The sequence below is a fragment of the Falsirhodobacter sp. 20TX0035 genome (assembly GCF_028307215.1).
In the GTDB taxonomy this organism is placed as follows: Bacteria; Pseudomonadota; Alphaproteobacteria; order Rhodobacterales; family Rhodobacteraceae; genus Falsirhodobacter.
The window spans coordinates 165,010-219,216 of sequence record NZ_JAQMHV010000001.1 but is presented as its reverse complement, the minus strand read 5'-3'; the positions used below and the strand labels follow the sequence as shown (position 1 = coordinate 219,216).

Here is a 54,207-nt window from a genome sequence, read left to right as displayed (position 1 = left end):
CAGATCCGCACGCGCACGCTGACGTTCCTGATGTTCTCGGACTACGGGATGCCTCTCAGCTTCTACAACGACCATTACGACCTGCTGTTGTCGCAGGATTACCTGTTCGCGCGCAAGATCAGCCCGCAGGCCTTGCAGCTGAAGGAACGGCTGGGCCAGCTTTGGGCGAAGGAAGGCACGGATTTTTCCATCTCGAACGAAGGGCGGACGCTTCTGACCTTCCTGCGCCAGCGCGGCCGGATCGGCCGGCGGTTCGCCCCCCGCTTTTGGGAAACCGAGGCGAGCATCGGGCGCGACCGGCAGCTGACCATCGTGATCTGCAAGAAGTGGCACGTGGCCAAGCGCTTCGTCGACAAGGCCGAGGAGGTGCTGGGCGTCAAGGCGATGCACTACCTTTTCAACGAGGCCGACACCCCGCTGCCCGCCTTGGGCGGGATCGAGACGACGCTGGCCAAGCGCACCCGCCACCGCCGGGCGCTGCTGCGCATGCTTTACGATTACTGGAAGACGGACCGGATGATGATCTGCCTCGATCCATCCTCCATCGACCTGATCCACGATTTCGTCAGCGACAAGGCCGTGGTGCGGATCATCGAGCTGGAATGCGAATTCGACAACGACTACCTGACGGGCCACGCCCGTCGGGTGGGCCTTGCCGGCGACCAGACCCCGGTGGAAACGCTGGAACGGATCATCCCCACGATCCGCTACGACTTCCGCTTCGAAAGCGACCGCATCCGCGACGCGGGCTTCGGCCGCCACCGCCGGCTGCGCCAGAAGCTGTCGCCCGAACAGAACGCGGTGGCGCTGGCCGACCTGATGGGCGTGTCCGAGGATCAGGCGCTCCAGATCACCTCCACCCATTACCTCTTCATGGATTGATCATGGCCTATGACGACCAGAACATCTTCGCCCGCATCCTGCGCGGCGAGATCCCCAACAAGACCGTGGCAGACAGCGACCACACGCTGGCCTTCCACGACATCGCGCCGCACGCGCCGCACCACGTCCTGGTGATCCCGAAGGGCGCCTACGTCGATTTCGCCGACTTCGCCGCCCGCGCCACGGCCGAGGAGATGGTGGATTTCCACCGCACCGCCGCCCGCATCTGCGAGGACTTCGGCGAAGGCTACCGCGTCATCTCGAACTCCGGCGCGCACGGGGGGCAGGAGGTGCCGCATTACCACCTGCACATCCTCGCTGGGCGCCCGCTGGGGCCGATGCTGACGCGTGCCTGACGCCCCGGGGCCGCGGCCTCAGTGGGCCGCGGCCCAGTTCGGGCCACGCCCCGCATCCACGGTCAGCGGCACGGACAGCTTCACCGCCGGATCGGCCGCACCCTCCATCACCTCGCGCGCGCGGGCGATGAGGGTGTCGGCCGCGCCTTCCTCCACCTCGAACAGCAGTTCGTCATGGACCTGCAGCAGCATGGTCGCGGGCAGCCCCGCGATGGCCTTGGGCATCCGGATCATCGCGCGGCGGATGATGTCGGCGGCCGTCCCCTGGATCGGCGCGTTGATCGCGGCGCGGCGGGCGAAGCCCGCGCCGGGGCCGCGGGCGTTGATCTCGGGCGTGTTGATGCGGCGGCCGAACAGGGTCTGGACGTGGTTGTTGGCCTTCGCGAAGGAGATCGTTTCGTCCATGTAGGTGCGGATGCCGGGGAAACGTTCGAAATACCGGTCGATGAATCCCTGTGCGTCGGCGCGCGGAATGCGCAGGTTCCGGGCAAGGCCGAAGCCCGAGATGCCGTAGATCACCCCGAAGTTGATCGCCTTCGCCTGACGGCGGATCATCGGGTCCATGCCTTCCAGCGGCACGTTGAACATCTCGGACGCGGTCATGGCGTGGATGTCGTGCCCTTCGCGGAACGCATCCTTCAGGGCGGGGATGTCGGCGATGTGCGCCAGGATCCGCAGCTCGATCTGGCTGTAGTCGAGGCTGACCAGAACCTTGCCCGGCCCCGCCACGAAGGCCTCGCGGATGCGGCGGCCTTCCTCGGACCGGACGGGGATGTTCTGCAGGTTCGGATCGGTCGACGCCAGCCGCCCCGTGTTCGCCCCGGCGATGGAATAGGACGTGTGCACCCGTCCCGTGTCCGGGTGGATGTGGTCCTGCAAGGCGTCGGTATAGGTCGATTTCAGCTTGGAGATCTGGCGCCAGTCCAGCACCCGTGCGGGCAGGTCGTGCCCTTCGGCGGCCAGATCCTCAAGGATATCCGCGCCCGTGCCATAAGCGCCGTTCTTGCCCTTCACGCCGCCTTGCAGCGACATCTCGTCGAACAGGATCTCGCCCAGCTGCTTCGGGGATCCGATGTTGAAGGGGCGACCCGCGAGCGCGTGGATCTCCTCCTCCAGCATGGCCATCTTCTGGGCGAAGGCGTTCGACATGCGGGACAGGGTGTCGCGGTCCACGCGCACGCCCGCCATCTCCATGTCGGCCAGAACGGTGACCAGAGGGCGCTCCAGCGTCTCGTAGACCGTGGTCACGCGGTTGCGGTGCAGCTGCGGCTTGAACATCTCCCACAGGCGCAGGGTGACGTCGGCATCCTCGGCCGCGTAGGGTGTGGCCTTGTCCAGCGGCACGTGGTCGAAGGTGATCTGGCTTTTTCCGGTCCCGATCAGTCCCTTGATCGGGATGGGGGTGTGGCGCAGGTACTGCTCGCTCAGCGCGTCCATGCCGTGGTTGTGCAGGCCCGCATGCAGGACGTAGGACATCAGCATCGTGTCGTCGACCGGTGCCACGTTGATGCCGATCAGCGCCAGCATCTTGCAGTCGTACTTGGCGTTGTGCGCGATCTTCAGGATCGACGGATCCTCCATCACCGGCTTCAGCTGCGCCAGCACCTCGGCAATCAGCATCTGGCCTGGCACCAGCTCCGCCCCGCCGAACAGATCGTCCGTGCCGCTGCGATGGGCCAGCGGGATGTAGCAGGCCCGCCCCGCCGTGACGCAAAGCGAGATGCCGACCAGATCGGCCCGCATCTCATCGAGGCCCGTCGTCTCGGTGTCGAAGGCCACGTGGCCCGCGTCGCGGATCAGGGCGATCCATTCGGCCAGCTGTGCAGGCTCCGTCACGGTTTCATAGGCGGCGTGGTCGAAGGGCAGGGCCTCGCGCTCCTCCGTCTCCACCACGGGGGTGGGGGCGAGGGGCAGGGGGGCGTCCACGCCGCGCTTTTCGGCCACGCGCCTGGTCAGCGTGCGGAACTCCATCGCGTTCAGGAAGTCGATCAGCCCTTCGTCGGGCTCGCGGATCTCCAGGCTTTCCAGCGTGAAATCCAGCGGCGTGTTGCAGTCCAGTTCCACCAAGCGTTTCGACACGCGGATCTGGTCGGCGAAATCGGTCAGGACCTGACGACGCTTGGGCTGCTTGATCTCGCCCGCCCGCTCCAGCAGCGTTTCCAGATCGCCATATTCCTGGATCAGCAGGGCGGCGGTCTTGATGCCGATGCCGGGCGCGCCGGGGACGTTGTCCACCGAATCGCCGGCCAGCGCCTGCACGTCCACCACGCGGTCGGGCCCCACGCCGAACTTCTCGAACACCTCGTCCCGGCCGATGCGCTTGTTCTTCATCGGGTCCAGCATTTCCACGCCGTCGCCGACCAGCTGCATCAGGTCCTTGTCCGAGGAGATGATCGTCACCCGCCCGCCCGCGTCCCGCGCCTTGCAGGACAGGGCCGCGATGATGTCGTCGGCCTCGTAGCCTTCCGTCTCGATGCAGGCGATGTTGAAGGCGCGGGTCGCCTCGCGCGTCAGGGGGAACTGGGGCTTCAGGTCTTCCGGCAGGTCGGGGCGCTGGGCCTTGTAGGCGGGATAGATCTCGTTTCGGAAGGTTTTCGACGAATGGTCGAAGATCACGGCCACATGGGTCGGCGCGTCCCCGGACTTCGCATCCTCCACATAGCGGAAGAGCATGTTGCAAAAGCCCGCGACCGCCCCGATGGGCAGCCCGTCGGACTTGCGCGTCAAGGGCGGCAGCGCGTGATAGGCGCGGAAGATGAAGGCCGATCCGTCGATCAGGTGCAGGTGGTGGCCGCTGCCGAAAGTCATGGGTCCGCTCCTTCATATCCGTGTGGGGGATATGGCACGAAGCGGGTCCGCCTTCCACCCGTCAGTGATCGCCCGTCGCGTGGTCGCGGTCGATCACGAACCGCTTGTCGCAATAGCCGCATTCGACGAAGCCCTTGTCTTCCGGGATCGTCAGCCAGACGCGGGGATGGCCCAGCCCTCCTTCGCCGCCGTCGCAGACGACCTTCCAGCGGGTGACGGTCTGGGTTTCCGGCGGGGGAATGGGCATGTGGCGGTGTCTCCTTGCTGGCCGTATTCTATCGTGGACCGCGCCAGCTTCAAGCGGTCAGAGGTCGAGATCCCCCGCCGGGCACAGCCCCACAAAGGCGCCGCCGCTGCGAAGGCCGAACGCGTCGCCCTCCACCTCGCCCCGCTCGGCCAGCCGGTAGAAGGTCTTGCGGTCGATCCGCCCCTCCATCCCGCCGCGCACGGGGGCATAGGGCACGCCTCCGGCCATCCGCAGCGCGGACAGCGGCGCCTCGTCCCCCAGGGATGTGGTCAGCACGATCCGGTCCCCGTCCTCATGCATTTTGGTGATGACGAAGGGCACGTCGTCGACCGTGATGCCCACCTTCTCCACGGGGGTGACAAGGAAATAGGCGTCCCCCTCGCGCTTCAGGACGTTGGCGAACAGGCGCACCATGGCCGGGCGGGTGATCGGGCGGCCTTCGTGGTGCCAGTCGCCGTTCCGGTCGATCCGCAGGTCGATGTTCCCGCAAAAGGGCGGATCCCACAGATGCACGGGGGCAGGGCCCCGGCTCCGGATCAGGCCTCTCACGGCTTTTTGTGCGGCGTCGGTGTTTGGCATTTGAGCCTGCGGGCTAAAGTCGATTGAATGGGCGCGACTGTAAACGCCCGACGGAGGATTGTCATGGCCGACCCCGAGACCCTGATCGCGGACATCGAAACCCTCGGGGAAAAGCTGGCCGCGGCGAAGGCCAGCATCAACCGCCGCTTCCTCGGGCAGGACGACGTGGTGGATCTGGTGCTGGGGTCGATGCTGTGCGGCGGGCACGCGCTGCTGGTGGGCCTGCCGGGTCTGGGCAAGACGCGGCTGGTGGACACGCTCGCCACCGTCATGGGCCTTCAGGGCAGCCGCATCCAGTTCACGCCCGACCTGATGCCCGCCGACATCCTGGGGTCCGAGGTGCTGGACGCCATGCCCGACGGCCGCCGCGCCTTCCGTTTCGTCGAAGGCCCGATCTTCTGCCAGTTGCTTCTGGCGGACGAGATCAACCGCGCCTCCCCCCGCACGCAATCGGCCCTTCTTCAGGCCATGCAGGAGCAGGAGGTGACCATCGCCGGCCAACACCGCCCGCTGGGCCGCCCGTTCCACGTCCTTGCGACCCAGAACCCGATCGAGCAGGAGGGCACCTATCCCCTGCCCGAAGCGCAGCTGGACCGGTTCCTTGTGCAGGTCGACGTGGCCTATCCCGACCGGGCGACGGAACGCGACATCCTTCTGGCCACCACCGGGGCCGTGGACGATCAGGTGCACGCCGTTTTCACGGCGGACGAGCTGATCGCCGCGCAGGCCGTCCTGCGGCGTATGCCCGTGGGCGACACGGTGGTGGAGGCGATCCTGGATCTGGTGCGCGCCTGCCGCCCCCAGGAACCCGAAGGCAAGGCCTTGTCCGACACTCTGGCTTGGGGTCCGGGGCCGCGGGCGGCGCAGGCCCTGATGCTGATGGTGCGGGCGCGGGCGCTGCTGGACGCGCGGCTGGCGCCGTCGGTCGCCGACGTAGCGGCCATGGCGCAGCCCGTCCTGATCCACCGCATGGCGCTGTCCTTCGCCGCCCGCGCCCGGGGCGAGACGCTGTCCGGCGTCATCGCCCGCACCGTCGGGGGCCTGACCACGCTGGGCCGCGCCGCGTGAACGTCCTTCGCCCCCGGGCCGAGGCGCTTGGCCAGTCGCTGCCGCCCCTTCTGGCGGCGGCGGAACAGTTGGCCCACACCGTCATGCTGGGCGAACACGGCCGCCGCCGCGCGGGCACCGGGGACGAGTTCTGGCAGTATCGCGCCGCCGGTCCGGGCGACGGCAGCCGCATGATCGACTGGCGCCGTTCGGCCCGCATGGACGCGCATTTCGTGCGCGAACGCGAATGGCAGGCGGCGCAAAGCGTCACCCTCTGGGTGGACCGGGGGCAGTCGATGGCCTTTTCCGGCGCGCCGGACCGCGCGCCGAAGGGCGACGTGGCGCAGCTTCTGGCGCTGGCGCTGGCGGTTCTGCTGCTGCGCGGGGGCGAACGGGTCGGCCTGTCCGGCACCCCGCCGCGCCCTGGCCGCGCCCAGATCCTGCGCCTGGCCGAGGCCATGGCGGCCGAGGCGGCGGGGGAACATGCCTCCCCCGACCTTGCGCTGACGCCGATGCACGGGCGGGTCGTCCTGATCTCGGACTTCCTCGGCCCGATGGAGGGGGTGGAGGAGGCGATGGCCCGCGCCAGCGCCCGCAATGCGCGCGGCGTCCTTCTGCAGATCCTGGATCCGGTGGAGGAGGCGTTTCCCTTCGACGGGCGCACCGTGTTCGAATCCATGACCGGCGCCACCCGGTTCGAGACACTGGAGGCCGGGGCCCTGCGTGAGGCGTATCTGGCCCGGCTGGCCGAACGCAAGGCGCGGCTGGCCGGTCTGGCCCGCGCCAGCGGCTGGCACCACCACACCCACCACACGGGGCAACCCCCGCAGGCCGCGCTGTTGTGGCTGTACCAAGCGATGGAGCGTGCCGCCTGATGTGGATCCTTGGCCCGATCGGCTTCACCGCGCCGCTGGTCCTTCTGGGGCTGATCCTGCTGCCGGTGCTGTATGTCCTGTTGCGCGCCGTCCCGCCCGCGCCGATCCGCCGCCGCTTTCCCGGCGTGGCGCTTCTACTGGGGCTGGCGGACAAGGACGCGCAGTCCGACCGCACGCCGTGGTGGCTGATGGCCCTGCGGATGCTGGCGGTGGGCGCAGCGATCCTCGCCTTTGCCGGCCCCATCCTGAACCCGCGCCCGCAGGCCGGGGGCAGCGGCCCCTTGCTGATCGTGATGGACGCCTCGTGGGGCGACGCGCGCGACTGGCCGCGCCGCCTAGCCCGCGTCGAACAGGCGGTGGAGGAGGCGGCCCGCGACAACCGCCCCGTGGCCCTTCTGCGCGCCACCGACGCCCCGCAGGCGCCCGCCTTTACCCCCGCCGAACGCGTGGCCCCCCTTGTGCGGGGGCAGCAGCCGAACCCATGGGCCCCCAACTATGCGGGCTGGGCCGGGGCCTTGCCGGAAGGGGCGTTCGACACGCTCTGGCTGTCGGACGGGATCGACCATCCGGCCCGCGCCGACCTTCTGGAGGCGCTGGAGGCCCATGGCCCCGTCACGGCGGTGGACGTGCCCAACGCCACCATCGCCCTGCGCCCGCCCGTCTTCGACGGCGCGGCCATCACCCTGAAAGCCGCCCGCCTTCCCGTTCTGGAACCGACGGAGGCCGTGGTTCAGGCCATCGGTGCCGACCCTTCGGGGGCGGAGGCCGAACTCGCCCGCGCCACGCTGGCCTTCCCCGCCGGCGCCACGGAGGCGGAGGCCGGACTGGCCCTGCCGGCCGAACTGCGCAACCGCGTCACCGGCTTTCAGGTGGAAGGCGTCCGCTCCGCCGCCTCGGTCCAGCTGGCGGATGACAGCCTGCGCCGGCGCGAGGTGGCGCTGATCGGCGCCGACGCGCAGGCCGAGGGGGCGCAGCTTCTGTCGCCCCTGTTCTATCTGCAGCAGGCGCTGGCGCCTTCGGCCGACCTGATCGACGGCCCGCTGTCCGACATCCTGCCCGCCAATCCCGATGTGATCGTTCTGGCCGACGTGGCCCGGCTCGGCCCCGCCGAAACGGCAGCCTTGACCGACTGGGTGGATCAGGGCGGCCTTCTGCTGCGCTTTGCCGGCCCGCGCCTTGCCGCCAGCCAAGTCGCCCGGACCGAGGATGACCCCCTGCTGCCCACCCGTCTGCGCGAAGGCGGCCGCGCCCTTGGCGGCGCGATGAGCTGGGGGGAACCGCGCAAGCTGGCACCGTTCCCCGAAGGCTCCCCCTTCCACGGGCTGCCGGTGCCGGAGGAGGTCGCGGTCACCGAACAGGTGCTGGCCCAGCCGGGGCCGGATCTGGCCGCCCGCACCGTCGCCTCGCTGGAGGATGGCACCCCGCTGGTGACGCGCAAGCCAATGGGGCAGGGGCAGGTGGTGCTGTTCCACGTCACCGCCAACACCGACTGGTCGAACCTGCCCTTGTCCGGCCTGTTCGTGCAGATGCTGGACCGGTTGGCCATCACCGGCGGCGATCCGGCCGAGGCGGCCGACCTGACCGGGCAGATCTGGACGCCCGAGCGTTTGATGGACGCCTTCGGCGGGCTGGCCGACGCGGGCCAGATGTCCGGCCTCCGGGGCGAGGACATGGCCGCCCCGCTGTCGGCCGCCCTGCGCCCGGGCCTCTATCGCGGGCAGGACCGTCTGGTCGCCCTGAACGTGATCCGCGCGGACACCGCGTTCGAGGCGGCGGTCTGGCCCGACGGCATGGTCGTCGAAGGGCTGGACGCGGCGCCCGAACGCTCGCTTCAGGGGCCGCTTCTGCTGCTTGCACTGGCGGCGCTGATGGTGGACGTGCTGGCGGCGCTGGCCGTGTCGGGGCGCCTGCGCCGGGTGGCGGCGGCGCTGGTCGTGCTGGCCCTTCTGCCGCTGGCCGAGGCGCGCGCGCAGGACCAGGCGGCGGTCGAGGCGACGGAGACGCTGCGCCTCGCCTTCGTGCGAACGGGCGACCCGCGGGTGGACCGCATCTCCGAACAGGGGCTGCGGGGTTTGTCCATGCAGCTGGCCGCGCGCACCTCGGTGGAGCCGGGGGATCCGGCGGGCGTCGATCCCGCCGCGGACGAGCTGGCGTTCTTCCCGTTCCTGTACTGGCCTGTGGTGGCGGATGCGCCGCTGCCCTCGGTCGACACCTTCGCCAAGATCAACGCCTTCCTGCGCACGGGCGGGCTGATCCTGTTCGACACGCGCGACGCGGACGTGTCAGGCACCACGCCCGAAGGGCAGGCGCTGCAGCGCATCGCCTCCGGCCTCGACATCCCGCCGCTGGAGGAGGTGCCGCAGGACCATGTCGTGACCCGCACCTTCTTTCTGATCCAAGACTTCCCCGGCCGCTTCAACGGTCCCGTCTGGGTGGAGGCCGCCCCGCCGGACGCGTCCGCCGAGGAAGGCCAACCCTTCCGCCACCTGAACGACGGCGTGACGCCTGTGATGATCGGCGGGAACGACTGGGCCTCGGCCTGGGCGGTGGATGAGCTGGGCACGCCGACCCTGCCCGTGGGCCGCGGCTTCGGAGGGGAACGTCAGCGCGAGATCGCGATGCGCTTCGGCATCAACCTCGTGATGTATGTGCTGACCGGGAACTACAAGAACGATCAGGTGCACGTGCCGGCGCTGCTGGAAAGGCTGGGGAATTGAACGGTTCCATCCTCTTTGACCCAATGCTGCCGTGGTGGGCGCTTTGGACGGCCTGCGGGCTGGCGGCGCTGTTCGTGGCGCTGGGGGCGTGGCGCGGCCTGCGGGGCTGGTGGCTGCGCGGCCTGTCGCTGGCCGTGGTGCTTCTGGCGCTGGCCGGGCCTTCGGTCCTGCGCGAGGACCGGGCCCCCCTGTCCGACATCGTGATCGCGCTGGTGGATGACAGCGCCAGCCAGCGTCTGGGCGACCGGGCCGACCAGACGGCGGCGGCGCTGGCCCGCCTTCAGGCGCAGGTGGCGGCCCTACCGGACACCGAGTTGCGCGTGATCCGCCTGGCCGACGCCCCCGACAATGGCGGCACGCAGGCCATGACGGCCCTGTCGCAGGCCTTGGCCGAAGAGCCGCGCGACCGGATCGCCGGGGCGATCCTGATCTCGGACGGGCAGGTGCACGACATGGGGGTGGCGCCCGCGCTGCCCGCGCCGCTGCACCTGCTGCAAACGGGCCGCGCCGCTGACTGGGACCGTCGCCTGATCGTCCGCAACGCCCCCGCCTTCGCCATCGTGGGGGAGGACGCGCGCCTAACCCTGCGGGTGGAGGATCAGGGCCGCACGCCTGAGGGCCTTGGCGCCACGGCACGCCTGACCCTGGCGCTGGGGGCGGAAGCGCCCCTGACCGTGGATGTGCCGGTGGGGCAGGACATGGAGCTTCCGGTCCGCCTGCCGCATGGCGGGATGAACGTCCTCCAGATCTCCACCGCCGGGGTGGAGGGGGAGGTCACGGACCGCAACAACGCCCAGATCGTTCAGATCAACGGCGTGCGCGACCGGCTGCGCGTGCTTCTGGTGTCGGGCGAACCCCATGCGGGGGAACGCGTGTGGCGGAACCTTCTGAAATCCGATCCGTCCGTCGATCTGGTGCATTTCACCATCCTGCGCCCGCCGCAGAAGCAGGACGCGACGCCGGTGGACGAGTTGTCGCTGATCGCCTTCCCCACGCGGGAGCTGTTCATGGAGAAGATCAACGATTTCGACCTGATCATCTTCGACCGCTATCGCCTGCAGGGCATCCTTCCCAGCCTGTATCTGGAGAACGTCCGCGACTATGTCCGCAAGGGCGGCACGGTGCTGGTGGCGGCGGGGCCAGAATTCGCCGGCGTCGAAAGCCTGGCCCGCTCGCCGCTGGGAGAGATCATGCCCGTGAAGCCCACGGGCCGCGTGCTGGATCAGGGCTTCCGCCCCGGCCTGACGGATCTGGGCCAGCGTCACCCTGTGACCGAGGGGCTGGAGAATCCGCAGGACTGGGGCCGCTGGTTCCGCGAGATCGACATGACGCAGACGGGAGGCGAGGCGCTGATGAAGGGCATCGACGGGCGCCCCCTTCTGGTGCTGGACCGCGTGGGGGAAGGGCGGATCGCCATCCTCGGGTCCGATCAGCTGTGGCTGTGGGGGCGGGGATACGAAGGGGGCGGGCCGCAACTGGAACTGACCCGGCGGCTGGCCCACTGGATGCTGAAGGAGCCGGAGCTGGAGGAGGAGGCGCTCACCGCGACCGCCGCAGGCCAGACCGTCACGATCCAGCGCCGCACGCTGGGGGCCGCGCCGCCGCCGGTGTCCGTCACGGGCCCGGGGGGCGACACGGTCGACCTGACCCTGGAGGAACAGGCCCCCGGCCGCTTTGCCGTCACCTGGCCCGCGCCGGAACTGGGCCTTTATCGCATGCAGCAGGGCGATCTGGCCGAGGTGTTCGCCGTCGGTCCCGCCGCCCCGCGCGAGTTCGAGGAGACGATCGCCACCCCCCGCCTGCTGGAGCCGGTGATGGACCCGGTGGGCGGCGGCGCCGTGCGGCTGGAGGATCATCCCGACTTCACCCTGCGAGAGGTCGGCGAGGGCCGGGTGGCCGCCGGGCGCGGCTGGCTGGGGATCACGCCCCGCGGCGCCTTTGTCGCGCAGGACGTGACGGTGGCGCCGCTGCTGCCTGGCTGGCTCTGGCTGGTTCTGGCGGCCGCCTTCGCGCTGGGCGCGTGGTTGCGGGAAGGGCGGTCTACTCGACGCGCTGCATGACAATGGCGCGGGATTCGGACGCGAATTCGCGCCGGATCAGCGCCCCCGCCGTCAGTAGCGTCGTCAGCATCAGCGTCCACGGCCCCAGCAGCCAGCCCAGCGCCGCCAGCGCGAAATAGACCGAGCGCAGGCCGCGGTTGTAGCTGCGGGCGGCGGTCACGTTCAATTCCGCCGCCTGGCCCGCGCGGTGATAGGCGACCGGATCCTCGCTGTTGGGCATGGAGCCCATCAGCACGGCGCAATAGCCGAACAGGCGGTGCGACCAGATGAACTTCAGGAACGCGTTGGCCAGAAACAAGAGGACGAAGATCACCTTCACCTCCACCACCACGGCCTGCGCCTGAAGGTTCAGATCGTTGGCCACCAGGATCAGCTGTTCGGGATTGCCCACCAGCGCGAGCCCGGCCCCCAAGGCCAGCATCGTGCCCGAGATGAAGAACTGCGTCGCCTGCCGCAGGCTGGTGATGACGGTGCCATCCAGGATCTTCTGCTGGCGCGTCACGAAGTGACGCATCCATTCGCGCCGGTAATCCGCCATCAGCAGGCTGACGGAAGGGCGGTTCTTCGGCGGATGCTCCACCGCCCAGCCGATGGCCAGGAACAGGACGACCGTCAGCGCGACGGCGATGGCGTCCGGCCAGTCGAGGATGTTGAGTCGTGGCAGCAGTTCCATGTCTTCTGCCTAGCACGTTCCACACCGTCGAAAAGGGGTCTTGACGGGCCCTTGGGCGCTTCCCACATCACGGGTGCGCCGGTGCCACAACGGGTCGGCGCAACGACCCCGGTCCCGCCTGACGAAGGGGGGCCACTAACATCGCTCTTGGAGGATGAACATGCGTGGTTATGACTTCGCACCGCTTTACCGTGCCACGGTCGGCTTCGACCGCATCGCCGACCTGATGGACCGCGTGCTCAGCACCGACGTGCCGCAGCCCGGCTATCCGCCCTACAACATCGAAAAGACGGATGAGAGCGCGTACCGCATCTCGGTCGCCGTCGCGGGCTTCACGCCCGAGGAACTGGCCGTCGAGGTGAAGGACAACGCGCTGCACGTGTCCGCCCGCAAGGATGCCGAAGATGGCGACCGCCGCTTCCTGCATCGCGGCATCGCGACCCGCGCGTTCGAGCGTCGCTTCGCGCTGGCCGACCATGTCCGCGTGACGGGCGCCACGCACGAGCATGGGATGCTGCACATCGATCTGGTCCGCGAAACGCCGGAGGCGCTGAAGCCCCGCCGGATCGAGATCGCCGGCAGCAAGCCCGCCGCGATCGAAGCCTGATCCAGACATCCCGATCAAGAAAGGGCGCGCCAGTGGCGCGCCCTTTTTTCATTCCGTTTCGAGTTTTTCCACCAGGATCTTGTCGATGCGGCGGTCGTCCAGATCGATCACCTCGAACCGCCAGCCGTCGCGGGTGAAGCTGTCACCCTGATCCGGCATCCGGCGCAGCTGGTTCAGGACCAGACCCGCCACCGTCTCGTAATCGCCGGCAAGCTCGGTGGGGATGCGCAGCATCTCGCAGAACTCATCCACCGGCATCCAGCCCGACACCAGCCAAGACCCGTCCTCGCGCTGGCGGATCGCGGGTTCGTCGGCCAGATGCTCCTGGAAGGCGCCCGTGATCGCTTCAAGGATGTCGCCGGTGGTGATGATCCCTTCGAAGCTGCCGTATTCGTCATAGACCAGCGCCATGTGGTTGGGGGAGGCGCGCAGGATCTCGATCACGTTCAGCGCGTCGGCGGCGTCCGACACCACCGGCACCTCGCGCATCAGGGTGCCGACGTCCAACGGCTCCCCCCGGGTCACGGCGGCGAAGGCGTCGGTCACGTACAGCACACCCACATATTCGTCCGTTTCGCGACGGCGCACCGGCAGGCGGGCGCGGCGCGATTCGCGGATCGTGTCCAGCACCTCCTCGGCCGAGGCGCCGAGGTCGATGGACACCACGTCGCGCCGCTGCGTCATCAGCTGGCTGGCCTGCCGGTCGGCCAAGCGCATCACGCCGGTCAGCATGTGCCGCTCGCCCGTCTCGATCACGCCCTCGACATGCGCTTCGGCCAAGATGGTGCGCACCTCTTCATCGGTGACGCGGTTCTTCTCCTCGTTCTGGACGCGAAGAAGCTTCAGCACCAGGCGCCCCGAGATGTCCAGAACCCAGACGATGGGCGCGCCGATCTTGGACAGAAGCAGCATGGCGGGGGCCACGCTGACGGCCACGGCCTCGGGGTTCTTCAGCGCGATCTGCTTGGGAACCAGTTCCCCGACGATCAGCGACAGGTAGGTGATGGCCACCACCACAAGGCCCACGCCCAGCGTGTCGGCAGCGGGCACGTTGTTGGCCGCCAGAAAGGACGCGAAGCGTCCGCCCAGCGTGGCGCCGGAAAACGCGCCCGACAGGACGCCCACGAGGGTGATGCCGATCTGGACGGTGGACAGGAACCGCCCGGGATCGGCGGCCAGCCGAAGGGCAGTTTCCGCGCCGGTGCTCCCTCCTTCCGACAGGTTCCGCAGCCTTGCGGGGCGTGCGGACACCACGGCCAGTTCGGACATGGCCAAGGCGCCGTTGATGACAATCAGGACGGCGACGATCAGAATTTCGAGATACACTGTGTTCCCTGCAGGTGGCGCTCATCAGGGCCACCGGCCCCGAAGAACCGTCGCAGCGCAACGGTCCGCCGAAACTAAGGCCGAAGCCGTTCCACGTCGAGGAAAATCAGCGCTGCAGTCGCTCGATCTCGGCCTGCATCGCCTCCACCTCGGCCCGCGACTCGCCCAGCGCCTCCATGACGGCGCGCAGTTCGGCGTCCGTCTGGGCCAGCTGCCCTGTCAGTTCACGCTCCCGCTCCTCGCCATAGACGATGGCGGCGTTCCGGATCTCCTCGGCCTCGTGCAGGGCCTGGGCCAGGCGGTCCACCTCGTCCATGTTGCGGTTTTCCAGGGGGGAAAGGCGGGTCATCAGCCAGCGGGCGAACCAGCCCAGGGCAAAGGCCACAAGAAGCACAATGGTCGTGGCGACGATGAGGGTGGTACGGTCCAATGTCGGCCTCGGCTTCGTTACAGGTCTTCGGGGCGGCGCTCGGGCCGTTCGGTCGCCTCTGTTGGCGCGAAAGAGGGTTCGCCGTCAACCTCGGCCTCGCCGCCCTCGTCCCCGCCCTCCTCTCCATCACCCGATCCGTCGACCATGTCGGCCGGAACGCTGTCGATCCAGTCGCCCTGCGGCAGCAGGAAGCCGTCGATCCGGGCGATCGCCAGCATGGCCTTGCGGGCGGGGGTGTCCTGCGCCTTGGGGGCCGCATTGGGGTCGGGGGCGACCTCCGTCAGCTTGAACTCGATCCGACGGTTGGCCTCGCGCCCGTCTTCGCTGCCGTTGGAGGCGATAGGGTTCTCCTCGCCAAAGCCCCGCGCGGTCAAACGGTTGGCATCGATGCGGCGGCCTTGAAGGGCGATCAGCACGGCCTCGGCGCGCGCCTGGCTCAGCGCCTGGTTGCCGGTGTCGCTGCCCTGGCTGTCGGTATAGCCTTGGATTTCGAAGGACAGATTGGCGCAGTCGGTCAGGATTTCGGCCAGGCCGTCCAGCGTGGAGCGGGCCGAACCGTCGATCTCGGCCGAGCCCGGGGCGAAGCTGATCTTCTGCTTCGTCATCACGGCGTTGATGCGGGTCACGCATTCCTGGGGGGAGGGGAGGGCCGCGTAGGGGTCCAGATCCTCGTCATAGGCGGCGTCGACCGTGACGGCCGTTTCCGACCCCAGCTTGCGGGTCAGCGCGTCGGTGATCTGCGCCTGCGCCGACTGCGACCCGGTGACGCCGCTGACACGCAACTCCTCGGGGGTGATGCGAAGTTCTCCGCTGGACAGCTGGGCCAGCGCTTCCAGACCGGCGATGATGCGGGTGGTCCAGCCGGCGGGCATGTCGGGATCGATCACCGGCTCCCCGCTCACATCCGCCGCGCCGAAGCTGGCGCGGGCGAAGGAGGTGACGGCTTCCTGCCCCAACGCGTCGCGCACGCGGCCCGTCAGGGTGGCGGTGCCGTCGGGATGCGACACGGCCACGAATTCCGAGGGGCCTTCGACCTGCGCGGGCAATTCCGGCAGCACGGTCTTCAGCGAAAAACCGTCGGGCAGGGCCGATTGCAGGGTGCCCGCCGCCGCGTTGAACGGGTTCTGCGCCATGCCGGGCTGGCCCGTCAGCGTCACGTCCGCGTCCGAGAGTGTCAGGCGGCCTGCCGGCAGCGCGCCCAGCGCCGTGATCCCGGCGGTCACCGCACGCGTCCATTCGGCCGACGGCGCGCCCAGACCCACGGCGCAGGTGGCGTCGGTGGCTACGCCGATCGCCCGTGCCGCCTCCAGCACCGTGCGGGCCTGATCGTCGTCGGGGGCGGAGCAGGCGTCGAACCGCACGCCCCCCTCGTCCTTCACCAGTTGCAGGGCATAGGGCGTGATGACGGGGCGGGGGGCGGTGATGTCCACCTGCGTCTTCAGGCCCGGCGGCGTGGCCTGCGCCAGCTGCATCTTCAGCCGCTGCTGCTGTTCCATGTTGTCGGCAATGGCCGTGACCGCCACCTCGGCCGCGGAGATGGAGATCTTGGCGCGGGGCAGGATCTTCAGCGCCTCGATCCCGAAGTTCATCGCGGCGTTCCACTGGTCGGGCGCGGGATAGTCGGCCGATTCCAGCATGTCCGTCACGCGGATGCCGGGCACCAGCCCCGCCGTGTCGGCCAGCATCGCCGACGACGCCGCGGGCACAAGGCCGATCAGCGACACGCCGTCGTCGTTGCGCAGGATCTCCATCTCGAAGGGGGGCGCCTCCACGGGGCGGGAAGGGGTGACCGTCATGTCGTCGCGCAGCCGGGAGGGATCGACCACGCTGCCCGCAAGGTTCAGCACGCGAAAGCGCGCGGCCTCGTCCGGGGCGGTGCCGGTCAGGTGCACGTCCAGCCCGTCGGCCTGCGCGGTGGCGAAGGTCAGCCCGTCCTGGGCCAGCCGCTGGGACACCGCGGCCTCGGACCGGTCCTCGATCATGCCGGAGGCCAGCGTCGCCCCGCCCGCCGCCACGGCGGCCGCGCCGAGGAACATGGCAGGGGCTATGATCTTGCGGGACAAGGGCATGACAGGATCCTTCGAAGATGTGGCACCGGGCATACGCGCCGCACCGCTGGCCCGCAATTACACCAAAGCCGCACCGGCAAGAAACAGCGCAGCCACCAGTCCCGCATCACGATTGGATCGAAAAAGCGTGAGGCAGACATCCGGCCGGTCGATGTCCAGCCGCCGCATCTGCCACAGCATGTGCGCGGCAAAGGCGGCGCAGCCCGCCAGCGCCAGCAGAAGCGGCAGGCCCCGCAGGCTGCCCACGGCGGCCACGGCCATAAGACCGGCCGCCAGGATCAGGAAGGCCATCAGCCACAAGGGGGTGGAGGCGCCGAACAGGCGGGCGGTGGACTTCACGCCGATCAGGGCGTCATCCTCCTTGTCCTGATGGGCGTAGATCGTGTCGTAGAACAGCGTCCAGGCGATGCCCGACAGGAACAGCGCCAGCGTGGCCCCCGTGACCGGCGCGCCATGCGCGGCCCAGGCCACCCACACGCCCCAGTTGAAGGCAATGCCCAGAAAGACCTGCGGCCACCACGTGAACCGCTTGGCGAAGGGATACACCGCCACCGGCACCAGCGCCGCGATCCCGAAGGCGATGGCCACCGGGCCCAGCGTGAACAGGATCAGCGCCGACACGGCGATCTGGGCTGCCATCCACCACAGCGCCTGCCGCACCGTCACCTGACCCGAGGGGATGGGGCGGGACCGCGTGCGCGCCACGCTGCCGTCAAAGTCGCGGTCGGTGATGTCGTTCCAGGTGCAGCCCGCGCCCCGCATCAGGAACGCGCCCACCGTGCAGCCGATCACGATCCACAGGTCGAACCACCGTGCCCCGGTGGCCGCTGCGGCCATCGTCACGCCCCACCAGCAGGGGATCAGCAGCAGCCAGGTGCCGATGGGCCGGTCCGCGCGCGACAGGCGCAGGTAGGGGCGCCAGCCCTCTGGCGCGCTGTGGTCGACCCAGTTGCCCTTCACGGCATCGGCGACTTGTCCCTTGGTCATGCGGCACCCCCGTTTTCCGCCGTTCTAGGCTATGGCGCGGGCGGGGCCAACCCGCTACACCCTTGGGCATGAGCGAGATACGACTGTTCGTGGAGGCCCCGCTGGCCGCGGGCGCCGAGGTGGCGCTGACCGAGGCGCAGGCGCATTACCTGTTCGGGGTGATGCGGCAGGGCACGGGCGCGCCCGTCACCCTGTTCAACGGCCGCGACGGCGCGTGGCGGGCCGACGTGACGCGCGCGGCGAAACGAGGCGGCACGCTGGAATGCCGCCAACAGACAGCACCCCTGCGTCTTCCGCCCGACCTGTGGCTTTTGTTCGCGCCGATCAAGAAGGCCCGGACCGACTTCATCGTCGAAAAGGCGGCCGAGATGGGGGCCGCACGGATCATCCCCGTCAACACCCGCTTCACCAACGCCGAACGCATCCGGCAGGACCGCCTTCAGGCCCACGCGGTGGAGGCGGCCGAACAGTGCGGCGGCACCTTCGTGCCGGAGGTGACCGACCTGATCCCGCTGGATCGGCTTCTGGCCGACTGGCCCGCCGACCGCCGCATCCTGTGGTGCGACGAGACGCTGACCGGGGCCCGCGCGGGCCTGCAGGCGGCGGGCGCGGGCCCCTGGGCCATCCTGATCGGCCCCGAGGGCGGCTTTGCCGAGGCCGAGCAGACACGTTTGCGTGCGATGGAACAGGTGGTCCCCGTCAGCCTTGGCCCGCGTATCCTGCGCGCGGACACGGCGGCGGTGGCCGCGCTGACGCTGTGGCAGTCCACCTTGGGCGACTGGACCACTTGACTTACCCCCCTCAACGCGACAGGTCTGCCTTTCCAAACGCTTGATCGAGGCCACGATGTCCATTCCCCAGCAGGGCGGCGGCCCGATCGAAGATTTCTCCCAACTCGCCGCGTATATGGAGGCCGGGTGCAAGCCCGCCGACCAGTGGCGCATCGGGACCGAGCATGAAAAGTTCGGCTTCACCCCCGATCATCGTCCGCTGGATTACAAGGCCATCCACGACCTAATGGAAGGTTTGACCCGCTTTGGCTGGACGCGGGTGGAGGAGGCCGGCAAGCTGATCGGCCTGACGCGGAACGGGGCCAACATCTCGCTGGAACCCGGCGGGCAGTTCGAACTGTCAGGCGCGCCCGTCGCCACGATCCACGACACCAAGGCCGAGATCGACAACCACATGGCCGAGATCGCCGAACTCGGCGGTCCGCGCTTCATGGGGATCGGGGCCGCGCCCGAATGGCGGCACGAGGACATGCCCGTGATGCCGAAAGGTCGGTATCGCCTGATGACCGACTACATGGGCCGTGTCGGGACGCATGGCACGCAGATGATGTACCGCACCTCCACCGTGCAGGTGAACCTCGACTTCGCGTCCGAGGCGGACATGGTGAAGAAGATGCGGGTGGCGCTGGCGCTGCAGCCGGTGGCGACGGCGTTCTTCGCCTCCTCTCCGTTCTTCGACGGCAAGCTGAACGGGCACAAAAGCTGGCGGTCGCGCATTTGGCGGGGGCTGGACGACAGCCGCACCGGCATGCTGACCTTCATGTTCGAGGAGGGCGCGGGGTTCGAGCGTTACGTGGACTGGGTCCTCGATGTGCCGATGTATTTTGTTTATCGCGACGGCCGGTACATCGACGCGCTGGGCCAGTCCTTCCGCGACTTCCTGAAGGGCGAACTGCCCGCGCTGCCCGGCGAGAAGCCCACCCTGTCCGACTGGGCCGACCACATGACCACCGTCTTCCCCGAAGCGCGGGTGAAGAAATACATCGAGATGCGGGGCGCCGATTGCGGGCCGCGGTCGCACATGCCCGCCCTGTCCGCCTTCTGGGTGGGGCTGATGTATGACGGCGGGGCGCTGGACGCGGCCTGGGATCTGGTGAAGCATCTGGACGTGGACACGCGTGAAGGGCTTCGCGTCGCCGCCTCGGTCGATGCGCTTCAGGGCGAGGCAGGGGGCGTCAAGCTGCACGATCTGGCGCGCGAGGCGCTGCGCCTGTCGCGCGGCGGTCTGGCCGCGCGCGGTCAGGGCGAGGAGGCGTATCTGGACGTGCTGGACCACAGCATCGCCACGGGCCGCGTGCCGGCGGATGACCTGATCGCCGCCTACAAGGGCGAATGGGGCGGCGACCTGTCCCGCGTCTATGACGCGATGGCTATCTGATCGCGCGGCGGAAGCGGGTGGGGTCGGCCAACTGGACGAACCCGCAGGCGCGATAGGCCCCCTGCGCGGCCTTGTTGTCCGGGGCCGTGCTGGTGATCACGTAGTCGCAATGCAGGGTCGTGGCCTTCTGGACGCAAGCCTCGATCATGCGGCGGCCAAGGCCCTGTCCGCGCCAGGCGGGCCGGACATACAGGTGGTGGATGTCCAGCCCGCGTTCCCCGAACTGCAACTGCGCCCGCGGGCACAGGGCGGCATAGGCGACCAGCGCGAAATCGTATTCGGCGACCAGCCCCAGAACCCAGGGCGCCTCGCCCAGAAGGTCGCGCTGAAGGCTGTCTTCCGTCACGCGGGCCGTGTCGCCGTGCAGCTCCGCCAGCGCGGTGATCAGGTGTTTCAGGGCGGGCAGGTCATGGGCGGCAACGGGCCGGATATGGGGCATCAGGTCTTCTTGCCGATCTTCGGTTCCGTTCCCGCGATCAGGCGGCGGATATTGGCGTCGTGCCGGATCAGCACCATCAGCGCCATCAGCGCGGCGGCAAGGGCCACGGCCCCGTGCCCCGTCACCACGGCCCAGACGGGTGCCGACACCGCGGCCAGAATCCCCGCCAGCGAGGAGAAGCGGAAGATCGCGGCGACCACGGCCCAGGTGGCGCAGGCCAGAAGGCCGACAGGCCAGGCCAGCGCCAGCAGCGTGCCGAGAAAGGTCGCGACCCCCTTACCGCCCTTGAACCCCAACCAGACGGGGAACAGGTGGCCGAAGAAAGCCATGACCCCCGCGACCAGCGCCGCATCCGGCCCGACCAGCGCGCGCGCGATCAAGACCGCCATCCCGCCCTTGCCCGCGTCCAGGATCAGGGTCGCCAGCGCGGCGGGCTTGTTGCCCGTGCGCAGCACGTTGGTGGCCCCGATGTTGCCCGACCCGATCTTGCGCAGGTCGCCCAGACCCATCGCCCGGGTGATGACGATCCCGAACGGGACGGAGCCGAGGAGATAGGCCAGAACCCCCGTCAGGAGGAGGAGCGGAAGGGCTGTTTCAAAGACCGGCATCATGCACCTGCACCCCGTTCACGAAGGTCGCGAGAACCCGGCCTTCCATCCGTTGCCCGTCAAAGGGCGTGTTCTTCGATTTCGACCGCAGCGCGAAGCGGTCTATGACAAAGGGCGCGTCGGGATCGAACAGCACCAGATCCCCCGGCGCGCCTTCTGACAGGCGGCCCTGCGGCAGGCCCAGCCGTTTCGCCGGGTTCAGCGACAGGGCGCGGAACAGCTGCGGCAGGGTCAGCCCGCCCGAATGATAAAGCCGCATGGCGGCCGGCAGCAGCGTTTCCAGCCCCACCGCGCCCGAGGCCGCGTCCTCGAACGGAAGGCGCTTCGATTCCTCGTCCTGCGGGGTGTGCATGGAACAGATGATGTCGATCGTGCCGGCGGCCACCGCGTCGATCATGGCCAGCCGGTCGTCTTCAGATCGCAGGGGCGGGGTCACTTTGAAGAAGGTGCGGTAGTCGCCCACGTCCATCTCGTTCAGCGTCAGATGGTGGATGGAGATGCCGGCCGTCACGTCCAGCCCGTTGGCCTTGGCGCGTTCCAGCGCGGGCAGGGTGCGGGCGCAGGTAATCTGGTCGGCGTGATAGCGGACGCCCGTCATCTCCACCAAGGCCATGTCGCGGTCGAAGCCCATGCGTTCGGCCATGGGGTGCACGTCGGGAAGGCCGCGCAGGGACGCGAACTTGCCCTTGGTGACGGCGGCCCCCTGCGACAGGCCCGGTTCCTGCGGATGGCCGATCACCAGCGCGTTCAGGCTGCGGGCATAGGTGAAGGCGCGGTTCAGGGCCTTGGTGTTGGTGCAGACGCGGTCGCCATCGGTGAAGGCCACGGCACCCGCGTCCAGCAGGAACCCGATCTCCGTCATCTCGCGCCCCTCGCGCGCCTTGGTCAGGGCGGCCATGTGGCGGATGCGGACGGGCGACGCCTCGCGCGCGCGTCGGGTGACGAATTCCAGCATCTCGGGGCTGTCCAGCGCCGGGTCCGTGTCGGGGCGCGCGATGATCGTCGTCACGCCGCCCGCGGCCGCCGCCAGCCCGGCCGAGCGCACGCTTTCCTTGTGCCGGGCACCGGGTTCGCCCACCTGCACGCCAAGGTCCACGATTCCGGGGGCCAGCACCTTGCCGCCGCAGTCGATGATCCGCGCGCCTTCGGGGGCGTCGCCGTCGATGGCGGCGATCACGCCCCCGTCCAGAAGGACGGAGCCTTCGGTTTCCGTCATCGCCTCGGGATCGATGAGGCGGGCATTCGTCAGATAGATCATGTCACTCCGCCGCGTCATGGGTCAGGCGCAGATCGTCCTGCGCGGAAGGGTCGTGGTCGAACTCGGTGCGGAAGGACTTGGAGGTCTTGGCCCCCAGCACCTTCATCGTTTCCAGCTGCGACAGCATGTTGCCCCGGCCGGAGGACAGCTTGCCCATCGCGTCGCCATAGGCCGATTGCGCGGCCCCGAGGTTGCGGCCCACCTTTTCCATGTCATCGACGAAGCCCGCGACCTTTTCGTAAAGGCGTCCCGCGCGGTCGGCGATGGCCTCGGCGTTCTGGTTGCGGCGTTCGATCGTCCACACGTTGGAAATGGTGCGCAGCGCCATCATCAGCGTGGTGGGCGTGGCGATGGTCACCGACTTCTCGAAGGCCATGGTCGTCAGGTCGCCCATCTCGCGCAGCGCCTCGGACAGCGCGCCCTCGATCGGGATGAACATCACCACGTAATCGACGGAGCCTTCCTCCATCCGGTGGTAGGCCTTTTCGTGCAGGGTCTGGATGTGGTTCTTCAGCGCGCGCACGTGGCGGACGCGGGCCAGGTTCGCGTCGCCCTCGTCCTCGCAGTTCACGCAGGTCTCGTAGTCGACCAGCGACACCTTGCTGTCGATCACCAGCCGTTTGCCGTCGGGCATGTTCACCACGACGTCGGGGCGGAAGCGGGCGCCGTCCTCGTTCACCCGATGCTCCTGCACCAGGTATTCCTCGCCCTTGCGCAGGCCCGACCGTTCCAGCAGGGATTCGAGGATCATCTCCCCCCAGGCGCCCTGCTTCTGCTTGTCGCCCTTCAGCGCGCGGGTCAGGTTGACGGCCTCGCGGCTCACCTCCTCGGACCGGCGGGTCAGGGCCTCGATCTCGGTCTTCAGGGTGGCGCGGTCCTGCAGCGCGCCCTGGTGGACGTTGCGCAGTTCCGTCTGGAAATGTTCGACATGCTGCTTCAGGGGGGCAAGGGCGGCTTCCAGCCGCTGCTTGCTTTCCTCGCCGTTCAGGCGCAGGCTGTCGGCGGCCAGCTGCTTGAACCGATGCTCCATGTCCGCACGGACCTGGGACAGCAGTTCGATCTTCTCCACGTTGGCCAGCCGCTCCTTTTCCAGCACCGTGCTCAGCCGCGACAGCTCCACCTCGGCGGTGGTGGCCCGTTCGCGCGCGTCCTCCAGCCCTTCGAGGGTGGAGCGGTGGCGGTGGTCGCTGTCGTCGGCCCGACGCTCGGCCCCGCGCAGTTCGGCTTCAAGGGTGGCGATGCGGGAATGGGCGTGGTTCGCCTCCTCGCGCATGTCGCCCACAAGGCGGCGTTCGGCGGTCAGCTGCGCCACCAGATCGTCCTTCGCGCGGCCAAGGTTGTCATGTTCCGCCTGCAGGCGGGACAGGTCGTGGGACGGACGCCCGTCGGGGCGGCGCAGCGCCCAGCCGATCAGGACGCCCACGGCCAGGCTGATCAGGACGAAGATCCACATCTGGCTCATACCATCACCTCGGCCGCGCGGGCGCCCCGTTCGGCGCGCAGGTTGCGCGCCAGAAGATCCATGCAGGCCATCCGGACGGCGACGCCCATCTCCACCTGTTCCTGGATCACCGACCGGTTGATGTCGTCGGCGATGGTGCCGTCGATCTCCACCCCCCGGTTCATCGGGCCGGGATGCATCACGATGGCGTCGTCCTTGGCATGGGCCAGCTTTTCGGCATCAAGGCCGTAGCGGTGGAAGTATTCGCGTTCGGACGGGATGAAGCCGCCGTCCATGCGTTCCTTCTGCAGGCGCAGCATCATCACGACGTCCGCGCCTGCCAGTCCCGCCTTCATGTCGTCGAACACCTCGCACCCGAATTCGGCCACGCCCGAGGGCATGAGGGTGGGCGGCCCCACCAGACGCACGCGGTTGTCCATCTTGCCCAGAAGCAGCAGGTTCGACCGGGCCACGCGGCTGTGCTGCACGTCGCCGCAGATGGCGATGGTCAGCCCGCGGATGCGGCCCTTCGACCGGCGGATCGTCAGCGCGTCCAGAAGCGCCTGCGTGGGATGTTCGTGCCGCCCGTCGCCCGCGTTCAGCACGGCGCAGTTCACCTTTTCGGCCAGAAGGTTCACCGCGCCCGACGCGCCGTGGCGCACCACCAGCAGGTCGGGATGCATGGCGTTCAGCGTCAGCGCCGTGTCGATCAGCGTCTCGCCTTTCTTCACGGAGGACTGGGCCATCGCCATGTTCATCACGTCCGCGCCCAGCCGCTTGCCAGCCAGTTCGAAGCTGGCCTGCGTGCGGGTGGAATTCTCGAAGAACATGTTGATCTGGGTCATGCCCGCCAGCGCGTTCGACTGCTTCACCGTGCGGCGGTTGAAATCGACGTAACGTTCGGCGAGGTCGAGGATCGTCATGATCTCGTCCGGGGCCAGATGCTCGATCCCAAGAAGGTGGCGGGCGCGGAAACTCATCGGCGGCTCCTTTGGTCCGGGACGTTGGGGGGCTTATAGGAAGCGGCGGGGATTCCGACAAGTCGCCTTGTTCCCGGGCGGGGGGCGGAATACCTTGGCGCCATGACTCGGGATGCCTGCGATCTGGACTTCGACACCGCTGCGGCCCTGCTGGCCTGGCAGTTCGATCTGGGCGTGACCGAAGGCATCGGCGACGCCCCCCTGAACCGGTACGAGCTGGAGGCGGTGGTTCCAAAACCCGCCGCCGTGGCCGCCCCGCCCGTGATCCCGGCCGAAACGGATCCCGTGGCCGAGGCGCGGGCCATGGCCGCCGCCGCCCACGATCTGGACGCGCTGCGCGAGGCCGTCACCGCCTTTCCGCATTGCGAGCTGAAGCGCGGCGCGCGCAGCACCGTCTTCGCCGACGGCCGCCCCGGCGCCCAACTCATGATCATCGGAGAGGGGCCAGGCCGCGAGGAGGATCAGGCCGGGCGTCCCTTCGTGGGCAAGGCGGGGCAGCTTCTGGACCGGATGCTGGCCGCCATCGGCCTGTCCCGCGACAACCCCGATCCGGCACGTGCCGTCTACATCACCAACGTGATGCCGTGGCGTCCGCCCCACAACCGCGACCCGCTGCCCGAAGAGGCCGCGATGATGCGCCCCTTTCTGGAACGGCATGTGGAACTGGCGGCGCCCGACGTTCTGGTGGTGCTGGGAAACACCTCGGCCAAGACGGTGCTGGGGCAGGCGGGGATCACGCGGCTGCGCGGCACCTGGAGGGAGGGGTTCGGCCTTCCTGTCCTGCCGATGTGCCATCCGGCCTATCTTCTGCGAAACCCGGCTGCCAAGCGCGACGCTTGGGCCGACCTTCTGGACCTGAGAGCGAGGCTGAAATGAGCGACTTCAAACCCGTGCGGATCGCCGTGCTGAGCGTGTCGGACACGCGCACGCTGGACACCGACAAATCCGGCAAGGTGCTGGCCGAACGGATCGAAGGTGCGGGCCACGTGCTGGTCGACCGCGTCATGGTCACGGACGACCGCGCGGCCATCGCGGACCACCTGCGCCGATGGTCGGACGATCCGGCGGTGGACGTCGTGATCTCCACCGGCGGGACGGGGCTGACGGGGCGCGACGTGACCGTGGAGGCGCATCGCGACGTCTATGAAAAGGAGATCGAGGCCTTCGCGTCGATCTTCGCCATGGTGTCCATGCGCACCGTCGGCACCTCGGCCATCCAGAGCCGCGCGACAGGCGGGGTGCGCAAGGGCACCTACCTGTTCGCGCTGCCCGGAAGTTCCGGCGCGTGCCGGGACGCGTGGGACGAGATCCTGCGCCACCAGCTCGATTCCACCAACGGCCCGTGCAACCTGGTGGAGATCATGCCCCGCCTGACGGAGCGCTGACTCCTCAGGGCGCGGGGCAGCCGGTCACCTCGACCGCGCGGCCCGCACCCAGAACGGTCAGCCGTAGGCCGGACCGGTCCAGCCCGAACGGCTGGCCGGAGGACGCGACCAGATCGCTGGTGGCCGTCAGGGTGCCGCCCTGCCGCTGCACCGTGGCGGGGGCGGCCCAAATCGACGGGTCCACCGGTTCCATGACCACCGTCTCCTCGGGGCCCTGCACGGGAACGTTCAGGCGGGCGGTGACGCGCAATCCGTCCCCGGTCGGCTGGACGGTGCAGGTGGCTTTGGCGCGGCTGCGTTCGGGCTGATGCGCGAGCGCGGTACGGATCGCGGCATCGGGGGCGCCGGGGCCTTCCAGATCGGCGGTCAGCGCCACCTCGGTCGGGACGCAGACATCGCGACAGACGCCCATGTCCACCCGCGCCCGCAGGTGCACGGGGCGGGACGGGTCGGCGGGCACAACCTCGATCGGCAGAACAAGCTCTCGGTGGTAGCCGATGGTCTGCATGCCGGCCGTCTCGAACACCTCGGGTACGGGCCAGTGGAAGTGGACGGCCCGGACGTTGGTCGATCCCTTCCAGTTGAAGGTGGGGGGGATGCCCGCGTCGCCGGGGCTGCGCCAATAGGTCTTCCACCCGTCGGCCAGCCGGATCTGGAAGGCGGCCATGCGGCTGCCCCCTTCGGTCTGCCAGCCGGGCAGAAGGCGCGCCTGCACCAGATCGGGCGGCAGCGATTGGGCAAAGGCGCCAGCGGGCAGAAGCAGAAGGGCAAGGGCGTATCGGATCATCCCGCGAACATAGGGATGCCCGCGCCAATGGAAAATCACTTTCGGGTCACGTGCGGGTTGAGTGGCGGTCGCGACGTGCCATATCTGAAGGATGGAACATGAACTGAACCTGTCGGGGGCCGTCCTGATCGCCATGCCGGGTCTTGGCGACACGCGGTTCGATCATTCGGTGATCCTTGTCTGCGCCCATTCGGACGAAGGCGCGATGGGGCTCGTCATCAACAAGACGGTGGAGGAGCTGGAGTTCTCCGACCTCCTTGGCCAGTTGGACATTCCCCTGTCGCCCGAGGGGCGCGACATCGTCGTCCACATGGGCGGCCCGGTGGAGCGGGGGCGCGGCTTCGTGCTGCATTCGTCGGATTACCAGTCCGCCGGGTCGATGCCGATCGAGGGTGGGCTGGGGATGACCGCGACGCTGGACATCCTTCAGGCGCTGGCCCAGGGCGAAGGGCCGGAGCGCGCGCTTCTGGCCCTTGGCTATTGCGGCTGGGGCGCGGGCCAGCTGGAGGCGGAGATCGCGCGCAACGACTGGCTGATGCTGCCCGAGGTTCAGCCCGACCTGCTGTTTGCTGCCGATGCGGATGGCAAATGGGCCAGCCACCTGCGCGCTATCGGGGTGGACCCGCTGTCGCTGTCCACCGCCGGGGGCCGCGCCTAGATCAGGGCGAAGCGGTCCACGTCGACCAGGCCGCGATCCGTGATCTTCAGGTGCGGGATCACGGGCAGGCACAGGAACGCCAGCTGCAGGAACGGCTCCTCCAGCCCGACGCCAAGGCTTTGCGCGGCGGTTCGCAGGTCGGTCAGCCGGCCATGCACCACCTCAAAGGTCTCAAGGCTCATCAGGCCCGCGACGGGCAGGGGCAGTTCGGCCAGCACCTGCCCGTCCGCCACCACGACGAAGCCGCCCTCGATCTGGCCCAGCCGGGTGACGGCCAGCGCCATGTCCTCGTAATCCGCGCCCACCACCGCGATGTTGTGATGGTCGTGGCAGACGGTGGAGGCGATGGCCCCCCGCTGCAGCCCGAAGCCTTTCACGAATCCGGTCGCGATGTTGCCGTTCCGGCCGTGCCGTTCCACCACCGCGATGCGGACCAAGTCCCGCGAAGGGTCGGGATGCTTGTCGCCGTTTTCGGGCGCAATGACCTCGACCAGATGCTCGGTGATGATCTTGCCGGGCACGATGCCGATGACCGGGGTTTCGGCGGTGGTGGTGGCGGAATGCCGGAACGAGGCGGGGGACACGACCGGCGCATGGACCGAAGCGCGGGCGACCGGGGGCACGGTGTCGCGGGCGGCAAAGGCCCCGTCATCCGCCACGACGCCGCCCGACAGCACCAGCGACGCGCGGCAGGAGGCCAAATCGTCGATCACCGCGATGTCGGCGCGCAGGCCGGGCGCGATCAGCCCGCGGTCCTTCAGCCCGAACGCCTCGGCCGCCGACAGGCTGGCGGCGCGATAGACGGCCAGCGGCGGGCAGCCGCGCGCGATCAGCGTTCGGATCATGTGATCCAGATGGCCGTGCTCGGCGATGTCCAGCGGGTTGCGGTCGTCCGTGCACAGGCACAGATAGGGGGAGGTCCGCTCCGTCAGGATGGGGGCCAGCGCTTCCATGTCGCGGGACACGGAGCCTTCGCGGATCAGCACGCGCATGCCCTTGCGCAGCTTTTCCATCGCCTCTTCGGGGGTGGTCGCCTCATGTTCGGTCCGGATGCCGGCGGCGATGTAGGCGTTCAGGTCGCGCCCGCCCAGCAGCGGGGCGTGGCCGTCGATGTGGCGCCCGGCGAAGGCCTCCAGCTTGGCCATGCAGCCCGGATCCTTCATCAGCACGCCGGGGAAGTTCATGAACTCCGCCAATCCGATCACGCGGGGATGGTCGGCCAGCGGGATCAGATCCCCAGCCCCCAACTCCGCCCCCGCCGTTTCCATGTGGGTGGAGGGGACGCAGGACGACAGGTTCACGCGGAGGTCCATCACCGTCCGGGACGAGGCCTCGAGGAAGTAGCGGATGCCCTTCAGCCCGCAGACATTCGCGATCTCGTGCGGATCGCAGATGGCGGTGGTCACGCCGCGGGGGGTCACGCAACGGTCGAATTCGAACGGGGTGACCAGGGACGATTCGATGTGCAGATGCGTGTCGATGAAGCCGGGGACGAGGATGCGGCCCGTGCAGTCGATTTCCCGCACGCCGTCATAAAGCTGATACGTGCCGACGATACGGTCACCGCAGATCGCAACGTCACTTTCGGTCAGCTCTCCGGTGACGAGGTCGAAAATGCGACCGCCCTTCAGCACGAGGTCGGCGGGCACGACCCCGCGTGCCTGGTCGATGCGCCGGGACAGGTCGCTCATTTCGTTCTCCTTCGTCTTGCGCCTGCAAGGGAACAGTGCTGATCTGGGGCGTCAAGCCAGAAGGTTCCGTTTCATGGACGCGCCGACCTCCCGCCCGCCGATTGCGCGCCCGATGCGCGGCATTGCCCTGAAGCTGTGCTCGGTCCTGATCTTCATCGTCATGTCGGCGCTGATCAAGGTCGTGTCGGACCGGGTTCCGGTGGGGCAGACGGTGTTCTTCCGGTCGTTCTTCGCGATTCCCGTCATCCTGATCTGGCTAGCGATGACGCAACGGCTGGTAAGCGGCCTGCGCACGCGCAACCCGCTGGGCCATGTCTGGCGGGGCCTTGCGGGCACGATGTCCATGGGGCTGAACTTCGCCGCGCTGGCCTATCTGCCGCTACCCGAAGTCACGGCCCTCAGCTATGCCGCGCCGATCCTGACCGTGATCCTCGCCTCCATGTTCCTGGGGGAGGAGGTGCGTCTGTTCCGGCTGAGCGCGGTGGTCATCGGCCTTGGCGGGGTGATGGTGATCCTGTGGCCGCGCCTGACGATCGTAGGGGGCGGGGCCATCGACGACACGGCCGCGCTAGGCGTGACGCTGGTTCTGACGGCGGCTTTGTGCACAGCGCTGGCCATGGTGTTCATCCGCAAGATGTCGGCCACCGAATCGACGGCATCGATCGTGTTCTGGTTCACCATCACTTCCACCGTCCTGTCGCTGCTGACGATCCCCTTCGGCTGGGTGATGCCCACCCCGACCGAGGCGGTGCTGCTGGTGCTGGCGGGCATTCTGGGCGGTGTGGCGCAGATCTTCATGACACAGGCCTTCCGTGAGGCCGACGCGTCCGTCATCGCGCCCTTCGAATACGCGTCAATGCTGTTCGCGCTGATCATCGGCTATGTCGTGTTTTCCGAGGTGCCGACGCCGGCCATGCTGACGGGCGCCGCGATCATCGTGGCGGCGGGCTGCCTGATCATCTGGCGCGAACGGGCGCTGGGGCTGGAACGGTCCCGGCAGCGCAAGGCCATGTCGCCGAACGGGTAGGGGCTGCTGCCGAAAGGGGAAGGGCGGAACCGGGACGGCTGAAAAACAAAAGCCGCCCCGAAGGGCGGCCTTGGTTTATTTTGGTGGAGCCAGGCGGGATCGAACCGCCGACCTCTTGAATGCCATTCAAGCGCTCTCCCAACTGAGCTATGACCCCACCGGGTGTGCCCGCCGTTCCCGGCGTGCTCGGGCCTTTTATGAAAGGTCGCTGCGGGGTGCAAGAGCAAAAATCACACCGCAGCAACCTTTTCGACGATCAGTTCTCGTCCTCGTCCCCGGCGACGTCCGCCAGGTCGTCCAGCGAGACGTTGTCGTCGGCATCGTCTTCCAGCAGATCGTCGTCCGTCTCGGCGGCGGCGTCGTCTTCCAGCAGCTCGTCGCCCTCCAGATCCTCGACCAGCGGGCTGTCGTCCTTGTCATCCACCACACGGCTGATGACAGCGGAAGCGGCCTTGCGGCGCGCGCTTTCGATGTCCACAACCTCGCCCGTGTAGGGGCTGACGATGGGCGTGCGGTTCAGGTCGTAGAAGCGTTTGCCGGTGGTGGGGCAAAGACGCTTCGTGCCCCATTCCTCTTTGGGCATGTCAGTTTCCTTCAAAGGGGTGGATGATGCCGTCGCTTGCCACAGGTGCGCCCGGCTGTCAAAGGCATTTCGAGTGCGCGAAGATGGGGGTTACGCCGGCCGATTGCAAGGCTAATCTGCGCCGCGAAGAGGGAGGTTCCCATGCCTGTGCTGCCCGGTTTGCCCGAGGTCGATCTGGTCCTGCGGCGTTCGGCGCGCACGCGTCGCTTTTCGCTGCGCGTGTCGCGACTAGACGGAAAGGTGACCCTGTCGATGCCCGCCCGCGCGCGCGAGGCCGAGGCGATGGCCTTTGCCGGCGGCCATGCCGACTGGCTGCGCGACGTACTGGCGGACCTGTCGCCGGCGGCGCTGGTGGCGCATGGCACTGTGCTTCCGGTGGACGGGCGGGCGCTGGTCCTGACCCCGGGCCGGGGCCGCGTCCGGGTCGAGGGCGATTCGCTGATCGTACCCGATCCGGTGCCCGCCCGCGCCGCCGCCTGGCTGCGCACGCTGGCGCGGGACCGTCTGGCCGCCGCCTGCGACCGGCATTCCGCCACGCTTGGCCGCCCCTACACCCGCCTGACACTGCGCGACACCCGCAGCCGCTGGGGAAGCTGCACCAGCGACGGGGCGCTGATGTTCAGTTGGCGCCTGATCCTCGCGCCGCCCCCCGTCCTCGATTACGTCGCCGCGCACGAGGTCGCGCATCTGGACGAGATGAACCATTCCCCGGCCTTCTGGGCGGTCGTGGCCCGGTTGTGCCCGGATTACGCCGCCCTGCGCGGCTGGCTGCGCGGGCCGGAAGGTCAGGCCCTGCAGGCGTGGCGCTTCGCATGATCACGCCGCGCATCGACACCACCGCCGCGCATGAACGGGTCTACCGCGTGCTGCGCACCCGCATCATGCACGGCGAACTGGCGCCCGGTCAGGCGCTGACCCTGCGCGGCATCGGCAAGGATTTCGACGTGTCCATGACGCCGGCGCGCGAATCCGTGCGGCGGCTGGTGGCGGAAGGGGCGCTGACGCTCTCCTCCTCCGGCCGGGTCGCGACGCCGGAACTGTCGCCCGAACGGATCGAGGAACTGGCCACCATCCGGTCGCTGCTGGAGCCGGAGCTGGCCTCCCGCGCGCTGCCGCGGGCGCATTTCGCGCTGATCGACCGGCTGACCGCCATCAACGCGGCCAACGCCGAGGCCGTCGCCAAAAGCGACGCCGTGGGCTACATCCGCACGAACCTTGAATTCCACCGCACCTTGTATCTGCGCGCGCAGGCGCCGGCGATGCTGGCGCTGCTGGAAACCGTCTGGCTGCAGCTGGGCCCCACGATGCGCGCGCTTTACAGCCGTCTGCGCCGGAACGAACCGCCCGCCCACCATCGCCACATCCTGGCCGCCCTGCGCGCGGGGGACGAGCCCGGGCTGCGGCTCGCGATCCGCACGGACGTGACGCAGGGCCTGCGGCATCTGGCCGGGTGGGAGCGGACGTGACCGTCCGCGCTTGACCAGACCGATTCGCGGGGGTTCATTGGCCCGATTGCGAAAAGGGAACGGCGATGAAACAGCGGCAACTTGGGGCGAACGGCCCGATGGTGGGCGAAATCGGCTTCGGCGCGATGAGCTTCGGGGGCATGTTCGGCGAAACGGACGAGGCGACGTCCCTGCGGGCGCTGGATGCGGGGCTGGAGGCGGGCATCACGCTGATCGACACGGCGAACATCTACGGCCTTGGCGTGTCGGAAAGCGTCATCGGAAAATGGGGCCGCGCCGTCACGCTGGCCACGAAATGCGGCATCGTCGCGGGCCCGCCGCGCAGCGTGGACAATTCGGAACCCTATATCCGCGCCTGTCTTGAGGAATCGCTGCGCCGCCTGAAGCGCGACCACATCGACCTGTACTACCTGCACCGTTTGGACCCCAAGACGCCGGTGGAGGACGTCGCCGGCACCATGTCCCGTCTGATCGCCGAGGGGAAGATCGGAGGCTACGGCCTGTCCGAGGTGGCGCCCTACACCCTGCGCCAGGCCCATGCCGAGTGCCCGGTGACGGCGGTGCAGAACGAATATTCGCTGTGGACGCGCCTGCCGGAACTGGGCCTTCTGCGCACCTGCAAAGAGCTGGGGGTGGCCTTTGTCGCCTTCTCCCCCCTTGGCCGCGGGATCTTCGGGGAGCGCGAGATGCGGCGCGAGGATTTCCGGTCCGGCGTTGACTTCCGCCACACGAACCCGCGCTTTGTCGAGCCGAACTTCAGCGCCAACAACGCGGCCATCGCCCCCTTCCGCGCCTTCTGCCAAGAACGGGGCTGGTCGGTGTCGGGCACGGCCATCGCCTGGGTTCTGGCGCAGGACGACCACATCATCCCGATCCCCGGAACGCGCACAGCGGAACATCTGCGCCACTGGCTGGACGTGACCCTGACGGCCGACGATCTGGCCGAGATCGAGCGCATCCTGCCCGCCGGCTTCGCTTGGGGCGACCGCTATGGCGATCACCAGATGAACGCGATCGGACGTTACTGCTGACGCAGGCAGTGGCGGGGCTGTTCGCCCTTCGGCAGGTCGGTTTCCGCCCCGCACACCATGCAGTGGTGGAAGGACCGGCCGGGGGCGGCGCGGCTCCGGTCCTCTCGCCAGGTGCAGTCGCGGGTCAGGGTGCGGCTGCGGTGCCACCACCACGACAGCACGAAGAACGCGATCAGCCCAAGGATCAGAAGGATCGGCATCAGGCGGCGTAATAGCCGAACATCTGGTCCAGATCCGTCGGCGCCGGGGTGTTGGCGGGCTTCGCCGCCTCGCGCCGGTAATAGTCGAGGGCGGCGGTTCCGGCGTCGGTCTTGGCGGGGGCAGGGGCGGTGGTCATGGCGATCTCCATCTTATGGGATGAAGATAAGGGCTGGGGGCCACGTTCGCCACGCGACATTCCGCACCCCCGCCATGTGCCCGGCGAAGGGCTGGTCAGGCCACCACGGGACGGGCCGAGGCGAGACGGTAGCCCACCGCCTCGGCCACATGGGGCTGGCGCACGTCGGCGCTGCCGTCCAGATCGGCGATGGTCCGCGCCACCCGCAGGATGCGGTGATAGCCGCGAGCCGACAGGCCGAACCGCTCCGCCACCCGGCCCAGAAGCGCCCGGCCCGCCTCGTCGGGCGTGGCGATGGCGTCCAGAAGCGCGCCCTCGGCCTCGGCGTTGGTGCGGATGCCGTGATCGGCAAAGCGCGCCGTCTGCACCGCGCGGGCGGCGGCCACGCGCGCGCCGATGGTGGCGGAACTTTCGCCCGTGGGCGCGCCCTGCAATTCGGTCCAGGCCACGCTGGTGACGTCCAGCCGGATGTCGAACCTATCCATCAGCGGGCCGGAGATGCGGCCCAGATAATCCTCTCCGCACAAGGGCACGCGGGCGCAGGCGCGGGACGGATCGGACATGTAGCCGCAGCGGCAAGGATTGGCCGCCGCCACCAGCAGGAACCGGCAGGGATAGCGGACATGGGCATTGGCGCGCGCCACCATGATCTCCCCGGTCTCGATCGGCTGGCGCAGGGTTTCCAGCACCTGGCGCTGGAACTCGGGAAACTCATCCAGGAACAGGACGCCGTTATGGGCGAGGCTCATCTCCCCCGGCTTGGCCGAACGGCCGCCGCCCGTGATCGCCGTCGATGTGGCGGTGTGGTGGGGCGCGCGGAACGGGCGGTCGCGGCGGATGCCGCCCTTCAGCAGCCCCGCCACCGAATGGATGGTGGAGGTTTCCAGCGCCTCCACTGCCGACAAGGGCGGCAGGATCCCGGGCAGGCAGGAGGCCATCATTGACTTGCCCGAACCGGGCGTGCCCACCATCAGGATGTGGTGCCGGCCCGCCGCCGCGATCTCCATCGCGCGCTTGGCCCGTTCGTGGCCCTTCACCTCGGCAAAGTCGCGGGCTGGGGTGACGGGGGCGGCTTCCCCGACCTCCACCGGCGGCAGATGCGCCTTGCCGGTGAAATGCCGCACCACGTCCAGCAGCGACGGCGCGGCCAGCACCTCGGTCGCGCCGACCCAGGCGGCCTCGGCCCCGCAGGCGCGGGGGCAGACCAGCGCGCGGTCGGCTTCGGCGGCGGCCATGGCGGCGGGCAAGGCGCCCACCACCGGCATCAGGCGCCCGTCCAGCGACAGTTCGCCCAGACTGACCGTGCCTTCCACCTCCTCTTTCGGAAGGATGTCCATCGCGGCCAGCAGGGCCAGCGCGATGGGCAGGTCGAAATGCGACCCTTCCTTGGGCAGGTCGGCCGGGGCCAGGTTGATGGCGATGCGGCGCGAGGGCAGGGCGATGGACATCCCGTCCAGCGCGGCGCGGATTCGCTCCTTCGCCTCGCTGACCGCCTTGTCGGGCAGACCCACGATGGCAAAGGCCGGCAAACCGGGAGAGATGGCGCATTGCACCTCCACCAGGCGCGCCTCCACGCCTTCGAACGCGACGGTGTATGCGCGGGTGACCATGCTGCCCCTCCTTCCGGTTCCAGAGGGGACTAGCCGCGCGTGGTTACCGGAAGGTTAACGGATCATGGCCATAAAGGCGGGCCAGGCCTCGGGGTCGTTCATCGTCTTGTCGCGGCAGGTGGCGTTGCAGAAGCCCCAGCGGCGGCCGTCCAGTTCCAGCACATGGGTGACCGGCTTGCCGGAATAGGGGCAGGCGGCGTTTTCTGCCTCCGTCCCCTCAACCGCGCGGGCGGGCAGGGGGGCGGGGCCGGGCCAGTCCACCTGCGGCCAGTCGCGGTCATAGGCGGGCAGGACCGGATCAATCGCCCGCCCCAGCGCGCGCCAGCGGCGCAGCGACGGATGTGCCAGATGCCGCGCCACATAGGCCTGCGCCACCGGCCCGACCGGCAGGCCATGCCCCGCGATCCGCAGGGCGACCGGCGCGAAGAAAGCGTCAGCGGCGGAATAATCGCCGAACAGCCAGCCGTCCCCGGACCGCGCCCACGATGCCTCGATCCGGTCCAGATCGGCACGGACGGCTTCGGGCACCGGCACGTCGCGATAGGCGGTCCGCAGGTTCATCGCGCAATGGCCGCGCAGCGCGGTGAAGCCCGAATGCATCTCGGCCGCCATGGACCGGGCGGCGGCGCGGGCGGCGGGATCTTGGGGCCAGTGGCCCGCCCCGGGATGGCGGGAGGCAAGTTCCTCGGCGATGGCGAGGCTGTCCCAGACGACCACCTCCCCCAGCCTGGCCGCGGGTGCCGTGCGCGCGGGTGCGAAATCCTGCAGGACGCGGGCAAAGTTGGACGTGTACATGGGCGCGGAAACGGTCGTGACGGGCAGGCCGAAGGCGTCGAACAGCAGCCAGCCGCGCAGGCTCCAGCTGGAATAGCACCGTTCCCCGATCGCCAGTGTCCAGCCCATGCCATCCCCCCGAAGTTCGGCGGCAGGATGCACAGCCCGTAAGACCTGTCCAGAAAAATATCGGCCGAAGGAAAAATTAACCTTGAAGCAACTTTTTCAGGAACTAGGGCGCCGTCCACGCCGTTAGCCCTCCGAAAACGGATGCAACCTCGACCGGGAAGGTGGGGCGAAAGCATCAGGGGTCAAGAGACCGCCTAAGAAAGAGGGAACGCCACATGCCGCTCGACGCCTTCAGCGATCAGACAATGTCCCGCCGCGCGATGAAAGCCGAATTGCTGGACGCCGAGACGGAACTGCGGCTTGCCTATGCCTGGCGCGATCAGCGCGACGAACAGGCGCTGCACCGGTTGATCACGGCCTACATGCGGCTCGCCATCTCCATGGCCGCGAAGTTCCGCCGCTATGGCGCCCCGATGAACGATCTTATCCAAGAAGCGTCCCTCGGCCTCATGAAGGCCGCCGACAAGTTCGACCCGGACCGCGGGGTCCGCTTCTCCACCTACGCCGTGTGGTGGATCAAGGCATCGATCCAGGACTACGTGATGCGCAACTGGTCGATGGTGCGCACCGGCTCCACGTCGTCGCAGAAGGCGCTGTTCTTCAACATGCGCCGCGTTCAGGCCAAGCTGGAGCGTGAGGCCGAGGCCATGGGCCAGAGCTTGGACGGCCACCAGCTGCGCCAGATGATCGCGACCGAGGTCGGCGTTCCGCTGGCGGATGTGGAGATGATGGAAGGCCGCCTGTCGGGCACGGACTTCTCCCTCAACGCCACGCAGTCGTCGGACGAGGAAGGGCGCGAATGGATCGACGCGCTGGAGGATGATGCCGTTCAGGCCGCCGAACAGGTGGAAGGCGCCCATGACGCCGAATGCCTGCGCGGCTGGCTGATCAGCGCGATCCAGGGGCTGAACGCCCGCGAACGCTTCATCGTGACGGAGCGCAAGCTGCGCGAGGCTCCCCGCACCCTCGAATCGCTGGGTGAGGAGTTGGGCTTGTCCAAGGAGCGTGTGCGGCAGCTGGAAGCCGCTGCCTTCACCAAGATGCGCCGCGCGCTGGAATCGCAAAGCCGCGAAGTGCATCACTTCCTGTGACGGATGTTCCCTGCTAGGCTTCCTTTCATGCAGGGAAAACGCATTCTTCTGATCATCGGGGGCGGGATCGCCGCCTACAAGGCGCTGGATCTGATCCGGCGCCTGTCCGAACGTGGGCACGCCGTCACGCCGGTGCTGACCCGCGCGGCGTCCGAATTCGTGACGCCGCTGTCGGTCGCCACGCTGTCGGGCAGCAAGGTCCACCAGGATCTGTTCGACCTGACGCAAGAGGCGGAGATCGGCCATATCCAGCTGTCCCGTTCGGCCGACCTGATCGTGGTGGCCCCGGCCACGGCGGACCTTCTGGCCCGGATGGCGCAGGGACGGGCGGACGACCTCGCCTCCACCCTTCTGCTGGCGACGGACACGCGGGTGCTGGTGGCGCCGGCGATGAACGTGCGGATGTGGGATCAACCCGCCACGCAGCGCAATCTGGCGACGCTGCGGGGGGACGGCATCCTGTTCGTCGGCCCGAACGACGGGTCCATGGCCTGCGGCGAATACGGCCCCGGCCGCATGGCCGAACCGCTGGAGATCGTGGCCGCCGTTCAGGCCGCCTTTGCCCAAGGGCCGCTGGCGGGGCGCCATGTCCTCGTCACCTCCGGGCCCACGCAGGAACCGATCGATCCGGTGCGCTATATCGCCAACCGATCCTCGGGGGCGCAGGGCACGGCCATCGCGCGGGCGCTTCTGGCGCTGGGCGCGCGCGTCACCTTCGTCACCGGCCCGGCCGAGGTGCCGCCGCCCGAAGGCGCGCAGGTGGTGCGCGTCACCACCGCGCAAGAGATGCTGCGCGCGGTAGAGGCCGCCCTTCCGGCCGATGCCGCGATCTTCGCCGCCGCCGTGGCGGACTGGCGGGTGGCCGATGCCCGGACGTCGAAGATGAAGAAGGTCGCGGGCGCGCTGCCCACGCTGTCCTTTGCCGAAAACCCCGACATCCTGCACACCGTCTCGCACGCCGCGAACCGGCCGGGGCTGGTCATCGGCTTTGCCGCCGAAACCGATGACGTGATCGCCAACGCCGCGGCCAAGCGGCGGCGCAAGGGGTGCGACTGGATCGTGGCGAACGACGTGTCCCCGGCCACCGGCATCATGGGCGGCACCGAAAACGCCGTGACGATCCTGCGCGAGGAGGGGGCCGAGACCTGGCCCCGCATGGCCAAGGACATGGTCGCCCGCCGTCTGGCCGAGGCGGTCGCCGACGCCCTGCGGAACCCGAAGCCGCAGGACATCGTTTCCTGAGGAACAGGAGTGTCCGTCATGTTCCGCCTCGCCCTTGCCTTTTCGATCCTTCCCATTGCCGCCCTTGCACAGGAGCGGATCGTCCTGCCGGAAGGCGCCACGCACACCGTGGTGCAGGGCACGGGCGACGTGACCTATGTGCTGAACGCGGGTGCCGGGCAGACGCTGAACCTGACGCTGTCCGACGGCACGTTGGCCATCTTCCCCCCGGGGGATGAAACGCCGTCGTTCCAGGGCGCCGTCTTCTCGGGCCTTCTGCCCGAGGAAGGGGATTACACCGTGGCTGTGCAAAGCGCGGCCCCCTTCGCGCTGGACATCGCCATCACGAATGACACCGCGCCCGGTGCCCCTGTCCTGCCGCAATAGGTTGTCCTTCACCGCGCTCGCGCCTATCGTCCGCGCGCACAGATGAAAGGGCGCAGCATGACGACGGTCGAGGTGAAGGTTCTGGACACCCGCATCCGGGAATGGGGGCTCCCCGCCTACCAGACCGAAGGTGCGGCGGCAGTGGATCTGTTCGCCTGTCTGGACGCGCCGCTGGAAATCGCGGCCGGATCGCCGGCCGTTCTGGTGCCCGCGGGCATCGCCCTTTTCATGGACACCGACAAGATCGCGGCGCTGGTGCTGCCGCGGTCTGGCGCGGGGCACAAGAAGGGGCTGGTGCTGGGCAACCTCGTGGGCCTGATCGATAGCGATTACACCGGCGGGATCATGATGTCCCTGTGGAACCGCAATCCGGAAGGCGCCGCCATCACCATTCAGCCCGGCGAACGTGTGGCGCAGCTGATGTTCGTGCCCGTCCTCCGTCCCGAATTGCGGATCGTGGACGAACATTCCGGCGTCACCGTCCGCGGCGCCGGGGGCTTCGGATCCACTGGATGACGCCCGAGGAGCTTCAGCGCTATTCCCGCCACATCCTGCTGCGCGAGATCGGCGGCACGGGCCAGCAGCGCCTGAAGGCGGCGCATGTGCTGGTCGTGGGGGCGGGGGGGCTCGGGGCCCCGGCGCTGATGTATCTGGCGGCGGCGGGCGTGGGGCACATCACGGTGATGGACGGTGACGTGGTGGAGGCATCAAACCTTCAGCGTCAGATCGTGCATCTGGACGCGGTGGGGCAGAACAAGGCGGATTCAGCCGCCCGCACGCTGCAGTCGCTGAACCCCCATGTCACCGTGACCGCGATCCCCCACCATTTCACGGATCAGGCCATTACGCAGGATCTGGTGCTGGACGGAACCGACAGCTTTGCCACCCGATATGCCGTGAATAGCGCCTGCGTCGCGGCGGGCGTGCCGCTGATCGGCGCGGCCCTGACACAGTGGGAAGGGCAGATCGGCCTCTTCGGCAACGGCTCCGCCTGCTACGCCTGCGTCTTCCCCCGGCCTCCTGCTGCCCATCTGGTCCCCACCTGCGCCGAGGCGGGGGTGGCCGGTCCGCTGCCCGGCATCCTGGGCGCCATGATGGCGATGGAGGCGGTGAAGCACCTGACCGGCGCGGGCCAGACCCTGCGCAACCGCCTGCTGATCCACGACGCGCTGTACGCCGAGACGCGGACCATCACCACCCGGCGCCGCGCCGATTGCCCGGTCTGTGGAACCCCGGCCCACCTCTGACGGTTGACCGCGGCAGAGGAGCCGCGCCATGCCCAACGATCTCAACGTCCCGCAAGGGCTGGTTTACGTCGAGGATTCCATTCCGGGCATCCGCCGCCGGAAGTCCGGCAAGGGCTTCTGCTTCCTTGCCCCCGACGGCACGAAGCTGAGCGGGGAGGAGCGCGCCCGCTGTCTGAAGCTGGCCGTGCCGCCGGCCTATCAGAACGTGTGGATCTGCCCGATGCCGAACGGCCATCTTCAGGCCACCGGCATCGACGCGCGCGGCCGCAAGCAGTACCGCTATCACCCCCAATGGGCCGATTGGCGGGCCGAGGCGAAATACGGAAACCTGCCCGCCTTCGGTGCGGCGCTGGGCCAGCTGCGCCGCCGCGTGGACCGCGACCTGAAGGGCGAGGCGGGGGATCTGTCCTTCTCCCTCGCCGCGATGGTGATGCTGATCGACCGGACCTATCTGCGCGCAGGCACGCCCGCCTACACGCTGGAAAACAAGACGTTCGGGGCGACGACGCTTCTCAGCCGGCACCTGACGCTGGCGGATGGCGAGGTGCGGCTCAAGTTCCGCGCCAAGGGCGGCAAGGCGGTGAACCGTGCCCTGCGCGACCGGCGGTTGCACCGGATCATGCACCAGATCGGCGACCTGCCTGGCAGGCATCTGTTCACTTGGGTGGACGAGGAAGGCGAGGTGCGGGCCGTGTCCTCGCATCACCTGAACGATTATATCGCCGAGGCGTCGGGGCTGTCGGGGGCATCGGCCAAGACGTTCCGCACCTGGGGCGGGTCGCTGGCAGGCTTCTCCGCCGCCCGCGCGACCGATGGCAAGCTGTCGGTCAAGGACATCGCGCTGGCGGCGTCCGAGGCTCTGGCGAATACTCCGACGATCGCCCGGAAGTCCTACATCCATCCTACAGTTCTGGGCTTGGCCGATCTTCCCGTGGACAAACGCTTGGCCCTGATGGAAGCGCTGCCGACCGAAGGCGACAGCGCCCTGAAGCTGGACGAACGGCGTCTTCTGGCGCTTCTCAGCGCCGGAAGCGCGGTTCAGCCATAGATGGGGGGATTGACCTCGCCCGGATTGGGCAGGTCGGGGTCCTGGCCTGGAGGGATCGGCTCCGGATCCGGCATCGGATCGGGATAGGTGTCCGGATCGGGCAGGGGCGGCAGGTCGTTGGGCGGCAGGTCGCCCGGCTGCGGGATTCCAACGGCATCGGTCATCGTGATCTCCTCCTTGGGTTCGGGGATCAACCCGCAGGGGGTGGGACCTGTTCCCGAAACGGCTTCGAAAGAAAGCGCGACCCCTTTGCACCGAAGCGCCAAGGCAGGTCCACGGCCCGGGTGATTCCGATGCGCGGACCCGCGACAACTGGCATGTCCGGTCCGGGCAGGATCGTCAGGATGTCCCGGCCGCTGTCGCTGCCGTCCAGCCCCAGCGCCTGCCCGATGCAGCCCGGACCGTTGCACAGGCGCCGAACGTCCGAAACACCGCGCCGTTCGGCCATGACCTCCAACCCCGCCAAAGGCTCCAGCGCGCGGATCAGGACGGCGCTGCCCGGCGTGCACACCACGTTCAGGCACCAGTGGATCCCGTAGGAGCGGTAGACATAGGCCAGCCCCGGCGCGCCGAACATCGCGGCGTTGCGCGGGGTCGGTCCGCGAAAGCTGTGCGAGGCGGGATCTTCGGGGGCATAGGCCTCCGTTTCCGTGATGCGACCGCCGACGCCGCGCACCAGAAGCTGCGCGCCGATCAGGTCGCGGGCGACGATGGGGGCGGGGCGGGCGAACCAGTCGGGGTCAAGGCGCGTCATGCCGGGGAACATAGGGCGCGCGCGGTTCGGGAACATCCGCACCTTCCAGCCGTTTTAACCATGACAAAGGAGCGCATCATGCTGGACCATCCCCATCGCGACCTCGGCCCCTACGCGGACGAACCGGCCAGCCCCTTGGTCGATGCGGGCGCCGTATCCGGCATGCCGGAGGCGGACGGCTTCGGCCGCAGCTACGACGTTCCTTATGACGGGAACGCCAAACGTGGCCTGATGGACCGCGCCGCGGACGAGCTTGCGTCGTGGTTCGCGCACCGCGACGGCCACCACTAAGCCGGGCGCAACCCCGCGGCGGCGCGCACGGCCGGAGCGGCCAGACGGGCGATGCTCAGCACGATCAGGTAGTAGCAGACAGCTTCCAGCACCTCCTCGCTGCGTCCGGCCAGCATGTCGACGGAGCCGGGGATGTGGATGCCCAGATCCAGCAGCTTGCGGCCAAGGCCGTCGAAGGTCTTGGCCAGAACCCCGCACAGTCCCGCGACAAGGATCATCCACGCATCGCCCGTGCCGCCTTTCAGCCGCACCCACCATACCGGCAGGTTGCGGCGCAGAAGCCGACCCATCACCCACAGCGTGAACAGGATCGCGATCCCGCCCACCAGCTTGGTCATCACCGGCGCCGGCTGGGTGTAGGTCGTCAGCTTCAGCAGGCCGTGTTCCGTGAAGCGCTTGTCGAAATCCATCTCTCGCGCCATCATCAGCAGCAGGGCGGCCGGGATCTGCCACTCGCGCCAGCGGTGATGGCCGGCCAGCAGGATCCACAGGGCCACACCGGCCGGCAGCAGGCCGAGGGAAAGTTCCTCTACCCCATGACCCTCGTGGAAGAACTGGCTTGGGTCTGGTGTGATGAAGAAGGAGAAGGCCAGATAAAGGACGCTCGCCACGGTCACGACAGTGGCGATACGTTTGAAGGAGGGGAGGCGCATGGAATTCTCCTGTGGGCGCAGGATCGGGACATCTCGGGGGCGGGACATTCCGCCGGGCGTATTTGTCATATAAACTTTACAAAGCCAACCGCGCCGTTTTCTTTTACCACCCGCCCGTTTGCGAGGACATCGTTTGACCACTGCCCTGATCGTGGCCCATGGCCAGCCTTCCGACCCCGCACCCGCCGCGGCCGAGATTGCCGCGCTGGCCGCGCGTGTGGCCGACCATCTGCCAGGCTGGGACGTCCGTTCGGCCACCCTGGCCGAGCCGGACGCACTGGTGCAGGGCGTGGCGGGTGCGCCGGGCCTCGTCTATCCGCTGTTCATGGCCGAAGGCTGGTTCACGCAGACCCATCTGCCCAAGCGGCTGGCCGAGGCGGGGGGCGAGGACTGGCACATCCTGCCGCCCTTTGGCACCGATCCGGCCATCGCCGCGCTGACCGTGGATCTGGCGCGCGCCGTGGGCCGGTCGATCCTGCTGGCCGCCCACGGATCGTTCCGCAGTTCCGCGCCGTCGCAGATCGCCCATGACATGGCTGCGCGGATCGCGGCGGAAACGGGCCTTGCGGCCCGCGCCGCCTTTATCGACCAAAGCCCGCAGATCGCGGAGGTGGCCGCGACCATGCGTGATGCCGCCTGCCTTCCGTTCTTCGCTGCGCGGGGCGGCCACGTGATCGAGGATCTGCCGACGGCGCTGGATCAGGCGAACTTCACCGGCCCGCGTCTGGATCCCGTGGGTCTGGATCCGCGCGTGCCCGCGATCATCGCCGCGGCCCTTCAGACGGTGTGCAGGTAAAGGTCGTAATCCACATCCGCGATGGTGCGCGCCACACGGGCCAGTTCGGCGGCCTTGATCGCGCAGAAGGTGCGGTGCATCTCGGTGCCCAGCGCGTCCTTCAGGAAGGCAGAGCCGTCCGCCCGCCGGATCGCATCCCGCCAGTCGGCGGGCATGTCGGGATCGGCGGGGGCGTCATAGCCGTTGCCCGTCACCTCCGGCCCCGGATCGATCTTGTTCCGCAACCCGTAACGGATCCCCGCCAGCACGGTGGCCGCCACCAGATAGGGATTGGCGTCGACGCCTGCGGGGCGATGCTCGATCCGCCGTGACGCCTTTGGCCCCTCAGGTATCCGCAGCGCGACCGACCGGTTGTTCACCCCCCATGTGGGCGACACCGGAGCATAGCTTTGCGCGGCGAAGCGCCGCCAGGAGTTGGCGTGGGGCGCGAAGACCAGCATTGATTCCGCCATCGTGGCTTTCAACCCGCCCAAGGCGTGCAGGATGCGGTCGGACCAGCCCGTGCCATCCTCGCCGAACAGGTTGTTCCCTTCGGCGTCGTTCAGCGACACGTGGAAATGCATGCCGGATCCGGCCACATCCTCCATCGGCTTGGCCATGAAGCAGGCGGTCACGCCGCGCGCCCGCGCCTGCGCCCGGACGATCCGCTTCAGCCGGATCAGGTCGTCGGCCGCGCGCAGCACGTCGTGGCGATAGTGCAGGGTCAGTTCGTACTGCCCCGGCGCGAATTCCGAGATCATGGTTTCCGCCCGAATTCCCGCCGCCTTCGCCCCCGCATAGATAGCGTCGAACAGCGGCATCATCCCGTGCAGGTGATCGACGGAATACACCTCGGTCCGCTTGGTGGCGCGGCCGTCCAGCACGTCCCGCGCAGGCTGCACCCGGCCAAGAGAGTCGCGCTCGTTCGCCAGGAGGAAGAATTCCAGCTCGAACGCACCGGCGGGGTGCAGGCCGTCATCGGCCATCGCCGTCACCTGCCGGGCCAGCGCGTGGCGGGGGTCCGGTCCCATGGGCGCGCCGTCCAGGTCATGGACCGCCATCAGAACCTCGGCCCGGTTCGTGCCATGCAGGGGCACCAGCGTGCCGGGGATCGGCCAGGCGCGCACGTCGCCGTCGCCCTTGTCCCAGATCAGGCCCGTCTCGTGCACATCCTCGCCGCAGATGTCCAGGCCGAGGATGGAGATCGGCAGAAGCCGCCCGTTCGCGAACAGCCCCTCCAGCTCGTGCCGCCGGATGATCTTGCCGCGGCCTACGCCGTTCGCGTCGTGCAGGACGATGTCGATCGCCTCCACCTGCGGGTGGGCGTCCAGAAAGGCGCGGGCTTCGGCGGGATCGGTCATGGCTTTGGCTTCTTCTGGCAAAAAGGGGGGGCGGCGGATCAGACCTTGGGGTCCGCCACGTCCTTGTGGATGATCACGTCCGTTTGCGGATAGGCAAGGGTGATCGTCCGCTTCAGGCCTGCGCCGATGTCATGCGCCTCGCGCAGCGTCAGGTTTCCGTCCAGCTCGATGTGCAGATGAATGAAGACGCGGCTGCCGGCGGTGCGCGATTTCAGATCGTGAAAGCCCCGCACCTCGGGCCAGTTGCGGGTCAGGGTCATGATGCCTTCCAGCAGTTCGGGATCGGCCTGCCGGTCCATCAGCGCGTCAAAGGCGCCGCGCCCGATGCCGACGGCGCCGATAACCATGAAGACCGCCGCCGCAAGGGCCACCACGCTGTCGATCTGCGGCAGGTCCAGCGGTCCCGATGCCATCAGCGACACGATCGCCCCGACCGAGGGGATGAGGTCGCCCAGATAATGCAGCCGGTCGGCCGAGATGACGCGATTGCCCGTGCGCTGCGCCACGCGCCCCTGCCACCAGACCAGCAGCAGCGTCAGCAGGATGGACACGCCCATCACCGCGATGCCCTGCCCCTCGGCCGCGATGGGGTGCGGATCGGGGGAAAGAAGCCGCAGCACCGCCGCCACCGCAATCACCCCGGCCGAGATGACGATGAACACCGACTGCCCCAAGGCCGCGATATCCTCGGCCGATGAATGGCCGAAGGCGTGATCCTCGTCCGCCGGACGCTGGGCATAGATCAGCGCCGTCATCGCGCCCAGCGACATCATCAGGTCCATCGCGCTGTCCGCCAGCGACGCCGCGATCGACAGCGCGCCGGTGGACGACACGGCCCACAGCTTCAGCGCCACCAGAATCCCCGCAACGAGGATGGAGGCGAGGCCGGCCCGAAGGGTCATGCGCGCGTGGTCGGACATCAGTTCAGGATCTCATCCGGGCCGACGCCCCAGAAGTCGGCCTTGGCGATCCAGCCTTCGTTCCCGTCGATCCGCAGGCGGCACCAGTCCTTCTGGCATTCCTGAAGCGTGCCGATCACGTCCTTTTCCGCCTTCAGCACAACCGCCGAATCCGCCGAGGCGTCCGCATGCAGCAGCGCCAGCGGCGCCGTGATCAGCGCGCTGCGCGTGCCGGACAAAAGCGCGTAATGCACCCAGCCACCCGCTCCCTCGAAATCCTCCACCCGCCGCCAGTGACCGTATTCGGCGGTGATCTTCAGGGGCATCCCGTCGCGCGTGAACACCCAGTCGATGCGATGCGTCAGGCCGGGGCCCCGGCGGGCGTTGCCCTCGCTGGTCTTCAGCGTCACGAAACGGGGCAGGGGCAGGTTGGTCACCGCCCCCACGGACGGGTCCGCGACGGGGCGGTCCGCCGACGGCGGGGGCGCGTCCTCCGCCCCCATCTCCTGCGCGCCGGCCATGCCGCCGGCGATCATGGCCGCGGCGACCGTGGCCCGGATCAGTCCCTTCATGCGTCTGCCCTTTCGTGTGGCGGTTCGCCCGCTCTTCAGTAACCCCGGCTGCGGTCCACGAGGAACAGCAGCGGCTCGCTGGCCTCGGACCGGCGGATGTTCTCCGCCACCACGAGGGAGGCGGATGTCGGCCGCGACACGGCGGCGATGTGGGGCGACACGGTGACCCGCGGATGCGCCCAGTACGGGTGATCGGCCGGCAGCGGTTCCACCCGGAAGACGTCCAGCACCGCGTGGCCGATGCGCCCGTCGGCCAGCGCGGCCAGAAGAGCTTCATCGTCGATCAGCGGCCCGCGCCCGGGATTGATGACCACCGCCCCCCGCGCCGGCCAGCGCAGGCTTTCGGCGTTCAGGATGTTGCGCGTGTCGGGCGTGTCAGGCAGCAGGGTGATGACGATCTCGGCCCCGTCCAGCGCCTGTTTCAGCCCGTCCGTTCCGTGGGAGGTGGGGAAGGGAGCGTCCTTTGCGCTCCGGCTCCACCCTCGCAGGTCGAAATGCAGGGCGCGCAGCATGTCGGCGCAGGCCATGCCCAGTTCGCCCAAGCCCAACAGCGTCACGCGGCGGTCGCGCGCCAGCGGCGGGGCGTTCTGCACCCAGTGGGGGGCGGCGCCGAGGTTGCGGTCCAGATGCAGGTGATGCATCAGCACCTGGCCCGTCACCCATTCCACCATCCCCTCGGCCAAGCCCGGATCGACCAGCCGGGTCAGGGGCTGTGTCAGCGTGGTGTTTCCGACGATCCGGTCCACCCCCGCGAACAAGCTGAGGACGGCGCGCGCCTTGGTGAAGGGCGTGAAGTCGTGCAGCCGGTCGTTCGGGGCATAAACGATGTAGTCGACCGCCGCGGGATCGGCGTCGCGCACCAGCGTCCCGTCCACCCTCTTGGCGGACAGGGCGGCGGGCAGCACCTCCTCATACTGGTTCCACAGCGCGTCGGGGGCGGAAAACAGGATGGTCAGCATGGGGATCCTTCAGCGGGCACGGTGGACATGGGCACTTTGCACGATCCCGAAGGCCGTGAGCAACACCATCATCGCCGACCCGCCATAGCTGACCAGCGGAAGTGGCACGCCCACCACGGGCGCCAGCCCCATGACCATCAGCATGTTCACCCCGAACAGGAAGAAGAACGACGCCGCGATCCCCAGCGTCACCAACGAGGCGAAGCGGTCCTTCATCCGCACGGCCGAGGAGATGCAGAAGGCGATGATCAGCGCATAGAGGATAAGGAGCGAGCAGGCACCAATGAAGCCGAACTCCTCCGCCACGACGGTGAAGATGAAGTCGGTGTGCTTTTCGGGCAGGAAGTTCAGCCGGCTTTGCGTGCCTTGCATGAAGCCGCGCCCCGTCCAGCCGCCGGAGCCGAGGGCGATCTTGGCCTGCGTGATGTGATACCCGGCCCCCAGCGGGTCCGAAGAAGGATCGAGGAAGGTGTCGATCCGCTTGTACTGGTAATCGTGCAGCAGCTGCCACGGGGTGCCCCGGCTCATCAGAACCACGGTGACAAGGCCCGCGCCGGCGCCGATGACCACGGCGAAGTAGATCCAGCTGACGCCCGCGCAGAACATCACGACCGCGCCACCGCCCATCAGCAGGATCGCGGTGCCAAGGTCGGGCTGCACCATGACCAGCGCCACCGGCAGCAGGATCAGCCCAACCGGCAGCAGCACCCACAGGGGCCGCGACACCTTCTTCGGGTCCAGCCAGTCGTAATAGGCCGCCAGCATCATCACGAGGGCGATCTTCATCAGCTCGGACGGTTGCAGCATGATGAAGCCGAGGTTCAGCCAGCGCTGCGCCCCCATGCCGATATGCCCCATCACGTCCACGGCGACCAGAAGCCCCACCGCGATCAGATAGGCCACGCCCGACATGTTGCGCCAGAACCAGATCGGCACCATGCCCACGATGATCATGATCGAAAGCCCGACCGCGAAACGCTTCATCTGCGGTTCGGCCCAGGTGCCGATATCCCCGCCCGCGACGGAGTAGAGCATGAGCCAGCCCACCGCGCAGACGGAGGTCAGCAGCAGAATCAGCGCCCAGTTCAGATACAGAAGCTTGCGCGGCCCCGAGGGGACCGTCTGAATGCGGTATTCCAGAAAGCTCATGCCCGGCCCCGCACCCCGGTGGCGCCCGCCAGCGCCGCGAAGTCGCGCAGGGGCAGTTCCGACAGCGCTGTCTCGATCCGCGACCGCTGGCTTTCGGGATAGGCGGCCAGGGGCGGCATCCCGCCCGACAGGATGCGCAGCAGGACGTCGCGCACGATGGGGGCCGCCACGGTGGAGCCGCCGCCGCCATGTTCCACCACGCAGGCCACGGCCACCTTCGGATTGTCATAGGGGGCAAAACCCACGAACAGCGCGTGGTCGCGCCGGGCCCAAGGCAGCTGGTCGTTGCTGATGACGCCGCGGGCGCGTTCGGCGGCGGTGATGTTGCGCACCTGCGCCGTGCCGGACTTGCCCGCCATGGTCATGGCGGAATCCACGATGCGGCTGGAATAGCCGGTCATGCCCAGCTTGTTCGACACGGTGAACATCCCGTGCCGGACCATCCGCAGGAACGAGGGGGGGATGTCCAGCGCGGGCGCTTCCTCGGTCGCGACCTCCTGCCCGTCGATGGCGCGGACCAGCCGCGGCACGATGGCGCGGCCCGAGGCGAGCCGCCCCGTCATCAGCGCCAGTTGCAGGGGGGAGGCCAGGACATAGCCCTGACCGATGGAGGCGTTGATCGTGTCGCCGATCCGCCATTCCTGACTGTAGCTGGCCATCTTCCACGCCTTGTCGGGCATCACGCCTTCGACGATGGCCGACATCGGCAGGTCGTGGCGCTGGCCAAGGCCCATCTTGCGGCCGGTTTCGGCGATCTTGTCGATGCCGACGCGCTGGGACACGTCATAGAAGTAGACGTCGCAACTGCGGCCCAGCGCGCCGTCCAGGTTCAGGTGCCCGTGCCCGCCGCGCGACCAGCAGTGGAAGCGCCGCCCGCCATATTCGTAATAGCCGGGGCAATAAACGGTGCTGTCGGCGTCGATGACGCCCGCTTCCAGCGCGGCCAGCGCCGTCACGATCTTGAACGTGGACCCGGGCGGATAGGCCCCCGACACCGCCTTGTTGGCCAAGGGCCGGTGATCGTTGCCCGTCAGCGCCGAGTAGTCCTTGTAGGAAATGCCGCGCACGAACAGGTTCGGGTTGAACGAGGGCGCCGAGGAAATGGCCAGAAGGTCCCCGTTCGTCACGTCGATCGCGACCACGGCGGCGCTTTCGCCCCCAAGGCGGGCGTTGACGAAGTTCTGCACCTCGGCGTCGATGGTCAGCGTGAGGTCCGCCCCCGCCTGGCCTTCCACGCGGTCCAGTTCGCGCATGATGCGGCCGACGGCGTTCACCTCGATCCGGCGGGTGCCGGCCTCGCCGCGCAGCACATCCTCGCGCCACGTTTCCACCCCCGCCTTGCCAATCTGGAACTGCGGGATCTGCAGCAGGGGATCGGGGTTTTCCTGCGCCTTCAGGTCCCGTTCCGACACGGGGCCGACATAGCCCACCACATGCGCGAAATCGGTATCAAGGGGGTAGATCCGCGACTGCCCCACCTCGGGCGTGACGCCGGGCAGGGAAGGGGCGTTCGTTGCCACGCGGGCCATGTCGTCCCAGCTGATGCGGTCGGCCACGATGATCGGCACAAAGGCCGACCGCTTCTTCGCCTCATCCTCCACCCGGGCGATGTCCTCGTCCGACAGGGGGATCACGCGTTGCAGGCGGTGCAGCACATCGTTCACGTCGCCCGCATCCTCGCGCGTGATGATGATGCGGTAGTTCTGTTCGTTGCCCGCGATCAGCCGGCCGTTGCGGTCGAAGATCTGCCCCCGGTTGGGCGGGATCAGCCGGATGGAGACGCGGTTCTCCTCGGCCAGAAGGCGGTACTGGTCTGCCTGGTCCACCTGCATGTAGCGCAGGCGCGCGCCCAGCACCGCGACCACGGCCGACATCGCGCCCCCCATGATCAGGGCGCGGCGGGTCGTGCGGCGGGTCGTCTCGTCACTGTCGCGGTGGGCGATGCGTTTCACATCCGTCTCCCATAGGCGTCGATTTCACCGGTGGCGGGCTTGTGCAGGCCGAAGGCCCAGGCGGTGGCCAGCACGACGGCAGGATAGCACAGGATCGTCGCGCCCGTTCCGATCATCGCATATCCCAGACCGACCTGTGGAAGAAAGGCCAGCGTGAACACAAATCGGTAAGCCAGCGTCATGCCGAGCACCAGAAGCGCCACCCCCAGCCATTCGCTGAGGAAGTTCGATTCGCGTGCAAAGCGCATGCGGCTGCGCAGGAACTCGGTCCCGACGACGACCACCGCGGTCCAAAGGCCAGGGGGCCGCATCAGCAGAAGATCCTCGATCAGGAAGACGCCGGCGATCAGCCAGACGCGCATCGCGTCGGGGCGGCGCAGCGTCCAGGCCAGCGTGACGCACAGCAGAAGGTCGGGGCCGGGCCATTCGCCTGCCTCGCCGCCCAAGGGAAGCAGGCGCAGAAGCACCAGCACCAGCGCGATCAGGACGAAGGCCAGCCGGTGGAACCAGCGCCCCGCCCGGCCCAGACCGCTCATGGGGCGGTTCCTTCGATGGGGGGCAATTCGGGCGTGGGGGGTAGGGGGGGCGTGACCAGCGCCCCCGCCTCGGCCGGGACGGAGCGTTCGCGCATCCGCAGCACACGCAGGAATTCCAGCCGCCCGTAATCGGCCGCCAGCCGAACGCGCAACCGGCGGTCCGGGCTTTGCGCCACCTCTCCGACCAGAAGGTCGGCAGGGAACACCGATCCGTCGCCCGAGGTCACGACCCGGTCGCCGGGGCGCACCAGATCGGGCTTTTCCAGAAACTCCATCACCGGGGCGCCGCTGTTGTCGCCCGACAGGATCGCCTTCTGCCCGGACGGCTGAACCACCACCGGGATGCGGCTGTTCGAATCGGTCAGAAGGATCACGCGGCTCGTCTGATCACCCACGCCCGAGATGCGGCCAACAAGGCCCACCCCGTCCATGGTGGCCCATCCGTCGCGGATCCCGTCGCGCAGACCGACGTTCAGCAGCACCGACTGGCGGAAGGGCGATCCGCTGTCGGCCAGCACGAGGCCGGTCACATGCGTCAGTTCCGGATCCAGCCGCACCTGGTTCAGGTCCAGAAGGCGGGCGTTCTGCTGTTCCAGTTGCAGCGCCGCCTCTTTCCAAGCGCGCATCTGCTGAAGCTCGCGCCGCAGTTCCTGGTTCTGTTCATAGATGCGGACATAGGACTGGGCGTCGTCGATCATCGCCGCGGCCTTGGTGACCGGCGCCATGGCCCAGCCGAAGCTGGGCACGAAGCGGTCGACCAGCGCCGCGCGCAGTTGTTCCACGCGCGGGCTGTCGATCCGCCAGATCATGAAGATGGCCAGAAGCAGCAGAACCAGCCCGCCGACGAGGACGCGTCTCAGGGGGCGGGTGAACTGCTCCGATCCGTTGTCCCGTGCCACGATGTGTCCGGCGTCCGATCAGGTTTCGTAGTCGATGACGTGGCGCAGCTGCTTTTGATATTCCAGCGCCTTGCCGGTGCCCAGCGCCACGCAGTTCAAAGGCTCGTTCGCGACCGAGATGGAAAGGCCCGTCTGTTCGCGCAGCGCCAGATCCAGATCGCCCAGCAGCGCGCCGCCGCCCGTCAGCATCACGCCGCGGTCCACGATGTCGGCGGCAAGGTCGGGGGGCGTCGCCTCCAGCGCCTGCATCACCGCGTCGCAGATCGACTGGACGGGTTCCATCAGCGCCTCGGCCACCTGGGCCTGGTTGATTTCCACCTCTTTCGGGACGCCGTTCAGAAGGTCGCGGCCGCGGATCAGCATGGAGGTGCCGCGCCCGTCGTCGGGCATCCGCGCCGTGCCGATGGAGGTCTTGATCCGTTCCGAGGTCGCATCCCCGATCAGCAGGTTCTGCTGACGGCGAAGGTAGGAGATGATCGCCTCGTCCATGCGGTCGCCACCCACGCGGATGGACCGGGCATAGACGATGTCGCCCAGGGACAGGACGGCCACCTCGGTCGTGCCGCCGCCGATGTCGACCACCATGTTGCCGGTGGGTTCGGTAATGGGCATGCCCGCGCCGATGGCCGCCGCGATGGGTTCGGCGATCAGGCCCGCGCGGCCCGCGCCGGCCGACAGGACCGACTGGCGGATGGCGCGCTTTTCAACGGGCGTGGCGCCGTAAGGCACGCAGACGATGATCTTGGGCTTCGAGAAGGTCGTGCGCTTGTGCACCTTGCGGATGAAATGCTTGATCATCTCCTCCGCCGTGTCGAAGTCGGCGATGACGCCGTCGCGCAGCGGGCGGATCGCCTCGATGCTGCCGGGGGTGCGGCCCAGCATCAGTTTCGCATCCTCGCCCACGGCCAGAACCTGCCGCTTGCCGTCCTTCACGTGATAGGCCACGACCGAAGGTTCGTTCAGGATGATCCCGCGTCCCTTCACATAGACGAGCGTGTTCGCCGTGCCGAGGTCGATAGCCATGTCCGACGAAAAGATACCCGCCAATGCCATTTGCGTTCCTGTCCTGCTGTCCCGAAGCCGCCCGAGTCATGCGCGGCACGGGCGGGTCCTTATAAAAAGCGAAGGGGCAAAGCGAAAGGCTCCGCTTTGCCCCATCACGAGATAATCAGCGGGGTTCAGCCGGCGTCGCGGTAACTTACGGCTTTCGTGTCGTGCCCCGGCGCCGTTTTCTGGCGGCGCAGGATCAGCCGGTTCAGCGCGTTCACATAGGCGCGGGCCGAAGCGACCACCGTGTCCATGTCGGCGGCATGACCCGTGGCGATCTTGCCATCCTCTTCCAGACGCACGGTGACGGTGGCCTGCGCGTCGGTGCCTTCGGTGATGGCCTGCACCTGATACAGCGCGAGGCGGGCCGAATGCGGCACCAGCATGTTCACCGCATTGAAAGCCGCGTCCACCGGGCCGTCGCCCGTGGCGTCCGCCGTCTTGTCCTCGCCGTTCACGGTCAGGGTCAGTTCGGCCTCTTTCGGGCCGTCGGTGCCGCAGATCACGCGCAGCCGCTTGATGTGCAGCGCGTCCTGGTCCGAGGTGGTGCCCGTGTCCTGCATCAGCGCCAGCAGATCCTCGTCGTAGATCTCCTTCTTGCTGTCGGCGAGGGCCTTGAACCGCACGAAGATGTCGGCCAGCTGGTTGTCCGCGACCTCGAACCCCAGATCCTTCAGCTTGGACCGCAGGGCGGCACGGCCCGAATGCTTGCCCATCACCAGCGACGTTTCCGTCAGGCCCACATCGGCCGGGCGCATGATCTCGAACGTTTCGGCGTTCTTCAGCATGCCGTCCTGGTGGATGCCCGATTCATGGGCGAAGGCGTTCTTGCCGACGATGGCCTTGTTAAACTGGACGGGGAAGCCCGACACGGTGGCGACCTTGCGGCTGATCGCCGTCAGCTTCGTGCTGTCCACGCCGGTGCGGAAGGGCATGATGTCGTTGCGGACCTTCAGGGCCATCACGACCTCTTCCAGTGCGGTGTTGCCGGCGCGTTCACCGAGGCCGTTGATCGTGCATTCGACCTGGCGCGCGCCCGCCTCCACCGCGGCGAGGGAGTTCGCCGTCGCCATACCCAGATCGTTGTGGCAATGGGTGGCGAAGATGATGTCGTCGGCGCCCGGCACCCGTTCCAGCAGCATGCGGATCAACTCGGCGCTTTCGCGCGGCGCGGTATAGCCCACGGTGTCGGGAATGTTGATCGTGGTGGCGCCCGCCTTGATCGCGATCTCCACCACCCGGCACAGATAGTCGTGTTCGGTCCGCGTGGCGTCCATGGGCGACCACTGAATGTTGTCGCACAGGTTGCGCGCATGGGTCACGGTGTCGT

55 protein-coding genes, 1 tRNA gene and 2 pseudogenes (2 of these 58 cut by a window edge) are annotated in these 54,207 nt (G+C 68.5%); 24 read left to right on the top strand and 34 right to left on the bottom strand.

The annotated features are described in order from the left end of the window. Window positions 1-882, top strand: the 3' portion of a protein-coding gene (locus tag PIJ50_RS01125; protein ID WP_271971942.1) for a DUF5928 domain-containing protein. 696 nt of this gene lie to the left of the window's left edge; the window shows 882 of its 1,578 coding nt (coding positions 697-1,578); its start codon lies beyond the left edge, outside the window; the stop codon is at window positions 880-882. Beyond that, window positions 879-1,238, top strand: coding sequence for a histidine triad nucleotide-binding protein (locus PIJ50_RS01120; RefSeq protein WP_271971941.1), 360 nt, complete (start codon window positions 879-881; stop codon window positions 1,236-1,238). Before PIJ50_RS01125 ends, PIJ50_RS01120 begins: the two co-directional genes overlap by 4 nt. A gap of 18 nt (window positions 1,239-1,256) precedes the next feature. Here PIJ50_RS01120 and polA read toward each other — a convergent pair whose 3' ends face one another. The 3 genes from polA to PIJ50_RS01105 all read right to left on the bottom strand — a co-directional run bounded on the left by polA (window position 1,257) and on the right by PIJ50_RS01105 (window position 4,806). Further along, the gene (gene polA / locus PIJ50_RS01115) at window positions 1,257-4,046 is read right to left on the bottom strand and encodes a DNA polymerase I (RefSeq protein ID WP_271971939.1); all 2,790 of its coding nucleotides are present in this window, start codon (window positions 4,044-4,046) and stop codon (window positions 1,257-1,259) included. 61 nt (window positions 4,047-4,107) lie between these two features. Further along, window positions 4,108-4,293 (bottom strand): zinc-finger domain-containing protein, encoded by a 186-nt coding sequence (locus tag PIJ50_RS01110; protein ID WP_271971938.1) that lies wholly within the window; start codon window positions 4,291-4,293, stop codon window positions 4,108-4,110. Window positions 4,294-4,350: 57 nt separating this feature from the next. Further along, window positions 4,351-4,806: a DUF1285 domain-containing protein gene (locus PIJ50_RS01105; protein WP_334212710.1), complete on the bottom strand. Its 456-nt coding sequence runs from the start codon at window positions 4,804-4,806 to the stop codon at window positions 4,351-4,353. A gap of 129 nt (window positions 4,807-4,935) precedes the next feature. On the opposite strand from PIJ50_RS01105, the gene PIJ50_RS01100 reads away from it, so the two are divergent. Genes PIJ50_RS01100 through PIJ50_RS01085 form a run of 4 tightly spaced genes read left to right on the top strand, consistent with a single transcriptional unit; the run spans window position 4,936 to window position 11,571 of the window. Beyond that, complete coding sequence (locus PIJ50_RS01100; RefSeq protein ID WP_271971935.1) at window positions 4,936-5,940, top strand: AAA family ATPase; 1,005 nt, start codon at window positions 4,936-4,938, stop codon at window positions 5,938-5,940. Next, a complete protein-coding gene (locus PIJ50_RS01095) occupies window positions 5,937-6,794 on the top strand; it encodes a DUF58 domain-containing protein (protein WP_271971933.1) in 858 nt (285 codons plus the stop codon). Before PIJ50_RS01100 ends, PIJ50_RS01095 begins: the two co-directional genes overlap by 4 nt. Then, on the top strand, window positions 6,794-9,511 hold the full coding sequence (locus PIJ50_RS01090; protein WP_271971932.1) for a DUF4159 domain-containing protein: 2,718 nt from the start codon (window positions 6,794-6,796) through the stop codon (window positions 9,509-9,511). The genes PIJ50_RS01095 and PIJ50_RS01090 overlap by 1 nt, the downstream gene beginning before the upstream one ends. 23 nt (window positions 9,512-9,534) lie before the next feature. Next, window positions 9,535-11,571, top strand: a complete 2,037-nt coding sequence (locus tag PIJ50_RS01085; RefSeq protein WP_442900699.1) for a DUF7408 domain-containing protein — start codon at window positions 9,535-9,537, stop codon at window positions 11,569-11,571. Here the strand turns inward: PIJ50_RS01085 and PIJ50_RS01080 are convergent. Beyond that, window positions 11,552-12,244: a DUF599 domain-containing protein gene (locus PIJ50_RS01080; protein WP_271971929.1), complete on the bottom strand. Its 693-nt coding sequence runs from the start codon at window positions 12,242-12,244 to the stop codon at window positions 11,552-11,554. The genes PIJ50_RS01085 and PIJ50_RS01080 overlap by 20 nt on opposite strands. Before the next feature lie 160 nt (window positions 12,245-12,404). Here PIJ50_RS01080 and PIJ50_RS01075 point away from each other — a divergent pair, with 160 nt between their 5' ends. After that, window positions 12,405-12,851 (top strand): Hsp20 family protein, encoded by a 447-nt coding sequence (locus tag PIJ50_RS01075; protein ID WP_271971927.1) that lies wholly within the window; start codon window positions 12,405-12,407, stop codon window positions 12,849-12,851. Window positions 12,852-12,899: 48 nt separating this feature from the next. On the opposite strand, the gene PIJ50_RS01070 is transcribed toward PIJ50_RS01075, so the two are convergent. The 4 genes from PIJ50_RS01070 to ubiA form a co-directional block, all read right to left on the bottom strand. Continuing rightward, window positions 12,900-14,177 (bottom strand): hemolysin family protein, encoded by a 1,278-nt coding sequence (locus tag PIJ50_RS01070; RefSeq protein ID WP_271971925.1) that lies wholly within the window; start codon window positions 14,175-14,177, stop codon window positions 12,900-12,902. A 106-nt stretch (window positions 14,178-14,283) separates the two neighbouring features. Next, window positions 14,284-14,607, bottom strand: coding sequence for a hypothetical protein (locus tag PIJ50_RS01065; RefSeq protein WP_271971923.1), 324 nt, complete (start codon window positions 14,605-14,607; stop codon window positions 14,284-14,286). A 17-nt stretch (window positions 14,608-14,624) separates the two neighbouring features. Next, window positions 14,625-16,676, bottom strand: a complete 2,052-nt coding sequence (locus PIJ50_RS01060) for an OmpA family protein (RefSeq protein ID WP_271971922.1) — start codon at window positions 16,674-16,676, stop codon at window positions 14,625-14,627. Window positions 16,677-16,733: 57 nt separating this feature from the next. Beyond that, window positions 16,734-17,663: a 4-hydroxybenzoate octaprenyltransferase gene (ubiA, locus tag PIJ50_RS01055; protein ID WP_271971920.1), complete on the bottom strand. Its 930-nt coding sequence runs from the start codon at window positions 17,661-17,663 to the stop codon at window positions 16,734-16,736. 68 nt (window positions 17,664-17,731) lie between these two features. Between ubiA and PIJ50_RS01050 the strand changes: the two genes are divergently transcribed. Next, on the top strand, window positions 17,732-18,454 hold the full coding sequence (locus PIJ50_RS01050) for a 16S rRNA (uracil(1498)-N(3))-methyltransferase (RefSeq protein ID WP_442900694.1): 723 nt from the start codon (window positions 17,732-17,734) through the stop codon (window positions 18,452-18,454). Window positions 18,455-18,509: 55 nt separating this feature from the next. After that, window positions 18,510-19,832, top strand: coding sequence for a glutamate--cysteine ligase (locus PIJ50_RS01045; RefSeq protein WP_271971916.1), 1,323 nt, complete (start codon window positions 18,510-18,512; stop codon window positions 19,830-19,832). On the opposite strand, the gene PIJ50_RS01040 is transcribed toward PIJ50_RS01045, so the two are convergent. Genes PIJ50_RS01040 through PIJ50_RS01020 form a run of 5 tightly spaced genes read right to left on the bottom strand, consistent with a single transcriptional unit; the run spans window position 19,825 to window position 24,558 of the window. Beyond that, window positions 19,825-20,271: a GNAT family N-acetyltransferase gene (locus PIJ50_RS01040; protein WP_271971914.1), complete on the bottom strand. Its 447-nt coding sequence runs from the start codon at window positions 20,269-20,271 to the stop codon at window positions 19,825-19,827. The genes PIJ50_RS01045 and PIJ50_RS01040 overlap by 8 nt on opposite strands. After that, window positions 20,271-20,879, bottom strand: coding sequence for a glycerol-3-phosphate 1-O-acyltransferase PlsY (gene plsY, locus PIJ50_RS01035; protein ID WP_271972920.1), 609 nt, complete (start codon window positions 20,877-20,879; stop codon window positions 20,271-20,273). Before plsY ends, PIJ50_RS01040 begins: the two co-directional genes overlap by 1 nt. Beyond that, on the bottom strand, window positions 20,866-22,137 hold the full coding sequence (gene pyrC, locus PIJ50_RS01030; protein ID WP_271971912.1) for a dihydroorotase: 1,272 nt from the start codon (window positions 22,135-22,137) through the stop codon (window positions 20,866-20,868). The genes plsY and pyrC overlap by 14 nt, the downstream gene beginning before the upstream one ends. Window position 22,138: 1 nt before the next feature. Next, complete coding sequence (locus PIJ50_RS01025; RefSeq protein WP_271971911.1) at window positions 22,139-23,599, bottom strand: DNA recombination protein RmuC; 1,461 nt, start codon at window positions 23,597-23,599, stop codon at window positions 22,139-22,141. Continuing rightward, the gene (locus PIJ50_RS01020; RefSeq protein WP_271971910.1) at window positions 23,596-24,558 is read right to left on the bottom strand and encodes an aspartate carbamoyltransferase catalytic subunit; all 963 of its coding nucleotides are present in this window, start codon (window positions 24,556-24,558) and stop codon (window positions 23,596-23,598) included. Before PIJ50_RS01020 ends, PIJ50_RS01025 begins: the two co-directional genes overlap by 4 nt. A gap of 102 nt (window positions 24,559-24,660) precedes the next feature. Here PIJ50_RS01020 and PIJ50_RS01015 point away from each other — a divergent pair, with 102 nt between their 5' ends. Together PIJ50_RS01015 and PIJ50_RS01010 are read left to right on the top strand one after the other, a co-directional pair. After that, window positions 24,661-25,434: a uracil-DNA glycosylase gene (locus PIJ50_RS01015; protein WP_271971908.1), complete on the top strand. Its 774-nt coding sequence runs from the start codon at window positions 24,661-24,663 to the stop codon at window positions 25,432-25,434. After that, complete coding sequence (locus tag PIJ50_RS01010; RefSeq protein ID WP_271971906.1) at window positions 25,431-25,943, top strand: molybdenum cofactor synthesis domain-containing protein; 513 nt, start codon at window positions 25,431-25,433, stop codon at window positions 25,941-25,943. The genes PIJ50_RS01015 and PIJ50_RS01010 overlap by 4 nt, the downstream gene beginning before the upstream one ends. 4 nt (window positions 25,944-25,947) lie before the next feature. Here PIJ50_RS01010 and PIJ50_RS01005 read toward each other — a convergent pair whose 3' ends face one another. Further along, complete coding sequence (locus PIJ50_RS01005; RefSeq protein ID WP_271971905.1) at window positions 25,948-26,730, bottom strand: protein-disulfide reductase DsbD domain-containing protein; 783 nt, start codon at window positions 26,728-26,730, stop codon at window positions 25,948-25,950. A gap of 103 nt (window positions 26,731-26,833) precedes the next feature. On the opposite strand from PIJ50_RS01005, the gene PIJ50_RS01000 reads away from it, so the two are divergent. Beyond that, window positions 26,834-27,388: a YqgE/AlgH family protein gene (locus PIJ50_RS01000; RefSeq protein ID WP_271972918.1), complete on the top strand. Its 555-nt coding sequence runs from the start codon at window positions 26,834-26,836 to the stop codon at window positions 27,386-27,388. On the opposite strand, the gene ade is transcribed toward PIJ50_RS01000, so the two are convergent. Next, on the bottom strand, window positions 27,385-29,079 hold the full coding sequence (ade, locus tag PIJ50_RS00995; protein WP_271971903.1) for an adenine deaminase: 1,695 nt from the start codon (window positions 29,077-29,079) through the stop codon (window positions 27,385-27,387). The genes PIJ50_RS01000 and ade overlap by 4 nt on opposite strands. A gap of 73 nt (window positions 29,080-29,152) precedes the next feature. On the opposite strand from ade, the gene PIJ50_RS00990 reads away from it, so the two are divergent. Next, window positions 29,153-30,106, top strand: coding sequence for a DMT family transporter (locus PIJ50_RS00990; RefSeq protein WP_271971901.1), 954 nt, complete (start codon window positions 29,153-29,155; stop codon window positions 30,104-30,106). Between the two features lie 81 nt (window positions 30,107-30,187). Here PIJ50_RS00990 and PIJ50_RS00985 read toward each other — a convergent pair. Continuing rightward, window positions 30,188-30,263: transfer RNA gene (locus tag PIJ50_RS00985), tRNA-Ala, on the bottom strand. Between the two features lie 99 nt (window positions 30,264-30,362). Next, window positions 30,363-30,689, bottom strand: coding sequence for a TIGR02300 family protein (locus PIJ50_RS00980; protein ID WP_271971898.1), 327 nt, complete (start codon window positions 30,687-30,689; stop codon window positions 30,363-30,365). A gap of 141 nt (window positions 30,690-30,830) precedes the next feature. On the opposite strand from PIJ50_RS00980, the gene PIJ50_RS00975 reads away from it, so the two are divergent. From PIJ50_RS00975 to PIJ50_RS00965, 3 genes are all read left to right on the top strand, one after another. Further along, window positions 30,831-31,505 carry a M48 family metallopeptidase gene (locus PIJ50_RS00975; protein ID WP_271971895.1) on the top strand — a complete coding sequence of 225 codons (675 nt, stop codon included), beginning with the start codon at window positions 30,831-30,833 and terminating at the stop codon, window positions 31,503-31,505. Then, entirely contained in the window at window positions 31,502-32,155 is a 654-nt protein-coding gene (locus PIJ50_RS00970) for a GntR family transcriptional regulator (RefSeq protein WP_271971893.1), read from the top strand. The genes PIJ50_RS00975 and PIJ50_RS00970 overlap by 4 nt, the downstream gene beginning before the upstream one ends. Before the next feature lie 65 nt (window positions 32,156-32,220). Further along, window positions 32,221-33,186 (top strand): aldo/keto reductase, encoded by a 966-nt coding sequence (locus tag PIJ50_RS00965; RefSeq protein ID WP_271971891.1) that lies wholly within the window; start codon window positions 32,221-32,223, stop codon window positions 33,184-33,186. Here the strand turns inward: PIJ50_RS00965 and PIJ50_RS00960 are convergent. From PIJ50_RS00960 to PIJ50_RS00945, 4 genes are all read right to left on the bottom strand, one after another. Next, window positions 33,177-33,386 carry a hypothetical protein gene (locus PIJ50_RS00960; RefSeq protein ID WP_271971889.1) on the bottom strand — a complete coding sequence of 70 codons (210 nt, stop codon included), beginning with the start codon at window positions 33,384-33,386 and terminating at the stop codon, window positions 33,177-33,179. The genes PIJ50_RS00965 and PIJ50_RS00960 overlap by 10 nt on opposite strands. Then, the gene (locus PIJ50_RS00955) at window positions 33,386-33,523 is read right to left on the bottom strand and encodes a hypothetical protein (protein ID WP_271971888.1); all 138 of its coding nucleotides are present in this window, start codon (window positions 33,521-33,523) and stop codon (window positions 33,386-33,388) included. Before PIJ50_RS00955 ends, PIJ50_RS00960 begins: the two co-directional genes overlap by 1 nt. Before the next feature lie 95 nt (window positions 33,524-33,618). Next, window positions 33,619-35,133 carry a YifB family Mg chelatase-like AAA ATPase gene (locus tag PIJ50_RS00950; RefSeq protein WP_271971886.1) on the bottom strand — a complete coding sequence of 505 codons (1,515 nt, stop codon included), beginning with the start codon at window positions 35,131-35,133 and terminating at the stop codon, window positions 33,619-33,621. A gap of 54 nt (window positions 35,134-35,187) precedes the next feature. After that, window positions 35,188-36,036 carry a glutathione S-transferase gene (locus PIJ50_RS00945; RefSeq protein ID WP_271971884.1) on the bottom strand — a complete coding sequence of 283 codons (849 nt, stop codon included), beginning with the start codon at window positions 36,034-36,036 and terminating at the stop codon, window positions 35,188-35,190. A gap of 215 nt (window positions 36,037-36,251) precedes the next feature. Between PIJ50_RS00945 and PIJ50_RS00940 the strand changes: the two genes are divergently transcribed. From PIJ50_RS00940 to PIJ50_RS00915, 6 genes and pseudogenes are all read left to right on the top strand, one after another. Next, window positions 36,252-37,127, top strand: coding sequence for an RNA polymerase factor sigma-32 (locus PIJ50_RS00940; protein WP_271971883.1), 876 nt, complete (start codon window positions 36,252-36,254; stop codon window positions 37,125-37,127). A gap of 27 nt (window positions 37,128-37,154) precedes the next feature. Further along, window positions 37,155-38,369, top strand: coding sequence for a bifunctional phosphopantothenoylcysteine decarboxylase/phosphopantothenate--cysteine ligase CoaBC (gene coaBC / locus PIJ50_RS00935; protein WP_271971881.1), 1,215 nt, complete (start codon window positions 37,155-37,157; stop codon window positions 38,367-38,369). Window positions 38,370-38,387: 18 nt separating this feature from the next. Then, window positions 38,388-38,735 carry a hypothetical protein gene (locus tag PIJ50_RS00930; protein WP_271971879.1) on the top strand — a complete coding sequence of 116 codons (348 nt, stop codon included), beginning with the start codon at window positions 38,388-38,390 and terminating at the stop codon, window positions 38,733-38,735. 42 nt (window positions 38,736-38,777) lie between these two features. Beyond that, window positions 38,778-39,188 (top strand): annotated as a pseudogene (gene dut, locus PIJ50_RS00925) (dUTP diphosphatase); the annotation flags it as partial. Between the two features lie 16 nt (window positions 39,189-39,204). After that, a pseudogene (locus PIJ50_RS00920) lies at window positions 39,205-39,982 on the top strand (HesA/MoeB/ThiF family protein); the annotation flags it as partial. Window positions 39,983-40,010: 28 nt separating this feature from the next. Then, complete coding sequence (locus PIJ50_RS00915; protein WP_271971876.1) at window positions 40,011-41,030, top strand: DNA topoisomerase IB; 1,020 nt, start codon at window positions 40,011-40,013, stop codon at window positions 41,028-41,030. On the opposite strand, the gene PIJ50_RS00910 is transcribed toward PIJ50_RS00915, so the two are convergent. Both PIJ50_RS00910 and PIJ50_RS00905 read right to left on the bottom strand, forming a co-directional pair. Next, a complete protein-coding gene (locus tag PIJ50_RS00910; RefSeq protein ID WP_271971874.1) occupies window positions 41,021-41,194 on the bottom strand; it encodes a hypothetical protein in 174 nt (57 codons plus the stop codon). The two genes, PIJ50_RS00915 and PIJ50_RS00910, sit on opposite strands and share 10 nt — an antisense overlap. A 26-nt stretch (window positions 41,195-41,220) precedes the next feature. Continuing rightward, entirely contained in the window at window positions 41,221-41,784 is a 564-nt protein-coding gene (locus tag PIJ50_RS00905; protein WP_271971873.1) for a DNA-3-methyladenine glycosylase, read from the bottom strand. A gap of 78 nt (window positions 41,785-41,862) precedes the next feature. On the opposite strand from PIJ50_RS00905, the gene PIJ50_RS00900 reads away from it, so the two are divergent. Continuing rightward, the gene (locus PIJ50_RS00900; RefSeq protein WP_271971871.1) at window positions 41,863-42,075 is read left to right on the top strand and encodes a hypothetical protein; all 213 of its coding nucleotides are present in this window, start codon (window positions 41,863-41,865) and stop codon (window positions 42,073-42,075) included. Here the strand turns inward: PIJ50_RS00900 and PIJ50_RS00895 are convergent. Continuing rightward, window positions 42,072-42,728: a hypothetical protein gene (locus PIJ50_RS00895; protein WP_271971869.1), complete on the bottom strand. Its 657-nt coding sequence runs from the start codon at window positions 42,726-42,728 to the stop codon at window positions 42,072-42,074. The genes PIJ50_RS00900 and PIJ50_RS00895 overlap by 4 nt on opposite strands. Before the next feature lie 133 nt (window positions 42,729-42,861). Here PIJ50_RS00895 and PIJ50_RS00890 point away from each other — a divergent pair, with 133 nt between their 5' ends. Further along, window positions 42,862-43,524, top strand: a complete 663-nt coding sequence (locus PIJ50_RS00890) for a sirohydrochlorin chelatase (RefSeq protein ID WP_271971867.1) — start codon at window positions 42,862-42,864, stop codon at window positions 43,522-43,524. Here PIJ50_RS00890 and PIJ50_RS00885 read toward each other — a convergent pair. From PIJ50_RS00885 to PIJ50_RS00840, 10 genes are all read right to left on the bottom strand, one after another. After that, window positions 43,506-44,864, bottom strand: coding sequence for a glutamine synthetase family protein (locus PIJ50_RS00885; RefSeq protein ID WP_271971865.1), 1,359 nt, complete (start codon window positions 44,862-44,864; stop codon window positions 43,506-43,508). The genes PIJ50_RS00890 and PIJ50_RS00885 overlap by 19 nt on opposite strands. Before the next feature lie 38 nt (window positions 44,865-44,902). Then, window positions 44,903-45,784, bottom strand: a complete 882-nt coding sequence (locus tag PIJ50_RS00880; RefSeq protein WP_271971864.1) for a cation diffusion facilitator family transporter — start codon at window positions 45,782-45,784, stop codon at window positions 44,903-44,905. Next, window positions 45,784-46,335, bottom strand: coding sequence for an SH3 domain-containing protein (locus PIJ50_RS00875; RefSeq protein ID WP_442900693.1), 552 nt, complete (start codon window positions 46,333-46,335; stop codon window positions 45,784-45,786). Before PIJ50_RS00875 ends, PIJ50_RS00880 begins: the two co-directional genes overlap by 1 nt. 35 nt (window positions 46,336-46,370) lie before the next feature. Then, complete coding sequence (locus PIJ50_RS00870; RefSeq protein WP_271971862.1) at window positions 46,371-47,294, bottom strand: 2-hydroxyacid dehydrogenase; 924 nt, start codon at window positions 47,292-47,294, stop codon at window positions 46,371-46,373. A gap of 9 nt (window positions 47,295-47,303) precedes the next feature. After that, complete coding sequence (rodA, locus tag PIJ50_RS00865) at window positions 47,304-48,443, bottom strand: rod shape-determining protein RodA (RefSeq protein WP_271971861.1); 1,140 nt, start codon at window positions 48,441-48,443, stop codon at window positions 47,304-47,306. Beyond that, window positions 48,440-50,395 (bottom strand): penicillin-binding protein 2, encoded by a 1,956-nt coding sequence (gene mrdA / locus PIJ50_RS00860; RefSeq protein WP_271971859.1) that lies wholly within the window; start codon window positions 50,393-50,395, stop codon window positions 48,440-48,442. The genes rodA and mrdA overlap by 4 nt, the downstream gene beginning before the upstream one ends. Further along, window positions 50,392-50,931 carry a rod shape-determining protein MreD gene (locus PIJ50_RS00855; protein WP_271971857.1) on the bottom strand — a complete coding sequence of 180 codons (540 nt, stop codon included), beginning with the start codon at window positions 50,929-50,931 and terminating at the stop codon, window positions 50,392-50,394. Before PIJ50_RS00855 ends, mrdA begins: the two co-directional genes overlap by 4 nt. Next, window positions 50,928-51,830 carry a rod shape-determining protein MreC gene (gene mreC / locus PIJ50_RS00850; RefSeq protein WP_271971856.1) on the bottom strand — a complete coding sequence of 301 codons (903 nt, stop codon included), beginning with the start codon at window positions 51,828-51,830 and terminating at the stop codon, window positions 50,928-50,930. The genes PIJ50_RS00855 and mreC overlap by 4 nt, the downstream gene beginning before the upstream one ends. A gap of 18 nt (window positions 51,831-51,848) precedes the next feature. Beyond that, window positions 51,849-52,883 (bottom strand): rod shape-determining protein, encoded by a 1,035-nt coding sequence (locus PIJ50_RS00845; RefSeq protein ID WP_271971854.1) that lies wholly within the window; start codon window positions 52,881-52,883, stop codon window positions 51,849-51,851. A gap of 125 nt (window positions 52,884-53,008) precedes the next feature. Further along, window positions 53,009-54,207 carry the 3' portion of a 2-isopropylmalate synthase gene (locus PIJ50_RS00840; RefSeq protein ID WP_271971853.1) on the bottom strand. Its footprint extends 364 nt past the window's final position, so 1,199 of the gene's 1,563 nt are visible here — the last part of the coding sequence; its start codon lies off the right edge, out of view; it ends in the stop codon at window positions 53,009-53,011.

What these genes read in the sequence shown, in the direction of transcription:
- PIJ50_RS00885 (WP_271971865.1), bottom strand. Translation starts at nt 44,864, where the DNA reads ATGACCGATCCCGCCGAAGCCCGCGCCTTTCTGGACGCCCACCCGCAG.
- PIJ50_RS01075 (WP_271971927.1), top strand. Translation starts at nt 12,405, where the DNA reads ATGCGTGGTTATGACTTCGCACCGCTTTACCGTGCCACGGTCGGCTTC.
- PIJ50_RS00975 (WP_271971895.1), top strand. Translation starts at nt 30,831, where the DNA reads ATGCCTGTGCTGCCCGGTTTGCCCGAGGTCGATCTGGTCCTGCGGCGT.
- plsY (WP_271972920.1), bottom strand. Translation starts at nt 20,879, where the DNA reads ATGCCGGTCTTTGAAACAGCCCTTCCGCTCCTCCTCCTGACGGGGGTT.
- PIJ50_RS01015 (WP_271971908.1), top strand. Translation starts at nt 24,661, where the DNA reads ATGACTCGGGATGCCTGCGATCTGGACTTCGACACCGCTGCGGCCCTG.
- rodA (WP_271971861.1), bottom strand. Translation starts at nt 48,443, where the DNA reads ATGAGCTTTCTGGAATACCGCATTCAGACGGTCCCCTCGGGGCCGCGC.
- PIJ50_RS00845 (WP_271971854.1), bottom strand. Translation starts at nt 52,883, where the DNA reads ATGGCATTGGCGGGTATCTTTTCGTCGGACATGGCTATCGACCTCGGC.
- PIJ50_RS00855 (WP_271971857.1), bottom strand. Translation starts at nt 50,931, where the DNA reads ATGAGCGGTCTGGGCCGGGCGGGGCGCTGGTTCCACCGGCTGGCCTTC.
- PIJ50_RS00990 (WP_271971901.1), top strand. Translation starts at nt 29,153, where the DNA reads ATGGACGCGCCGACCTCCCGCCCGCCGATTGCGCGCCCGATGCGCGGC.
- PIJ50_RS00915 (WP_271971876.1), top strand. Translation starts at nt 40,011, where the DNA reads ATGCCCAACGATCTCAACGTCCCGCAAGGGCTGGTTTACGTCGAGGAT.
- coaBC (WP_271971881.1), top strand. Translation starts at nt 37,155, where the DNA reads ATGCAGGGAAAACGCATTCTTCTGATCATCGGGGGCGGGATCGCCGCC.
- PIJ50_RS01090 (WP_271971932.1), top strand. Translation starts at nt 6,794, where the DNA reads ATGTGGATCCTTGGCCCGATCGGCTTCACCGCGCCGCTGGTCCTTCTG.
- PIJ50_RS01005 (WP_271971905.1), bottom strand. Translation starts at nt 26,730, where the DNA reads ATGATCCGATACGCCCTTGCCCTTCTGCTTCTGCCCGCTGGCGCCTTT.
- PIJ50_RS00970 (WP_271971893.1), top strand. Translation starts at nt 31,502, where the DNA reads ATGATCACGCCGCGCATCGACACCACCGCCGCGCATGAACGGGTCTAC.
- PIJ50_RS01040 (WP_271971914.1), bottom strand. Translation starts at nt 20,271, where the DNA reads ATGCCCCATATCCGGCCCGTTGCCGCCCATGACCTGCCCGCCCTGAAA.
- PIJ50_RS00960 (WP_271971889.1), bottom strand. Translation starts at nt 33,386, where the DNA reads ATGCCGATCCTTCTGATCCTTGGGCTGATCGCGTTCTTCGTGCTGTCG.
- PIJ50_RS00945 (WP_271971884.1), bottom strand. Translation starts at nt 36,036, where the DNA reads ATGGGCTGGACACTGGCGATCGGGGAACGGTGCTATTCCAGCTGGAGC.
- PIJ50_RS00965 (WP_271971891.1), top strand. Translation starts at nt 32,221, where the DNA reads ATGAAACAGCGGCAACTTGGGGCGAACGGCCCGATGGTGGGCGAAATC.
- PIJ50_RS00980 (WP_271971898.1), bottom strand. Translation starts at nt 30,689, where the DNA reads ATGCCCAAAGAGGAATGGGGCACGAAGCGTCTTTGCCCCACCACCGGC.
- PIJ50_RS00880 (WP_271971864.1), bottom strand. Translation starts at nt 45,784, where the DNA reads ATGTCCGACCACGCGCGCATGACCCTTCGGGCCGGCCTCGCCTCCATC.
- ubiA (WP_271971920.1), bottom strand. Translation starts at nt 17,663, where the DNA reads ATGACCAAGGGACAAGTCGCCGATGCCGTGAAGGGCAACTGGGTCGAC.
- PIJ50_RS00875 (WP_442900693.1), bottom strand. Translation starts at nt 46,335, where the DNA reads ATGAAGGGACTGATCCGGGCCACGGTCGCCGCGGCCATGATCGCCGGC.
- PIJ50_RS00900 (WP_271971871.1), top strand. Translation starts at nt 41,863, where the DNA reads ATGCTGGACCATCCCCATCGCGACCTCGGCCCCTACGCGGACGAACCG.
- ade (WP_271971903.1), bottom strand. Translation starts at nt 29,079, where the DNA reads ATGAGCGACCTGTCCCGGCGCATCGACCAGGCACGCGGGGTCGTGCCC.
- PIJ50_RS01100 (WP_271971935.1), top strand. Translation starts at nt 4,936, where the DNA reads ATGGCCGACCCCGAGACCCTGATCGCGGACATCGAAACCCTCGGGGAA.
- PIJ50_RS01110 (WP_271971938.1), bottom strand. Translation starts at nt 4,293, where the DNA reads ATGCCCATTCCCCCGCCGGAAACCCAGACCGTCACCCGCTGGAAGGTC.
- PIJ50_RS00940 (WP_271971883.1), top strand. Translation starts at nt 36,252, where the DNA reads ATGCCGCTCGACGCCTTCAGCGATCAGACAATGTCCCGCCGCGCGATG.
- PIJ50_RS00950 (WP_271971886.1), bottom strand. Translation starts at nt 35,133, where the DNA reads ATGGTCACCCGCGCATACACCGTCGCGTTCGAAGGCGTGGAGGCGCGC.
- PIJ50_RS00905 (WP_271971873.1), bottom strand. Translation starts at nt 41,784, where the DNA reads ATGACGCGCCTTGACCCCGACTGGTTCGCCCGCCCCGCCCCCATCGTC.
- PIJ50_RS01050 (WP_442900694.1), top strand. Translation starts at nt 17,732, where the DNA reads ATGAGCGAGATACGACTGTTCGTGGAGGCCCCGCTGGCCGCGGGCGCC.
- PIJ50_RS01020 (WP_271971910.1), bottom strand. Translation starts at nt 24,558, where the DNA reads ATGAGTTTCCGCGCCCGCCACCTTCTTGGGATCGAGCATCTGGCCCCG.
- PIJ50_RS00870 (WP_271971862.1), bottom strand. Translation starts at nt 47,294, where the DNA reads ATGCTGACCATCCTGTTTTCCGCCCCCGACGCGCTGTGGAACCAGTAT.
- polA (WP_271971939.1), bottom strand. Translation starts at nt 4,046, where the DNA reads ATGACTTTCGGCAGCGGCCACCACCTGCACCTGATCGACGGATCGGCC.
- PIJ50_RS00895 (WP_271971869.1), bottom strand. Translation starts at nt 42,728, where the DNA reads ATGCGCCTCCCCTCCTTCAAACGTATCGCCACTGTCGTGACCGTGGCG.
- PIJ50_RS01025 (WP_271971911.1), bottom strand. Translation starts at nt 23,599, where the DNA reads ATGAGCCAGATGTGGATCTTCGTCCTGATCAGCCTGGCCGTGGGCGTC.
- PIJ50_RS01045 (WP_271971916.1), top strand. Translation starts at nt 18,510, where the DNA reads ATGTCCATTCCCCAGCAGGGCGGCGGCCCGATCGAAGATTTCTCCCAA.
- PIJ50_RS00910 (WP_271971874.1), bottom strand. Translation starts at nt 41,194, where the DNA reads ATGACCGATGCCGTTGGAATCCCGCAGCCGGGCGACCTGCCGCCCAAC.
- PIJ50_RS00955 (WP_271971888.1), bottom strand. Translation starts at nt 33,523, where the DNA reads ATGACCACCGCCCCTGCCCCCGCCAAGACCGACGCCGGAACCGCCGCC.
- PIJ50_RS01085 (WP_442900699.1), top strand. Translation starts at nt 9,535, where the DNA reads ATGCTGCCGTGGTGGGCGCTTTGGACGGCCTGCGGGCTGGCGGCGCTG.
- PIJ50_RS01060 (WP_271971922.1), bottom strand. Translation starts at nt 16,676, where the DNA reads ATGCCCTTGTCCCGCAAGATCATAGCCCCTGCCATGTTCCTCGGCGCG.
- PIJ50_RS01080 (WP_271971929.1), bottom strand. Translation starts at nt 12,244, where the DNA reads ATGGAACTGCTGCCACGACTCAACATCCTCGACTGGCCGGACGCCATC.
- pyrC (WP_271971912.1), bottom strand. Translation starts at nt 22,137, where the DNA reads ATGATCTATCTGACGAATGCCCGCCTCATCGATCCCGAGGCGATGACG.
- PIJ50_RS00930 (WP_271971879.1), top strand. Translation starts at nt 38,388, where the DNA reads ATGTTCCGCCTCGCCCTTGCCTTTTCGATCCTTCCCATTGCCGCCCTT.
- PIJ50_RS01010 (WP_271971906.1), top strand. Translation starts at nt 25,431, where the DNA reads ATGAGCGACTTCAAACCCGTGCGGATCGCCGTGCTGAGCGTGTCGGAC.